This window comes from Janthinobacterium sp. BJB401, from assembly GCF_013372745.1.
GTDB lineage: Bacteria > Pseudomonadota > Gammaproteobacteria > Burkholderiales > Burkholderiaceae_D > Janthinobacterium > Janthinobacterium rivuli.
In genome coordinates this window covers 1-57671 of the sequence record NZ_JABXFH010000027.1, presented here as the reverse complement: position 1 = coordinate 57671, position 57671 = coordinate 1, and the positions used below count along the sequence as shown (strand labels likewise).

49 protein-coding genes and 1 pseudogene (1 of these 50 running past the window's edge) are annotated in these 57671 nt (G+C 62.5%); 28 read left to right on the top strand and 22 right to left on the bottom strand.

Annotated elements, in window-relative coordinates:
- On the bottom strand, positions 1–1161 hold the 5' portion of the coding sequence (locus tag HWE17_RS17735) for a tetratricopeptide repeat-containing response regulator (protein ID WP_176389633.1). The gene continues 465 nt to the left of window position 1, outside the view; 1161 of the gene's 1626 nt are visible here — the first part of the coding sequence; it begins with the start codon at positions 1159–1161; the stop codon falls past the left edge of the window.
- 350 nt (positions 1162–1511) lie between these two features.
- On the opposite strand from HWE17_RS17735, the gene HWE17_RS17730 reads away from it, so the two are divergent.
- Together HWE17_RS17730 and purL are read left to right on the top strand one after the other, a co-directional pair.
- Positions 1512–2576 (top strand): diguanylate cyclase, encoded by a 1065-nt coding sequence (locus tag HWE17_RS17730; protein WP_158300105.1) that lies wholly within the window; start codon positions 1512–1514, stop codon positions 2574–2576.
- A gap of 215 nt (positions 2577–2791) precedes the next feature.
- Entirely contained in the window at positions 2792–6829 is a 4038-nt protein-coding gene (gene purL, locus HWE17_RS17725; RefSeq protein WP_176389632.1) for a phosphoribosylformylglycinamidine synthase, read from the top strand.
- Positions 6830–7063: 234 nt separating this feature from the next.
- On the opposite strand, the gene HWE17_RS17720 is transcribed toward purL, so the two are convergent.
- Both HWE17_RS17720 and HWE17_RS17715 read right to left on the bottom strand, forming a co-directional pair.
- Positions 7064–8110, bottom strand: coding sequence for a DUF4062 domain-containing protein (locus HWE17_RS17720; protein WP_176389631.1), 1047 nt, complete (start codon positions 8108–8110; stop codon positions 7064–7066).
- Between the two features lie 51 nt (positions 8111–8161).
- Positions 8162–8968, bottom strand: coding sequence for a lipid II flippase Amj family protein (locus HWE17_RS17715; protein WP_176389630.1), 807 nt, complete (start codon positions 8966–8968; stop codon positions 8162–8164).
- A 322-nt stretch (positions 8969–9290) separates the two neighbouring features.
- Here HWE17_RS17715 and HWE17_RS17710 point away from each other — a divergent pair, with 322 nt between their 5' ends.
- Positions 9291–9746 (top strand): tellurite resistance TerB family protein, encoded by a 456-nt coding sequence (locus HWE17_RS17710; RefSeq protein WP_096235317.1) that lies wholly within the window; start codon positions 9291–9293, stop codon positions 9744–9746.
- Between the two features lie 31 nt (positions 9747–9777).
- Here HWE17_RS17710 and HWE17_RS17705 read toward each other — a convergent pair whose 3' ends face one another.
- From HWE17_RS17705 to HWE17_RS17690, 4 genes are all read right to left on the bottom strand, one after another.
- A complete protein-coding gene (locus HWE17_RS17705) occupies positions 9778–10305 on the bottom strand; it encodes a hypothetical protein (RefSeq protein ID WP_176389629.1) in 528 nt (175 codons plus the stop codon).
- A 36-nt stretch (positions 10306–10341) separates the two neighbouring features.
- The gene (locus tag HWE17_RS17700) at positions 10342–10551 is read right to left on the bottom strand and encodes a hypothetical protein (protein WP_176389628.1); all 210 of its coding nucleotides are present in this window, start codon (positions 10549–10551) and stop codon (positions 10342–10344) included.
- 34 nt (positions 10552–10585) lie between these two features.
- Entirely contained in the window at positions 10586–11035 is a 450-nt protein-coding gene (locus HWE17_RS17695) for a hypothetical protein (protein ID WP_176389627.1), read from the bottom strand.
- A 184-nt stretch (positions 11036–11219) separates the two neighbouring features.
- The gene (locus tag HWE17_RS17690) at positions 11220–11954 is read right to left on the bottom strand and encodes a helix-turn-helix transcriptional regulator (RefSeq protein ID WP_176389626.1); all 735 of its coding nucleotides are present in this window, start codon (positions 11952–11954) and stop codon (positions 11220–11222) included.
- Positions 11955–12246: 292 nt separating this feature from the next.
- Between HWE17_RS17690 and HWE17_RS17685 the strand changes: the two genes are divergently transcribed.
- The 3 genes from HWE17_RS17685 to HWE17_RS17675 all read left to right on the top strand — a co-directional run bounded on the left by HWE17_RS17685 (position 12247) and on the right by HWE17_RS17675 (position 13840).
- Positions 12247–12717, top strand: a complete 471-nt coding sequence (locus tag HWE17_RS17685; protein WP_176389625.1) for a hypothetical protein — start codon at positions 12247–12249, stop codon at positions 12715–12717.
- Positions 12718–12807: 90 nt separating this feature from the next.
- On the top strand, positions 12808–13290 hold the full coding sequence (locus tag HWE17_RS17680) for a DUF3304 domain-containing protein (RefSeq protein ID WP_235211661.1): 483 nt from the start codon (positions 12808–12810) through the stop codon (positions 13288–13290).
- 52 nt (positions 13291–13342) lie between these two features.
- A complete protein-coding gene (locus tag HWE17_RS17675) occupies positions 13343–13840 on the top strand; it encodes a DUF3304 domain-containing protein (RefSeq protein WP_176389624.1) in 498 nt (165 codons plus the stop codon).
- Positions 13841–13845: 5 nt separating this feature from the next.
- Here the strand turns inward: HWE17_RS17675 and HWE17_RS17670 are convergent, their stop codons facing one another.
- Both HWE17_RS17670 and HWE17_RS17665 read right to left on the bottom strand, forming a co-directional pair.
- A complete protein-coding gene (locus HWE17_RS17670) occupies positions 13846–14328 on the bottom strand; it encodes a hypothetical protein (RefSeq protein ID WP_176389623.1) in 483 nt (160 codons plus the stop codon).
- Positions 14329–14337: 9 nt separating this feature from the next.
- The gene (locus tag HWE17_RS17665; RefSeq protein ID WP_176389622.1) at positions 14338–14796 is read right to left on the bottom strand and encodes an RDD family protein; all 459 of its coding nucleotides are present in this window, start codon (positions 14794–14796) and stop codon (positions 14338–14340) included.
- A gap of 210 nt (positions 14797–15006) precedes the next feature.
- On the opposite strand from HWE17_RS17665, the gene HWE17_RS17660 reads away from it, so the two are divergent.
- From HWE17_RS17660 to HWE17_RS17640, 5 genes are read left to right on the top strand one after another with little or no spacing between them, the layout of a single operon-like run.
- On the top strand, positions 15007–15690 hold the full coding sequence (locus tag HWE17_RS17660) for a VWA domain-containing protein (RefSeq protein WP_035818608.1): 684 nt from the start codon (positions 15007–15009) through the stop codon (positions 15688–15690).
- A gap of 3 nt (positions 15691–15693) precedes the next feature.
- Entirely contained in the window at positions 15694–16452 is a 759-nt protein-coding gene (locus tag HWE17_RS17655) for a PP2C family serine/threonine-protein phosphatase (protein ID WP_176389621.1), read from the top strand.
- Positions 16449–18803, top strand: a complete 2355-nt coding sequence (locus HWE17_RS17650) for a hypothetical protein (protein ID WP_176389620.1) — start codon at positions 16449–16451, stop codon at positions 18801–18803. Before HWE17_RS17655 ends, HWE17_RS17650 begins: the two co-directional genes overlap by 4 nt.
- A 9-nt stretch (positions 18804–18812) precedes the next feature.
- Complete coding sequence (locus tag HWE17_RS17645; RefSeq protein WP_176389619.1) at positions 18813–20159, top strand: toxin-antitoxin system YwqK family antitoxin; 1347 nt, start codon at positions 18813–18815, stop codon at positions 20157–20159.
- Positions 20144–21505: a toxin-antitoxin system YwqK family antitoxin gene (locus tag HWE17_RS17640; protein ID WP_176389618.1), complete on the top strand. Its 1362-nt coding sequence runs from the start codon at positions 20144–20146 to the stop codon at positions 21503–21505. The genes HWE17_RS17645 and HWE17_RS17640 overlap by 16 nt, the downstream gene beginning before the upstream one ends.
- Before the next feature lie 102 nt (positions 21506–21607).
- Here the strand turns inward: HWE17_RS17640 and HWE17_RS17635 are convergent, their stop codons facing one another.
- The 3 genes from HWE17_RS17635 to nadB all read right to left on the bottom strand — a co-directional run bounded on the left by HWE17_RS17635 (position 21608) and on the right by nadB (position 24602).
- On the bottom strand, positions 21608–22057 hold the full coding sequence (locus HWE17_RS17635) for a hypothetical protein (protein ID WP_176389617.1): 450 nt from the start codon (positions 22055–22057) through the stop codon (positions 21608–21610).
- A gap of 350 nt (positions 22058–22407) precedes the next feature.
- Positions 22408–22962, bottom strand: coding sequence for a hypothetical protein (locus tag HWE17_RS17630; RefSeq protein ID WP_176389616.1), 555 nt, complete (start codon positions 22960–22962; stop codon positions 22408–22410).
- Positions 22963–22988: 26 nt separating this feature from the next.
- Positions 22989–24602, bottom strand: a complete 1614-nt coding sequence (gene nadB / locus HWE17_RS17625) for an L-aspartate oxidase (RefSeq protein ID WP_034787348.1) — start codon at positions 24600–24602, stop codon at positions 22989–22991.
- A gap of 205 nt (positions 24603–24807) precedes the next feature.
- On the opposite strand from nadB, the gene HWE17_RS17620 reads away from it, so the two are divergent.
- The 8 genes from HWE17_RS17620 (at position 24808) to HWE17_RS17585 (ending at position 34981) form a co-directional block, all read left to right on the top strand.
- Positions 24808–26196, top strand: a complete 1389-nt coding sequence (locus HWE17_RS17620) for a TIGR03013 family XrtA/PEP-CTERM system glycosyltransferase (RefSeq protein ID WP_099401849.1) — start codon at positions 24808–24810, stop codon at positions 26194–26196.
- Positions 26196–28295: an XrtA/PEP-CTERM system histidine kinase PrsK gene (gene prsK, locus HWE17_RS17615; protein WP_176389615.1), complete on the top strand. Its 2100-nt coding sequence runs from the start codon at positions 26196–26198 to the stop codon at positions 28293–28295. The genes HWE17_RS17620 and prsK overlap by 1 nt, the downstream gene beginning before the upstream one ends.
- Before the next feature lie 15 nt (positions 28296–28310).
- On the top strand, positions 28311–29681 hold the full coding sequence (gene prsR, locus HWE17_RS17610; RefSeq protein ID WP_176389614.1) for a PEP-CTERM-box response regulator transcription factor: 1371 nt from the start codon (positions 28311–28313) through the stop codon (positions 29679–29681).
- Positions 29682–29771: 90 nt separating this feature from the next.
- A complete protein-coding gene (locus HWE17_RS17605; protein ID WP_176389613.1) occupies positions 29772–30215 on the top strand; it encodes a hemerythrin domain-containing protein in 444 nt (147 codons plus the stop codon).
- A 36-nt stretch (positions 30216–30251) separates the two neighbouring features.
- On the top strand, positions 30252–31163 hold the full coding sequence (locus HWE17_RS17600) for a hypothetical protein (protein ID WP_176389612.1): 912 nt from the start codon (positions 30252–30254) through the stop codon (positions 31161–31163).
- 206 nt (positions 31164–31369) lie between these two features.
- Positions 31370–31939: a DUF1439 domain-containing protein gene (locus HWE17_RS17595; protein ID WP_035818645.1), complete on the top strand. Its 570-nt coding sequence runs from the start codon at positions 31370–31372 to the stop codon at positions 31937–31939.
- Positions 31940–32049: 110 nt separating this feature from the next.
- Positions 32050–32817 (top strand): hypothetical protein, encoded by a 768-nt coding sequence (locus HWE17_RS17590; RefSeq protein WP_176389611.1) that lies wholly within the window; start codon positions 32050–32052, stop codon positions 32815–32817.
- Between the two features lie 118 nt (positions 32818–32935).
- The gene (locus HWE17_RS17585) at positions 32936–34981 is read left to right on the top strand and encodes a M13 family metallopeptidase (protein WP_176389610.1); all 2046 of its coding nucleotides are present in this window, start codon (positions 32936–32938) and stop codon (positions 34979–34981) included.
- A gap of 45 nt (positions 34982–35026) precedes the next feature.
- Here HWE17_RS17585 and fdx read toward each other — a convergent pair whose 3' ends face one another.
- The 6 genes and pseudogenes from fdx to lpxO form a co-directional block, all read right to left on the bottom strand.
- Positions 35027–35359, bottom strand: a complete 333-nt coding sequence (gene fdx, locus HWE17_RS17580) for an ISC system 2Fe-2S type ferredoxin (RefSeq protein WP_176389609.1) — start codon at positions 35357–35359, stop codon at positions 35027–35029.
- Positions 35360–35618: 259 nt separating this feature from the next.
- Entirely contained in the window at positions 35619–36122 is a 504-nt protein-coding gene (locus HWE17_RS17575; protein ID WP_176389608.1) for a hypothetical protein, read from the bottom strand.
- Between the two features lie 151 nt (positions 36123–36273).
- Positions 36274–36438 (bottom strand): annotated as a pseudogene (locus tag HWE17_RS28970) (transposase); the annotation flags it as partial.
- 50 nt (positions 36439–36488) lie between these two features.
- Positions 36489–37121 carry a carbonic anhydrase gene (locus tag HWE17_RS17565; RefSeq protein ID WP_099401857.1) on the bottom strand — a complete coding sequence of 211 codons (633 nt, stop codon included), beginning with the start codon at positions 37119–37121 and terminating at the stop codon, positions 36489–36491.
- A 43-nt stretch (positions 37122–37164) separates the two neighbouring features.
- Entirely contained in the window at positions 37165–37578 is a 414-nt protein-coding gene (locus tag HWE17_RS17560; protein ID WP_176389607.1) for a DUF6331 family protein, read from the bottom strand.
- Between the two features lie 81 nt (positions 37579–37659).
- The gene (gene lpxO, locus HWE17_RS17555; RefSeq protein WP_070301794.1) at positions 37660–38559 is read right to left on the bottom strand and encodes a lipid A hydroxylase LpxO; all 900 of its coding nucleotides are present in this window, start codon (positions 38557–38559) and stop codon (positions 37660–37662) included.
- 144 nt (positions 38560–38703) lie between these two features.
- Here lpxO and HWE17_RS17550 point away from each other — a divergent pair, with 144 nt between their 5' ends.
- From HWE17_RS17550 to HWE17_RS17540, 3 genes are all read left to right on the top strand, one after another.
- Positions 38704–39138: a hotdog fold thioesterase gene (locus HWE17_RS17550; protein ID WP_176389606.1), complete on the top strand. Its 435-nt coding sequence runs from the start codon at positions 38704–38706 to the stop codon at positions 39136–39138.
- Positions 39139–39404: 266 nt separating this feature from the next.
- Positions 39405–40985: a methyl-accepting chemotaxis protein gene (locus tag HWE17_RS17545; RefSeq protein WP_176389605.1), complete on the top strand. Its 1581-nt coding sequence runs from the start codon at positions 39405–39407 to the stop codon at positions 40983–40985.
- Between the two features lie 82 nt (positions 40986–41067).
- The gene (locus HWE17_RS17540) at positions 41068–41604 is read left to right on the top strand and encodes a CPBP family intramembrane metalloprotease (protein ID WP_176389604.1); all 537 of its coding nucleotides are present in this window, start codon (positions 41068–41070) and stop codon (positions 41602–41604) included.
- A 100-nt stretch (positions 41605–41704) separates the two neighbouring features.
- Here the strand turns inward: HWE17_RS17540 and HWE17_RS17535 are convergent, their stop codons facing one another.
- On the bottom strand, positions 41705–43204 hold the full coding sequence (locus HWE17_RS17535; protein ID WP_176389603.1) for an MFS transporter: 1500 nt from the start codon (positions 43202–43204) through the stop codon (positions 41705–41707).
- A gap of 109 nt (positions 43205–43313) precedes the next feature.
- Here HWE17_RS17535 and HWE17_RS17530 point away from each other — a divergent pair, with 109 nt between their 5' ends.
- Positions 43314–44207: a LysR family transcriptional regulator gene (locus HWE17_RS17530; protein ID WP_176389602.1), complete on the top strand. Its 894-nt coding sequence runs from the start codon at positions 43314–43316 to the stop codon at positions 44205–44207.
- A 117-nt stretch (positions 44208–44324) separates the two neighbouring features.
- Here HWE17_RS17530 and HWE17_RS17525 read toward each other — a convergent pair whose 3' ends face one another.
- Entirely contained in the window at positions 44325–45467 is a 1143-nt protein-coding gene (locus HWE17_RS17525) for a serine hydrolase (protein WP_200880250.1), read from the bottom strand.
- Positions 45468–45819: 352 nt separating this feature from the next.
- Between HWE17_RS17525 and HWE17_RS28900 the strand changes: the two genes are divergently transcribed.
- The 5 genes from HWE17_RS28900 (at position 45820) to HWE17_RS17500 (ending at position 54431) form a co-directional block, all read left to right on the top strand.
- Positions 45820–48864: a calcium-binding protein gene (locus tag HWE17_RS28900; RefSeq protein WP_176389601.1), complete on the top strand. Its 3045-nt coding sequence runs from the start codon at positions 45820–45822 to the stop codon at positions 48862–48864.
- A 90-nt stretch (positions 48865–48954) separates the two neighbouring features.
- Positions 48955–51141, top strand: coding sequence for a type I secretion system permease/ATPase (locus tag HWE17_RS17515; protein WP_176389600.1), 2187 nt, complete (start codon positions 48955–48957; stop codon positions 51139–51141).
- Complete coding sequence (locus tag HWE17_RS17510; protein WP_176389599.1) at positions 51138–52481, top strand: HlyD family type I secretion periplasmic adaptor subunit; 1344 nt, start codon at positions 51138–51140, stop codon at positions 52479–52481. The genes HWE17_RS17515 and HWE17_RS17510 overlap by 4 nt, the downstream gene beginning before the upstream one ends.
- On the top strand, positions 52471–53841 hold the full coding sequence (locus HWE17_RS17505) for a TolC family protein (protein WP_176389598.1): 1371 nt from the start codon (positions 52471–52473) through the stop codon (positions 53839–53841). Before HWE17_RS17510 ends, HWE17_RS17505 begins: the two co-directional genes overlap by 11 nt.
- Before the next feature lie 89 nt (positions 53842–53930).
- The gene (locus HWE17_RS17500; protein WP_369681744.1) at positions 53931–54431 is read left to right on the top strand and encodes a VOC family protein; all 501 of its coding nucleotides are present in this window, start codon (positions 53931–53933) and stop codon (positions 54429–54431) included.
- Here the strand turns inward: HWE17_RS17500 and HWE17_RS17495 are convergent.
- The gene (locus HWE17_RS17495) at positions 54428–56851 is read right to left on the bottom strand and encodes a TonB-dependent siderophore receptor (RefSeq protein WP_217916809.1); all 2424 of its coding nucleotides are present in this window, start codon (positions 56849–56851) and stop codon (positions 54428–54430) included. The genes HWE17_RS17500 and HWE17_RS17495 overlap by 4 nt on opposite strands.
- A 135-nt stretch (positions 56852–56986) precedes the next feature.
- Positions 56987–57671: FecR domain-containing protein (locus tag HWE17_RS17490; RefSeq protein ID WP_176389595.1), on the bottom strand; the 685-nt coding region annotated here is incomplete at its 5' end.

Here is a 57671-nt window from a genome sequence, read left to right as displayed (position 1 = left end):
GCCCACCTTCAGCTGCGTCGACAGGCCCCGCGCCGTGTCCAGGGCGGCGGCGGCCAGCTGCAGTTCGCTGGCGGCGGCGATGTCGTTGCCCGACAGTTCATGCAGCATGGCGGCCGAGATGGCGCGGCACGCTTCCACGTTGGCGCCGCCGCGCAAGGAGCGCTCCATGTCGCGCAGCACGCCGCTCGCTTGCGGCGCGTCGCCTTTCTTGACCAGCGTCTTGACCAGGTTGACGTGGTCTTCCGGGTCGCGAAATTCCGAGTACTTCGCTTTCGTCACCACCTGTTTATACGCCCGTTCGGCCGCGCCGATGTCGCCCGTGTCATAGGCGATGCCGCCCAGGTGGCGCAGCCGGCGCACCATGTGCGGCGAGATGGCCACCGCGTCCTCGAGGATTTTCTTTGCTTGCAACTGCTGGCCCATGGCTTCATGGTTCTTCGCAAGAAGGTCATAGGCGGCCATGAAGCGGGGATAGACCTCCACCAGTTCCAGCAGCGTGTCCTGCGCCTCTTCGTGGCGCTGCTGCTCGAACAGGGTGCGCGCCAGTCCCAGGTGGGCCCAGGCCATGGGGCGCGTGGCCAGCATGTCGGCGTACAGCTGTTCCGCTTCCTTCCATTCGTCGAGGGCGATGTGCAGCTCGGCGCGCAGGCGGGTGAAATCGGCCGCCAGGCGCGGGTGCTGCAGTTCGGCCGCGCGGCAGCTTTTCACGGCTTCGCGCAAGTCGCCCTTGTCGATCAGCTGATACGTGGGCAGGAACACGGCGCGCCGTTCGATGGCGCGCGCGATGCGTCCGCTCAGCACGTCGACGGTAAACGGTTTTAATATGTAGTCGGACGGGGTCAGTTCGGCCGCGCTGATGACCTTGCTGTGGATGGCTTCGGAGGTCAGCATGATGAAGATCGTCCACAGGCCAATCAGCTTGTGGTGGCGCAAGTCTTCCAGCAATTGCTGGCCATCCTGGCCGTCCGTGCCGCTACCAAGATCGTATTCGCACAGGATGATGTCGAACGGTTTCTTCGTCAGCAAGCGGATGGCCGTGCCGGCATTGACGGCATATTCCACCTTGGTGATGGCCGCCTGGTTCAGCATATTGTGCAGATTGCCCCGCATGCTGGGGTTCGGGTCGACGATCAGGACAGATAAGTCGCTAGTTTCTGGCATGGTTCAGCTCTCGTTCATCTGTTCGGTCATTTGCGGGAACTCTTCTTATATATGTATCTGCCTGGCAGTATTACTTTTTATCAGCATACTGCAAAGCCGGCCGACACTGCCAGCAAAATGCATGCAATCGGGCGCGGGGCAGGGCGCCGGGTGCTTCCGGTGGCGCGCAGCGTTGTATTTCATGGCGCCGCCGCCCTGCGCGCCAGTGCCGGCGCCGCAAATTCCAGCAGATAGTTGACTAGCATGATAGTATCCTAATTACAACTAGTGTTGGATGCCGCACAATCTTGCGGCCAGGCATGCGCAAGGCTGTACCGGGCGCTCTTCTTCTCTCTGGTGTTGATACCCGTATGCGTGTTCCTGACCTTTCTTCCCTGCGGCGCATTGCCGTTCCCCTTGCGTTTGGCGGCAACAGCGAACAGCAGCATACGTATTTTGCGGAGCTGCACCGGGTCGGCATGGTCACGCAAGTGCTGGGCATTATCGCCTTCAGCCTGACGTGGCTGATGATGCCCGATTCCTATCATCCAAACCAGACGCATGCCGTACTGGCCTTGCTGGGCATGTTGACGAGCCTGGTCGTGCGTTACCGCTGCACCACCTTGCCCGTGCTGACCATTACGGGCGCCTGCGCCGTGCTGACCCTGACTTTTGGCCTGCGCACCATGGCCGACGCCGTGCAGCACGCCAGCTTCTGGGTCTTGCCGGTCGGCGTCTTCATGACCCTGGCCATCGCCTCCATCTTCAATGGCGGCCTCAGCTACCTGGCCGTGGTGGCCGGCGTGTGGTGGAATGTGGGCCACGGCCTGTATCCCGTCAATGCGGGCTTGCCCGACCAGTCCTGGGCGCCGTTGATGATCGCCGTCAGCGTGCTGTTCGGGCTGGCGCTGAACGTCAGTTTCAGTTTATTGCGTTTGCGAAACTATCACTCCAAGGTGGAATTGACGCGGCTGGCCTTCCAGGACAGCCTGACGGGCCTGAACAACCGCCGCATGTTCACGCAGCGCGCCCAGCAGATGCATGGTGCGCCGCTGGGCGGCATGCTGCATTTCCTGATGATCGATATCGACGATTTCAAGATCATCAACGACCAGCAGGGACACGATGCGGGCGACGAAGTGCTCGTGCGCACGGCCGCCGTCATCGCCGACAAGGCGCAGGGCCATCTGTGCGGGCGCCTGGGCGGCGAGGAATTCGGCATCGTCTACGCGGGCGGCCGGGAAGACGCGCGCGCCTTTGCCGGCGCCCTGGTCGACGCCGTCAGCCAGGCTTTCCTGGCAGCGCAGTTCGTGTCGATCAGCGTGGGCGTGGCCGAGCTGGACCGGAGCAAGGACCTGGGCCACAGCTACCGGCTGGCCGACGAGGCCCTGTACCTGGCCAAGCGGCAGGGCAAGAACCGCTACGTGATCGCCTGATGACCGGCTGACGGTGTTGTTACCGTGTCAAAAACTGCCGCCGTTTGGGGCAAAAGCGGGGCAAAAGGGTGGCAAAAGGGGGGTAAAACCCCAAGTTCCGGTCATAAGGCAGGGGTAAAACGGGTATAATGCGCGCAAAGGAAATTTGCCGTACGAAAGATATTGTCATACCTACCTTTAACCCGCAGCCACGCTGCATCAACCACCTTCCAATCATGTTGATACTGCCGGGTTCCAATGCCCTGTCCCATTTCCGTAGCCACCGTCTGTTAAGCCAACTGCAAGCCGTCTCGCCTGCGATTGTTGCCGTACAAGCACGCTATGTCCATTTCATCGATGCCAGCGCGCCTCTCACCAGCGACGACAGCACGCGCCTTGGCGCCTTGCTGACCTACGGCGAGCCGGCCCATGCTGACAATACGGAAGGCGCTGCCGAAGAATTCTTCGTCATCCCCCGTTTCGGCACGATTTCGCCGTGGGCCTCGAAAGCCACCGACATCGCGCACAACTGCGGCATGGCGCACATCAAGCGCGTCGAACGCGGCGTCGCTTTCCGCATCAACCTGAAATCGGGCATCCTGGGCAGCGCCATTGGCGCCGGCAAATTGACTGAGGCGCAGTTGAACTCTGTGGCCGACCTGCTGCACGACCGCATGACGGAATCCGTGCTGCGCAGCGCCGACGACGCCAAGGACCTGTTCCGCACCCTGGAAGCGCGTCCGCTCGAATCGATCGACTTGCTGGGGCAGGGCAAGCTTGCTTTGGAAACGGCGAACACGGAACTGGGCCTGGCGATGTCGGAAGACGAGATCGACTACCTGGACGCCGCCTTCACCAAGGCCGGCCGCAACCCGACGGACGTGGAACTGATGATGTTCGCGCAGGCGAACAGCGAGCATTGCCGCCACAAGATCTTCAACGCCGACTGGACCATCGACGGCGTGGCGCAGCCCAAGTCGCTGTTCGGCATGATCAAGAACACGCACGAACTGCAGCCGAAGGGCACCGTCGTCGCCTACAGCGACAATTCCTCGATCATGGAAGGCGCGACCGTGTCGCGCTTCTACCCGCGCGGCGCCAGCCACGAATATGCGGCGTCGACGGAGCTGACGCACACCCTGATGAAGGTGGAAACGCATAACCACCCAACGGCCATTTCTCCATTCCCCGGCGCCTCCACGGGCGCGGGCGGCGAGATCCGCGACGAAGGCGCGACGGGCCGTGGCGCCAAGCCAAAAGCTGGCCTGACCGGCTTTACGGTATCGAATTTGTCGCTGCCGGACGCCGTGCGCAGCTGGGAAACGGCAGCTTCCGTGACGGCGCCATTGGCTGGCCGCGCGGACGCAGACCAATACGGCAAACCGGAACGCATCGCGTCGCCGCTGCAGATCATGATCGAAGGTCCGCTGGGCGGCGCCGCGTTCTCGAACGAATTCGGTCGTCCCGTCCTGGGCGGCTACTTCCGCACGTATGAGCAGAACGTCGGCGTCGACAAAGACGCCGTGTTCGGTTACCACAAGCCGATCATGATCGCTGGCGGCATCGGCAATATCTCGGCGCAGCACACGCACAAGAACGACATCCCCGTCGGCAGCCTGCTGGTGCAGCTCGGTGGTCCGGGCATGCGCATCGGCATGGGCGGCAGCGCCGCCTCGTCGATGACCACCGGCAGCAACACGGCCGATCTGGACTTCGATTCCGTCCAGCGCGGCAATCCGGAAATGGAACGCCGTGCCCAGGAAGTCATCAACGCTTGCTGGCAAATGGGGCTGGATAATCCGATCATCTCCATCCACGACGTGGGTGCGGGCGGCTTGTCGAACGCGTTCCCGGAAATCACCAACGACGCCAAGCGCGGCGCGATTTTCGACCTGCGCAAAGTACCGCTGGAAGAGTCGGGCATGGCGCCGAAGGAAATCTGGAGCAATGAATCGCAGGAACGCTACGTTCTGGCCATCGCGCCGGAAAGCCTGCCACTGTTCAAAGCCATGTGCGAACGCGAACGCTGTTTGTTCGCCGCCGTGGGTGTGGCCACCGAAGAGCGTCAACTGAAACTGATCGACCCGGAACTCGGTAACGAGCCGGTCGACATGCCAATGGACGTCTTGCTGGGCAAGCCGCCGAAGATGCAGCGCGACGTGGTCCACGTGGCCAACGATTTCCCTGCCATTGATCTCACCGGCATGGACTTGAAGGACGTGGCGCAAAAAGTGCTGCTGCTGCCGACCGTGGCCGACAAATCCTTCCTGATCACCATCGGCGACCGCAGCGTGGGCGGCATGACCGTGCGCGACCAGATGGTGGGACCGTGGCAAGTGCCGGTGGCCGATTGCGCCGTCACCACCATGAGCTTCGAGGGTTACCTGGGCGAAGCGATGGCCATGGGCGAACGCACGCCGCTGGCCGTCATCGACGCCGCCGCTTCGGGCCGCATGGCCGTGGGCGAAGCCGTCACCAACATCGCCGCCGCAGCAATCAGCGATATCTCCGACATCAAATTGTCCGCCAACTGGATGGCCGCCTGCGGCCAGCCTGGCCAGGACGCGGCCCTGTACGACACGGTCAAAGCCGTCGGCATGGAACTGTGCCCGGCGCTGGGCATCAGCATCCCGGTCGGCAAGGATTCGCTGTCGATGCGCACGACGTGGAAAGACGACAGCACGGGCGCGGCGAAATCCGTCACGTCGCCGGTGTCGCTGATCGTGTCCTCGTTCGCGCCAGTGACCGACGTGCGCAAGTCGCTCACGCCGCAGCTGAAAACGGACAAAGGCGACACGTCCCTGATCCTGATCGACCTTGGCCGCGGCAAGAACCGCCTCGGTGCTTCCGCCCTGGCGCAAGTCATGGGCCAGTTGGGCAATGAGACGCCGGACGTCGACAGCGCGGAAGACCTGAAAGGCTTCTTCGCCGCCATCCAAAAGCTCAATAGCGACGACAAGCTGCTGGCCTACCATGACCGTTCGGACGGCGGCCTGTACGCCACCTTGACGGAAATGGCCTTCGCCGGCCACACGGGCATGTCCGTCAACCTGGACATGCTGACCATGGAAGGCGAGCATTCGAGCGACTGGGGCGACGCCAAGAACTGGACCGGCCAGGTAGCGGAACGCCGCAACGAACTGACCCTGCGCGCCTTGTTCAGCGAAGAGCTGGGCGCCGTGATCCAGGTGCGCGCGGAAGAAAAGTCGCTCGTCATGGACGTGCTGCGCACGTTTAATTTGGGCGCCTGCAGCCATATCATCGGGAAATTGAACGACCGCGACGTGATCGAATTCACGCGCGACGCCAAGCTGATTTACACCCAGCCGCGCGCTGAACTGCACCGCCTGTGGAGCGAAACGAGCTGGCGCATCGCCCGCCTGCGCGACAATCCGGCCTGCGCGGACGCCGAATACGACCGCCTGCTGGACGCGCAAGATCCCGGCATGTCGCCTATCGTCACGTTTGACCAGAACGAGAACATCGCCGCGCCATTCATCGCCACCGGCGTGCGTCCGCGCGTCGCCATCCTGCGCGAGCAGGGCGTCAACTCGCATATCGAGACGGCGTACGTGATGCACCAGGCAGGTTTCACGGCTGTCGACGTGCACATGAGCGACCTGATTGCCGGCCGCGTCAAACTGGACGACTTCCAGGGCGTCATCGCCGTGGGTGGCTTCTCGTACGGCGACGTGCTGGGCGCGGGCGAAGGCTGGGCGAAAACGATTCTGTTCAACGCCAGCCTGGCGGAACAGTTCGCGCGCTTCTTCAACCGCACGGACAGTTTTGGTCTGGGTATCTGCAACGGCTGCCAGATGATGAGCAATTTGAAATCCATCATCCCTGGCGCCCACGCCTGGCCGAAATTCACGCGCAACAAGTCGGAGAAATTCGAAGGCCGCTTTGCCATGGTCGAAGTGATGGACTCCCCATCGATCTTCTTCACCGGCATGGCCGGCACCCAAGCCGGCATCGCCATCGCCCACGGCGAAGGCTACGCCGACTTCTCGCAAACGGGCGACATCACCCAGGTCACCAAAGCCATGCGCTTCGTCGACAACAAGGGCGCCGCCACCGAAGCGTACCCGTACAACCCGAACGGCTCGCCGGAAGGCATCACCTCCGTGACTACGCCAGACGGCCGCTTCACCGTGCTGATGCCGCACGCGGAGCGCGTGTTCCGCTCGGTGCAGCAGTCGTACCACCCTGAAGCGTGGGGCGAGGATTCGCCGTGGATGCGCATGTTCAGGAATGCACGGAAGTTTGTGGGGTAATTAGCTCGCTTGCAGGGCGGCGCTGAAGTTCAAGGCGCTGTTGTTGGAGGAGGAATGAGAAAGCCGCTGTCGGGAGACAGCGGCTTTTTATTTATATGGCAATTTTTTAAAATTGAACTTTGTAATTAAACATGTTCTTAATTATTGAATCTCACGCATTCTTTGATGAAGAGAAAGAAATCTTCTTTGAGATATTCCTTGAGCTAGATGATCCGTATTTCTCGAACATCCTTTCTAGTGCTTTTTTCGTTGTTGCTGGGTTGATTTCTTTACAGCATGCTCAAATAGTTGCGATGTAATTAAACTGTCGCCTTCATCAATTCCAATAACGAAGTATCTATTCTCATCTATTGTAACTATACATCGCAGCCCTCTCTCAAAGTCGCTGTCGTCAACATTTGGTTCGGTTGGATACATCGTATATTCAAATAAGCCTATTTCGACAAGATACTCATCCCATGTTTTCTTGTCTGGTGTTACTTTTGCAGCATTATTTACGTCAATTGCTGAGCTATTTAGCAGATAAGTCCCTTCTTTTATCCAATATGGGTGTAAGACATCTTCAAAAAATTTTTCTATCTCACTTATTGCTTCAATAGATGCAATTTCCTTTTTTGCATCTTCCGCATTTGATGATAGATATAAGCTCTTAACTAACTCTTCTAGTTTTTGACTGGATGCCTTGATTCCTGAGATTAAATGATTTGTGGCGTCCATTTGCCCAGATATTTGTTTTGAGCGTAGTAAATCAAAAAACATTCCGGCCCATTGCTTTCTTAGGTGGTTTTCAATTCCTTGGAAATTGTCAAATCCTTCAATGGCATTATTTGTCGGATTCTTCCGTACCTCATCAATGAATTTAAAAATATCTATAGCGTGCTCTTGCTTTTCAATTGCCGGGTATTCAATATTGGAAACGAAATCCATCTTCTTATTTTTTTGATATACGTTGTGGTTTGATAATACGCTATTTTTTACGTAAGTGAAAACGGGCATATTTGATTGTCGAGCAGCAGAATGTTCAGCATTTGTAATTGATTTTGTTTTGTCTGATATGTATTCGCCACCAAATCTTCCTCCTATTATTAGAATAAATATATGGCAATTTGAAACCTCATGGATGCAAGATTCATGTGTATGAAATTCCGGCTTGTAAAAAACATCTCCATGTTCACTTAGTATTGGGTCAAAACCATAAGATCTAATAAATCTAGTTAATTGCTCTCTAATCTCGCTTAAGTCAAAGCATGTTGAACTTACGAACACCTTTGGAGTTGCCATTGAATCGTCCAATTCATATTATATTAATAATTTTTATTGTATTGCTTTAGTTTAAATATCCTTCGCCACCCCCACAATCACCACCGCCGACGGCACCAGCAAAAACTGCGCAATCAGCGTTCCCGCTAATCTGCTCCCCACCAGCCATACCACCGCCCGTCTAAATTGCGATTCTTCGATCTTGCCCTCGATGACGTCATCCGTCATGCCCGACATGTGCGGGTCGATGAAGACGGCCATCATGATGGTGGCGCCGCCGTTGATGATCGATGACAGGGTGCTGGAGGTGACGCGCACGCTGGGGTCGAGCACGCCTGCGTACAGGGCGGCAAAGACTCCGACCGTCCATAGGGCCGTGGCGATGACGTTCATGGCCGTCATGGAGACGGAGACGCCTGATTTTTCGCGCAGGCCCGTGACATTGGCGGGCTTGGGCAGGCTGGCGGAGGTCTTGAGGTAGGACAAGCCGCCCTTGAAGACGGCGTGCAGCAGCAGTTTCGGTACCGACCTGTGTACCTGGAAATGCTCGACGGCGCGGCAGAAGGCGCGCTGGAAGGTGGGGATCAGGATCGCGCCGAGGATGGTCGCCAGGCTGGCGGAGAATAGCAGCCAGCGGAAGTCCAGCAATAGCGTGCTGGCGGCAACATGCTGGTCTATGCCCGTTTCCACCCGCTTGGCGAGGAATGGTCCCAGGAATGAGTTCGAAGTGCGCGACAGCAGCATCAGAATGCTGAACAGGGCCAGCGACACGGCGATGCGCCGCGTGCGGATGCCGGCGATGCGCACGGAGTAGGCGAGGGTGCCGATAATGTGGATGATGAACGTCAGTGCGCAAATCAACAGCAATTGCTTGTCCATCACAACCTTGCAGTAAAGAAAAAGTCATTCCATGCTGCCATGGAGTTACTTATTTTTCAACTGCAAATAAGATAATTATCACGTGATCTAGCTTTTGTGGTGTTTTATGCGCGTTAGTGTGGCGTTGGCTGAATTTCACCCCAAAGGCAGAAACTGGGGTCAGACCCTTAGGGTCTGACCCCGGCCCTTGCTCTGGGTTTGGCTATGCTTTCATCGGAGGCAAGATTCGTTCCCGCCGCTTGCATTCCACCCACGCGCCCTCATCTGGGTTGCAATGGTAGCCTGTAGCGCTGCCTCATTCGAACCAACCAGGAGAACCCCCATGAGTTTCGATTCCTTTCTGTCCAAACTGAAGACCAAAGCCAGCGAACTGAAAACCGAGGCACTGAAGTACAAGAACAAGGATTTCCTGAACGCCGCGATGGCAGGCTCGGCCCTGATCGCCATGGCGGACGGCAGCGTCAGTGCGGAAGAGAAGCAGAAGATGGTCAAATTCATTGAAAGCAATGATGCACTGTCGGTGTTTACCACCACGGACGTGATCAAGGCGTTCCAGGACTATGTCGGTCAGCTGGAGTTCGACAAGGATATCGGCGAAGCCAAGGCGTATCAGGCGCTGGGCAAGATGAAGTCGAATGTGGAGGCGTCGCGCTTGCTGGTGCGCATGATTATCGCCGTCGCTTCGTCGGACGGCAATTTCGACGCCAACGAGCAGCGCGTGGCCAGCAAGATCGCGCGCGAGCTGGGCTTGACTCCTGCGGAGTTCGAGCTGCAGTAACTTTCAAGCCAGCCGGTCCCGGCTGGCTAATTTAGTTTTTGTCCCACCACGGCGGCGTGCCTGACGACCAGGGGCACGTCATTTGCACTTCGCTGATCCTGTAGCGGATCTCGATCACCTGGCCATGGTGAAACGGACCGCGTCGCCAGTCGCCGGAATCAAAGACGTAGCCTTTGCCCTTGATGCAAAGACTGGTCGGATTGTTGCCGATGGGGCCGGTCGAGTGCAGGGTGACGCGCACTTCGCCGTTGGCGTCCAGCGGGGCGTCGCCACCCATGAAGAGTGGATCCGAGCCGACGTCGCAGACAGTGGTGCTGCCTATCTTGCTGCAGTGCTTGATATACGTTTGCTGGCGCGCCTGGGCCAGGTAATTGTCATGCCGCATCGGCTTGCCGTCGTCATAGGTAAAGCGCAGGATGACTTGCGTGGGCTCGCTGGCAGGATGGCGCGTGGTGCTGGTGCAGGCGGCGCTGACGAGGGCCAGCAAGGGCCAGGCCAGCAGGCGCAGGATGCCGCGCAGCAGCGTCGAGATCGGGTTGTTGCCGGGGGATTGCCGCATGTGCCGTTGCCATTTGTCTCATGAACTGGACGGCGATCATAGCATGCGAAGGCAGCCGTTCCGCCAGGACGCGCCGCGATTCAATTCCTGCAGCACTTTCTTGCACAACACCCCATAGCCCATACCCGTGCCGCGCTTGTGTGCGGCCAGGTCGTAGCCGGCGCTGATGTCGTCCCAGGCCGCCGTCTGCTTGATGGCGGCCTGGGACTGCGCGTTTTGCTGTTGGACAGAATACTGTTTGCTCATGGCTGCCACCCCATGTGGAATGCCGCTTGCCGGCTTAGCGCAATGCCAGGCTCATGCTTTGCACGTGGGCGGGCACGGTGGCGCCGCTGGCCAGTTTTTCGGCCGGTACCTGCATCAGCACTTCGCCGCCCACGCTGCCGTCGTCGCGCAAGTCGATGCGCATGGCCAGTTGCTGGTCGAGCGCCACGAAGCTGTTGCTGCCGCTGGCGATGATGCGGTGTTCTTCCTGGTCGTCGATGCGCGCATACATCATGGCGCCGATGTTGCCCGCATTGCGCAGGTAGAGAACTTGCCCGTTCGACAGCTCATAGCCGCCGCGGAACGGAGCAAACCTTTCCGCACTCATGAAATGCTTGTGTACCGGCAGTTCGATCGTCTGCAGGCGCCCGCCTGGAACGACGACGGTCTGGCTGTCGGGGAGCGTTTGCGCATTTGCCAGCAGGGCGCAGACGCCCAGGGTGCCGGCCAAGATCCATGTTTTCATTTTTTTACCCATCCTTGAACTTGGTGCCGGCCGCTGCCGGCGCGGCGATGTTGTTATAGGTGACAGGGAACCACACCGGCTGGTCCGCGTGCCTTGCTGTCACTCTGGCAAGGCGCGGGCGACCGGTGTTGCCAGTGTAGGCAGGCAAGATGCACCGCGCATCATCCGATCGGATGACACGGCCTCATGCATCGACGATGGCCAGGTGCGCCGTCGCGCCGTGGATCAGGGCGATCAGCTCGCCCTGGCGCCGCGTATCCGTCTTCAAATAGATGTGGTGCAGATGCGTCTTGACCGTGTTGACGCTGATGCCGCCCTGTGCGGCGATTTCCTCGATGGTGGCCCCTTGCGCCAGCGCCTTGCCCACTTGCGCCTCGGCTTGCGTCAAGTCAAACAGCTGGCGCAAGGCAGGAACGGACGTGCACGTTTTTGTGGGGTCGCGCGCGATCAGCAGTGCGCAGGTGGGCTGGCAATCGGCAAGCGGGCTGATGGTCACGGCCAGCGGTGCTTGCTGCTTGCGCGCCAGGCGCAGCGACTGGCATTGCGCCGCACCACCGGCGCTGGCGATCACCAGGCGCACGGCGCTCACCAAGGCGGGCGGCGCGGCGTGTTCCAGCTGCGCCGCATGCAGCGCGTGTCCGGCGGGGGTGGCGAAGCGCAGCGCGAGGCTGGCGTCGAGCACCAGCACGGCGGCGCCCATGGCGTCGAGCGCCGCCTGCGCGCAGTGGCTGGCCAGCCGCGCCTCGCGCAGGCGCTGCTGCAGGCACAGCGCGCGTTGCAGATGCGGCAGAAGTTCCTGCCATTGCTGGCCGTTCAGGCCGGCGCTGTCGAGCTGCGGCCAGTCGCCTGTGCCGCAGGCCGAGTCGTACATGGCGCCGATCAGCTTGCTCACATCCGCCGTGACTGTCCCTGTGTCCATGCTAGTCCCCAATCCTGATGACATCAGTGTGCCGCAGGCGTGCAGGTGCGGAACTGGGTAAGGGCGGTCTTGCGCGGCGATCCGCCCCGCCTTCGTGAGGAGGGGCTGGTCGCTGCCATCTGTCCTGGGCAACTATCAAGATAGTACAAACGCTGCACCACCGCAATGCGGCGCTGCCGATGCAATCGTGCTCCCGGATTAAAAATTCCTCGATACAATAAAAAAATTGTTAAAAATATAAACCATGGAGCATGGGCGGGAGTCGCATGCCATTCACTTAGCGAAAGTTTTTATGCAACCAAGCAAGCATTACCTGACGGCACTTCCGGCGCTGGTACTGTGCCTGACGCTGGCGTTTATGGGCGGCAGCGCCGTAGCGCAGGCTGCCGACAAAGTGCCGCCAGCGTCCAGCGGAGCGCGGCAGGGCAAGGTCAAGCCTGCCGATACGGCCAACCTGGTCAGTCATCTGCGGCGCGTGATCACCGATGAAACGAATGACACGCCGCCGCGCATACTCAATGCCTTCGTCGCCAAATACCAGCAGCGCGCGCTCGATGCGGGAATCGACGACCTCGACCGGCAGTCGCAATACGTGGTGCTGGCGCTGTACACGTCGGGCAAGGCGATGGAGCAGCCGCAGTTCGTGGCCCTGATGAAAAATCCGCCCGCCTCGGTGGACGCCTTTTACGATGCCCTGCACGCCTTGCCGAATACCGTATGGGAGGCGGGGCCGCCGTTGTGGGAGGCGTATGCGGCAAAATAATAATTCGTCGAGGCGTAACAACATTGCAGAATTGACGGTGTCATCATTCGTGATTGCTGAGGGTATCTTATGCTAAAAAATCTTAGGTCGATGAAGCCGGCGCTGATCGGTTTCCTGTGGCTTTGCATGGCGGTTTCACATGCGGCAACGGGCAAGGAAAGCAAGGAGTTGATCGTAAATATAAGCGCCTACAACCATACCGATCACGGGGTGGGAAGTTATGAGGTGACCTTGCAGAATGGCGCCAGCGCGGGGGCGGGCTATCTGGATGCTGGCCAGGGTGGCGGCGGACATACTTGCTGCCTTTCCCTTCCCCGCGTGTGGCAAGCGGGAATGACGGCGACTATCGTCATGCACACCATCAAGAATGGCAAGGACATCCGCGTGGAACAAACCGTGCCAGTGCCCAAGTACACGGCTGACGATGCGGGAATGTTCATCGTGCATTTTCTGAGCAATGGCAAATACAAGGTGTTCGTCACGCGATACCTGCTCGGCCATCGAAAATACCCGCTGTCAGGGAAAGAGGCGCAACTGGAGCGGGGCGTCCCGATTGAAATTATCTGGGGCTGAAGACGCTGCGCGGCAGAAGGGGCATGCACATGCGCTTCCCTGTGAGGACCAAATGATATTTTTCTCGAAAAATAGCTATGCCGCCTGTTTCGTGTGCATGGTCTTGTCGCTTTTGAATACCGGCTGCGCGAGGAGTGAAAGACAAATCACCGTGAGCCTGACGGCCTACAACCATGGCGAGTACGGCGTCGGCAGTTATACCGTGACACTGGCCGATGGCTCGTCGGCGGAGGCCGGGTATCTTGCTCCCGGCGGGGGCGGAGGGGGAGAGACTTGCTGCCTTTCGATACCGGCGCGATGGAAGCCGGGGATGACGGCGGCCGTCGCCATGCATACGGTAAAAAACGGCGAGGATGTCCGCGTGGAGCAAACGGTGGCGGTTCCTCCGTATGCTCCCGCCGATGCTGGCCGCTTCGTCGTGCATTTTCTTCACGATGGCGGCTACAAGGTCTTCGTGACCAAATACTCGCTGGGGCATCGAAAATATCCGCTTTCCGGCAAGGAGGCGGAGATGGAGCCGGGCGTGCCCCTGGAAATAACCTGGGAATAGTGCCGCTAGTTTGCGGCTGTCCGTCGCGCTCCGTCGGCCATCAGGCTTTGCAGCAGCATGCGCGATTTCGCATCCGTGGCGCGCACGTTATCGAGCCGGGCGAGCAGCTCGGCCGGGTCAAATTTTTTGATTAACTTGCAATAATCTTCTGTTTCTCGCGGACAGAATTCGAGTTCCAGCAACGCAACGGTTTTCGCTGTCAAGCCACGCCGTTGCACCTCGGACAAGAGATCGGCACTTTGCCTTAACGCCCTGGCGAAAGCACTCTTGATGAGCTTCCCGAAGGGCATGCCAGGGTCTTCTGTGATTACCCGACAGGCGACGTGCACGGCAGTGGCGTTGCCGTTGCGGATATCCAGCACCACCTGCTTGCACACCTGCGACAGGCGCAGCCCTGGATGCGCGATTGGCGGCCCAGAAGCGAACTGGTCCAGCTTTTCTCCAAGGAATTCTTCAAGTTCTTCCAGGCTGGCGATCGGTATCATCATCCAGTTTGCTTATTGCAGGGCGGCCGGCACTGCCGTGGTCTTGCGCCGTATCACAAGCGTACCAGCGATCTTGTCGTGCCATCCCTGCTTGCGCGGATCCCTGGCGACCCAAAGAAATCCCAGGTAAAACGGTAGCGCCGACAGGTAAGCACTGAGGCAGCGTTTGACACACTGGCTGGCAGACGGTTTGCCGCCCGTCTTCGCATCGACGATGATCGCGCCGATGGCCATCTTGCCAGGCGTTGTAGACAGGGCAATCCAAAACCCCAGTTGAATCAGTGGCGGCATGACACATGAAATCATGAAGTCGGCCGGGCCACGGAAAAAGGAATCAGTCAAAAAGTAGCTTTCGCCATAGATGGCTATCAACATCGGTATGATGAAAATCAGCAAGAGCAAGGTGTCGATCAACGTCGCGCCAACGCGCGGCCAAAAGCCGACATAGTCCATTTCAGGGTGCTGTTGCATTACTTTCTTTCCAAAACGTCAGTAAATGGATGGCCGCCAGAGTCGGGGCAGAATGGCGCAGTGTACGAGCTTGTTATTTTCATTGCAAGCTAGTTTTTTTGTCAGGTGTTTGATACCGCATGGTGAAATCCGATGCAATCGGACGCATGGAAAACATATCCATGGGGTAAGCTTCGGCCCTAAGCTATTTCGCAACTCTATTAAAAATACATGACTTCCATAATGATCCCCGACGTCGCCCTGGTCGACAATACCGAACAACGCACACCGCTGGTGCTCGTGCTGGACTGCTCCGGCAGCATGGCCGGCGAACCCGTCTCGCTGCTCAACGAAGGCCTGGCCTTGCTGGAACAGGAACTCAAGTCCGACGTGATCGCCGCCAAGCGCGTGCGCATCCTCGTGATTCAATATGGCGCGCACGATGAAGCCGTGGTGGCCAGCAACTGGTGCGACGCCATGGATTTCACGGCGCCCCAGTTGGAAGCGAACGGCACCACGCCGACCGGCGCCGCCGTCGAACTGGCGCTGGCGGAGATCGAGCAGGAGAAACAGCGTTTCCGCCAGGCAGGCGTGGCGTACACGCGGCCGTGGCTGTTTTTGATGTCGGACGGCGAGCCGACGGACCGCTGGCAGCACGGCGCCGAGCAGGCGCGCGCGGCCGAGCAAGCCAATAAAGTGGCGATCTTCCCCATCGCCGTGGGCGACAACGCGAATATCGATTCCCTGGGGCAGTTTTCCAGCCGGGGCGAGCGGGGCGTCAAGCAGCTGAAGGGCTTGCAGTTCCGCGAACTGTTCCTGTGGCTGAGCGCCAGCATGCAGGTGGTGTCGCAATCGCGTCCCGGCGCGCAGGCGCAGCTGGCCTCGACGGACGGCTGGTCCGTCGTAAGCACCTGATCCATGGCCGCAGTACAGAATACCTGGCGCGTGTTCGGCGCCTCCGTCACGGGCAAGGCCCACCTGGATAAAGCCATCCCTTGCCAGGATGCGCACGCGCACGCCGTCGTGGGCGACGTCCTGGTGGCCATCGTCTGCGATGGCGCCGGTTCGGCCAGGCTCAGCGAGCAGGGCGCGCAGTTTGTTGCCGCGCACACCGTGCAGGCGCTGGCCGGCCGGCTGGAGCAGGGCGCCACCGTGCAGGATTTGCATGACGGCGCGCTGGCGGGCACCCTGGCGCAGATCCGCGCCGCCCTGGAAGACATTGCCCGCGCCGCCGACGCTACCCTCGACGACTACGCCGCCACGGTCGTCGGCGTGGTCATGGGACAAGATACCGGCTTCTTCTTTCACCTGGGCGACGGCCTGGGCGTGGCGCAGCTGATTGACGGCGGCGAACTGATCTCGCTGCCCGCCAACGGCGAATACGCCAACGAAACCTACTTTATCAGCGGCGAGCGCTGGCGCGAACAGCTGCGCCTGTTGCCGATTCCCCGGTCCGTGCGCGGCGTGGTGCTGATGTCCGATGGCTGCATGCCCTTTGCCATGAGCAAGAACAATGCGGCCCTGTACGCACCCTTCATGGATGCCGTGCAAGGCTATCTGCGCACGGTCGACAGCGTCGAGCTGGGCAACGAAGCACTGGCATCCACCCTGGCCGACCCGCGCACGCACCAGATCACGGGCGACGACAAGACCCTGTTGCTGGCCTTGCGCGCATGAGCCGGAAGCAAGGTGTGACACCGGGCCTGAGTCCGGGTGGAAAAATCTGGCTCGACAAAGTCCGTACGCTGGTGCTGGGCAAACTGATTAAAAGCGGCGGCGCGGGCAGCGTGTATCTGCTGCCCGGCGCGCCGGCGCAGGTGGCCAAGCTGTACCACCCGCACCTGGACCGGGCCGCCAACCGGCGCAAGCTCGAAGCGATGCTGGAATTGTCGCCCGAGTTGCCGGACCAGTTGGAAAACGGCAAACGCTACGTGCAGATCGCCTGGCCGCAAGCGGCCGTGTTCGACGGCCAGGGCGGCTTCGCCGGTTTCGTCATGCCCTTGCTGGACATGGCGCAGACGGCCGAGCTGGAGCAGATCATGCAGGAGCGGCAAGCGCGCGCGGCAGGCTTGCCCACGGGACTCGGTCCCAAGCTGACCCTGGCCGCCAACCTGGCCGCCGTCATCGATGCGCTGCACCAGCAGCAGCATTATGTGGTCGATCTGAAACCCGTGAACCTGCGTTTCTATCGCGATTCGCTGTACATCGCCATGCTCGATTGCGACGGTTTCAGCATCCAGGGCCATGCGGAGCGCTTTCCTGCGGAGCAATTCACGGCCGACTACCTGGCGCCGGAATTCCAGCGCAAGGGCATGCCGGCGGGCACGGAAATGGCGCAGGACCGATTTGCTCTGGCCGTCGTCATCTTCCAGTTGCTCAACTTTGGCATCCACCCGTACAGCGGGCGGCCCGGCAATGCGCAAGTGGCGACCGATATTCCCGGGCGCATCCGCGACGGCTGCTATGCGTATGGCGTCAAACGCCACAAGCAGCTGGCGCCGAACGCCACCAGCGGCCACGCGCTGATGCCACCCGAGCTGCGCGCCATGTTCGACCGTGCGTTTTCGCCATCCCCCAAACCGCAGCGGCCATCGGCGGCCGACTGGGCGCTGCTGCTGCGCGGCTATGCGCAGCGCAGCGGCGGCAAGTTGGTCATTTGCGCCGTGAATCCCGAACACCAGCATTTCGCGGGCCAGGGTTGCGCGGCGTGCGCACGGGACAAGGTCATCGGCGCGGCCGCGCAAGCCTCGGTGCAGGCGCAGCAGATGCAGCTGCAACAGCAATCGTTGCCGCCGCAGCGCAGTAAGCGCGGCGCGCGTCATACGGCGCCGGGGCAGATGCCCGTCCGGCTGCCTGCAGGCGGTGGGCAGGCCAATGCGGTCGGCATTTCCGGCAAGGGCTGGGCCGTGGTGGTGCTGCTGATCGTGCTGTTCCTGATCGGCTTTACGGCCTGGACCTCATCGCCCGATGAAACCAAGGCCAAGGCCAGCCTGCAGGCGCAAGCGGACCAGGCGGCTGGGCTGGAAGTATTTCGCTGGCGCACGCGCAAGACGGCCGGTTTCCAGCCGTCCGATGCGCGCAAGGCCGTGCGCAGCATGTCGCAAGCGGTCAGCAAGGGCGACGACGACGCCGTTACGCGCGGCTTGCAGCTGTTGTACCGGGCCGGCGAAGGAAAGCCGTCCACCTACGCTGGCGACCCGATGCGCGTCCGGCTGCGCACCACCTTGATGGAAGGCCTGGGGTCGATGCCGGGCTACGCCCCCGAATTGTCGGATACGTATCTCGACAACTTGCAAGCCGACCCGCGCGACTATCTGGCGGCGGCGGCCATGGGCCGCATGTACCTGAGCCTGGACGAACCGCAGGCGGCGCGCCAGTATTTCGAGCAAGCCGTGTGGGCACGCCCCACCGATGGCGTAGCCTGGCTGGGCATCGCGGCCACGGCCCTGCTGCGCGGCGGCGATGAGCGCGATGCCGTGAATCTGGTGGCGCTGGCGCAGCTGACGGCTTACCGTTATGCCGTGCAGAACGCCTTGCCGGCGGAACTGGGCGAACCGGCCGACAACGGCGTCGCTCGCACGATGCAGCGCATGGACCTGAACGCCAAGGTGTTGCGCCTGGCTCAGGGGTGGGATTACCAGAAACGCTGGGACAAGGTGCTGGCCGAGGGCGCGCTGTTGGCGGCCAAACTCAAGGCCATGCCGCCCTTGCGCGACCAGCTCGGCGGCGTGCAGCGCGACACGATGACGACGGTTGCGTATGGCGTGCTGGACGAAAAGCACGCAACGGGTGAAAACCGCCTGACCCTGACCATCGCGGCCGACGGCACCCTGACCTATGCGGCGGCCGAGTTGCCGATGGAGCCGATGCTCAACAAGGTGCTGCTCGACAGCGTGAAGCGCTGGACCTATTTGCCGGCCGTGCAGCACGGTCAATTGCAGGATGCCAAGGTGGTGGTGCTGGTGCGCTACCGCGATGGCCGGGTCAGCTTCGTGCCGGGCGGCGTGGCCGTCACGGCGGAAAATTAGAGGAATACCATGAAAATCAAGACCTTATGCGCCGTGCTGGGCGCGTCCTTATTGTGGCCCGCGTTGTCGCAGGCGGAGATCGTTCAACGCCAGGTGGTGACAGCCATCGCCGGCGAGCAGGATAGCGAAGGCGCCGACGTGCTGACCGTGGCCGCGAACACGGCTTGCGGCGGCCGCCAAGTGCGCATGGATGCGCGCTCGGTCGGGCTGGACGATGGGCCATACGAAGCGATGAAAGCCCGGCTGGCCAGGCAGATCCGCAGCAAGACGCCCATGCTTGTCACCTTGAAAAAATGCCCGGACGATGCGAGCGTGCCCATCGTGCGCCAGATCGCCGCCTGCACGCCAGCGGCCTGCACCGACGGCCGGGCGCGGTTGTACCTGCACGAGCGTTTCTACCCCATCGAGCAGGAAAAGGCGCCAAACGTGTTGCTGTTGCCTTTGCCGAAAGGCAAGCTGCCGGGTACGTGGAAGGTGGACATTTACAGCGTGGCCGGCCACAAGCTGCGCCTGTCGGGCCAGGTCAACCGCGCCGATTATGCGCAGGGCGAGCTGGTGGGTGGCTATGTCACGTATTACCCGAATGGCAAGATCGAGAAACAGGTGGCGCAGGATGGGCAGGGCCGTCAGCATGGCATCGGCAGCAAGTATTTTCCCGATGGCACGCTGGAGCTGCGCGGTGACTGGCGCCATGGCTTGCCAGAAGGCGAGCATCAACGCTATCACGCTACCGGCAAGTTGAGTGAAACGAGCATCTACCGCGACGGCAAGCAGCTCGACGGTCCAGTGCAGACGTTTGATGAAAATGGCAAGCTGAGTAGCAGCTACACTTTGCGCGGCGGCAAGATGGAAGGCGAGATGCTCACATACTTCCCTGATGGAAAAATCTCCAGCCGCGCGGAAATGCAACACGGCAAGTTCAATGGCGTGAGCACGAATTACTACCCAAATGGCGCCGTGCAAGCCAGGATGACGCAGGTTAACGACTTGCCCACGGGCGAGGCAATGGAATTCTATGCGGACGGCAAGGTGAAAAGCCGCCAGCAATATGGAGACAAGGGCGGGCTGCTCAGTATCCAGCGCTACAGCCCTCAGGGCGTGCTGGTGCTGGAACGGAAATGGGATGCACAACTGCGCGAACAGGGCACGTCGCGCTCGTGGTACGAGAACGGCAAGCCGGAACAAGCCATCGACTACGTGAACGACCGGCGCGACGGCTGGAGCCGCAGCTGGCACGCGGATGGCAGCGTGAAAAACGAGTGCCAGTATGTGGCCGGCAAGGCCCAGGGCGGCTGCGGCGAGGCGCCGCCAGCACCGGAACTGCAGCGCAAGGAGCAAACATGGCGCGCATTGTGAAGCGCCTGCTTGGCGTCATGCTGCTGTTGCCGGCGCTGGCCCACGCCGAGATCGAACAGCGGCAAGTAGTCAGCGCGATCAAGGCGACGCCCGACGGCGATGTGCTGACCCTCGCCAGCGACAGCGGCTGCGGCGGCAGGCAGGTGCTGATGGATGCCGTGTCCGTGGGCCTGGACGCGCAGCAATACGCCGCCATGAAGCAGCAATTGGCCAGGCTGATACGTGACAAAACGCCCTTGTTGATGCGTATCAAATTCTGTCCTGCACCAGGTAATGTGGGGGCGCTTGGCATGCCCGAAGTTGGCAAGCTGGTCGGCTGCGAGCCGCAAGCTTGTGCCGATGGCAAGGCGCGCTTGTACCTGAATCACAATCTGACGCGCGGCGAAGTCAAGGAACATGCGCGCTATGCGCTGGTCGTCCCGCTGCCGCCAGGCAAGACGCGCGGCACCTGGCAAGTCGAGGTGGTGCACGCGCGCGAAGGCGAGCCGAAGCGGCTGATTGGCGAGGTCAACGATCCCGATTACCTGCGCGGCAAGCTGGTGGGCAACTACAGCATGTACTACCCGCATGGCCAGGTCGAGATGCAGGTGGAGCAGGATGGCCGCGGCGTGCAGGAAGGTGTGCAGACCCTGTATCGTCCTGAGGGCCAGATTTCCATGCGCAACACGTGGCGCAATGGCGTGCAGGAAGGCGAACAGCGGACCTATCACGATACGGGCAAGCTGAACGAGGCCAGCCAGTACGTGAACGGCGCCCGCGCCGATGGCGTGGTGGAAACCTTCGACGAGGATGGCAAGTTGCGCACGCGCATGACTCAGGTCAAGGGCCAGACGGAGGGCGAGCTGCTGCTGTTTTATCCCGATGGCACGGTGGAAAGCCGCAGCCGGTACGAGAACGGCATCCAGTCAGGACCGAGCACCGGCTACTTCCCGGATGGCAAGGTGCAGCGTACAACGCAATACGTGGACGACAAGCCGGCCGGCGACAGCGTCGAATATTACCCGGATGGCACAGTGGCCAGCAAGCGCAGCCACAGCGGCCACTTTGTCTTGCGCAGCGAACAGCGTTTCAGCCGGGCCGGCGTATTGCTCGTGCACAAACAGTGGAACGACGGCGGCCGCGAGGAGGGCGCGTTGCGTTCCTGGTACGCGAATGGCAAGCCGCGTCAATTGATCGAGTATGTCGATGGCGAACGCCAGGGCTGGACGCGGCACTGGCGCGAGGATGGCGGGCTGGAGAGCGAGTGCCGCTATGTGGCGGACGAGGCGCAGGGTAGTTGTACGGGCGCGTCCGCGACGATGTCGTACACGGACGATGGGATTGAGTTTGAGATGCCGGAATCGTGAGCCGGGGAGGTCGTTATGGACCATGGCGCATGGCTGCTTGTGCCGGGCAGGACCTTTTGTGGGAGGCAGCTTTCGCCCTATTGTGTTGAAAAACGCCCGGGTTTACAAGCGCCCGTCGTTAGCACCATGGATCGAAGTACTCGGAAGCAGAAGCCTTGCCTCCCTCATCGGCGCACCAAACCGTAACACGGCGCCTGACGTTGACAGCACCAAAATCAAGCCGCCCTTGATTGTTATTTGATCAAATGGATTGGATTGATCCGAAACAAACGTCCAGACAGGGTCATGATTTTGCCGCGATTCCAAAACGACTACGCCGATTGAGCCGTGTTCCGCAGCCTCGCCGCACTTAACTACGTACTGTCCACCATACAGCTCTTCTTGCGCCAGAATCGCGACATTGAGCCAACCGCCAAGTTCCTGTTTTTCACGTACTCTGGCCATTCTGGTTTCGTGCACGTCATACAGATCACCGTTGCTGCACAGAAGGCCATTGTGGCTTCGCACCTCCTGGTTCTTCCACTTTGTTGCCATCACTGTCATTGATTCCATACGCAGCTAGCTCTTTCTTTTGGCCTTTTCGTGTTGCAAAATCGATTTGCACTCGTCTGCGGTAGGCACGTTTCTCTCAGTCAGTATGGTATGCCAGCCACCGCAATCAGGGTCAGTGCAACCACACACCGTTGTTCGCACCGGGTGCTGGGTTAATCCATCGCGCTTTTGAATAGCGTTAGTTCGTTCCTGACTCTTGATAAGGTGGACTAGCGCGCCTCGACTCAAAAATTTTCCTGCCATGACTTTCCTCCAGGTGCATTGAACCGCACAAAACGTTAACGTTTTCAATGTCTGTTGTCAAAAGGGACGGGCGTGCGATTCGCCAGAACGTTCGATAGACGGCGGGGTCAGCCGATACGAACTTGAGGTGCACCGGCATCCAATATGCGGAACAGAAAATCTTCAAGTGCGCTCACCGGCGACGAGCCAAGATCAACCGTCAATTTCCAACCTTCCTCTGTCGGTTCCAGCTCGGACATGAAGTGGACGACGCCGAACAGGCCTTCCTCGTTAGCGGCATTGTTGTCGTCGGCGTCGAACCAACTCAGGAACCACGACTGACATGCGTTTGCAACCGCCTCTTGGCTCAGGCCAAGCACTTCGAGTGGCGTCCAGTCCCAAACGAACGGTGAAAGAAGCACTTCAGCTGCACCCGACGCAAAAGTGACTGCCTCAAACTCCAACCGGGTCTCGGAGTCGACTTGAATCGCCTGGCCCGCAGTGATCCCTTCCATTGGGATGACGTCGGCTCTGCAAGGAAGGCCGAGTGCGCCTTCGACGGCCAATGATCCATCGCTTTGCCGGTATGCCGGCTCCACATGCGATTCAAGCTGCGTGGCGACCCGTGCGAGGGTGTCGATGTATGGCGTACGAACGGCGGTGAGGAATTCGGAAATCGTCATGCTGGAATGAGAAGGCTGTTGGTTATTTAGCGGTGCGGCGGCGTCAGCACGCTGGCGATCGCTTTCGGCAAGGTTTCCGGATAATCGCGGCTGAAGTGCAGGCCGCGGCTTTCGCGGCGCGACAGGGCGCTGTTGACGATCATCGAGGCCACGTCGACGAGATTGCGCAGTTCCAATAAGTCGTGCGTGATGCGGAAGTTGCGGTAGTACTCGTCGATTTCTTCCTTCAACAGGGCGATGCGGTGCTGGGCCCGCTCCAGGCGCTTGGTCGTGCGCACGATGCCCACGTAATTCCACATGAAGCGGCGCAGTTCGTCCCAGTTGTGGGAAATCACCACTTCTTCATCCGCATCCGTGACCCGGCTTTCATCCCAGTCGGGCAGATATGGCGTGCCCAGCTTTTCCTTGCTTTCGATGTCCTGTGCGCAGGCGCGGCCGATGACGATGCATTCCAGCAAAGAGTTCGACGCCAGACGGTTCGCGCCATGTAAACCCGTGCAGGCCGTTTCGCCGACCGCATACAGGCCCGGCAAGTCGGCCCGGCCCGCCAGATCCGTGACGACGCCGCCGCAGGTGTAATGGGCGGCAGGCACGATGGGGATAGGCTGCTTGGTGATGTCGATGCCCAGCTCCAGGCAGCGCGCGTAGATGGTGGGGAAGTGTTCGATGAGAAATTCGGCCGGCTTGTGGCTGATGTCCAGGTGCACGTAGTCGAGGCCGCGTTTCTTGATCTCGAAGTCGATGGCGCGCGCCACCACGTCGCGCGGCGCCAGTTCGGCCCGCTCGTCGTGGGCCAGCATGAAGCGCTGACCGGCCGCCGCGCCCGCTTCGGGCGGCAGTTTCAGCAAGCCGCCTTCGCCACGGATGGCTTCGGTGATCAAAAACGATTTCGCGTACGGGTGGTACAAACAGGTCGGGTGAAACTGGATGAATTCCATGTTCGACACGCGGCAGCCGGCGCGCCAGGCCATGGCGATGCCGTCGCCGCTGGCCGTGTCCGGGTTGGTGGTATATAAATACACCTTGCCGGCGCCGCCCGTGGCCAGCACGGTGTGCTCGGCGGCAAACGTGAGTACCTTGCCGGTTTGCTCATCCTGCACGTACAGGCCGTGGCAATGCGGCTGCGCATTGCGCTGGGTCGGCTTCATGCCCAGCTTGTCGGAAGTGATCAGGTCGATCGCGCAATGGTGTTCGAACAGGCTGATGTTCGGGTGGGCGCGCACCTTTTCTTCCAGGGTCACTTGCACGGCATGCCCGGTGGCGTCGGCCGCGTGGATGATGCGGCGCTGGCTGTGTCCGCCTTCGCGGGTCAGGTGGAAGCCCAGCTCGGCCGTGGCGTCGCGCGTAAATGGCACGCCTTGCTCGATCAGCCATTCGATGGCTTCGCGGCCGTGCTCGACGATGTAGCGCGTGGCGCTCTCGTCACACAGGCCGCCGCCGGCGATCAGGGTGTCTTCGATGTGCTGCTGGTGGCTGTCGCCCGAGTCCAGCACGGCCGCGATCCCGCCTTGCGCCCAGTTGCTGGCGCCATCGAGCAGCGCGCGTTTGGAAATGATCGCGACGGTGCGCGTCTCAGCTAAATGCAGTGCAACCGATAAACCCGCCAGGCCACTGCCGACAATCGCTACATCAAATTTCATGACATTTATCTTTTTTCAGGGGAAGCATACTATAGTCCATTTCACATCAATCGGTAATGTGTTGAGATAAATTCTGCCAGTGAAAGATAGCTGGGGCCGTAGCTTGTGGCGTATCAATGTCCTGCTGGAACAGTTCGCCATGATGGCAAGACCGGCAGCAAGCCGCCTTGTGCGCGGTGTGCCGCCTTTGCCGCAGGAGGCCCCCATGATCCGCATCTTCAGCCATTACGTCTCGAAAACAGCGTTTATCTTGCTGTTGCTCGAAATTATGATCCTGCTGCTGTCGGCCGTCCTGACATCCCTGATGTGGCTGGCGGACGGCAGCCGCGTGCTGCGGGTGAGCGAGGTCTACTTGTCGTCCTCGATCTTCGCCCTGGTCATCGTTTTCAGCATGAGCGCGCTGGGCATGTACCAGCACCGCTCGCGCGAAGACATCCGCAACACGCTATTACGCATCCTGCCGTCGTTCGCGCTGGGTTTTGCCGTGCTGAGCGTGTTGATCCGTTTTATCCCTTCCTTGCATTTCGGGCGCGGCAGCGTGCTGATCTTCGGCCTGGGCGCCATCGGCGTGCTGCTGGCGCGCCTGGTGGTGTTCAAATCCTCGCAATCGGCGCTGATGGAAGGCCGGCTGATCCTCGTGGGCGGCGGGGCACTGGCGCGCGAATGCATGGAACTGGCGGCGAGCAAGATCGGTTTCCATCAGTTTACGGTGGTGGGCTGCATCGATGTGGCTGGCGAGCAACGCTGCGTGCCGGCCTCGGCCTTGCTGCCGGCCGAAGCCTCGCTGCTGGCCATGGCCCAGCGCCATGCCGCGCATGAGATCGTCGTCTCCCTCAGCGACCGGCGCAATGGCGCGTTTCCCGTCAAGCAATTGCTGGAATGCGCGCTGGGCGGCGTCAAGGTGATCGATGCGGCCACGTTTTTCGAGCGCGAAGCGTGCCAGATCCGCATCGATTCCTTGCAGCCGAGCTATCTGATCTACGGCGGCGGCTTTGACCAGAGCTTTTTCCGCGCCACATCGAAGCGTTTGTTCGACCTAGCGGCCAGCGGCGTCATCTGTCTGGCCGCGCTGCCCGTGATGCTGGTGACGGCCCTGTGCATCCGCCTGGAAGACGGCGGCCCCGTGTTTTACCAGCAAGAGCGGGTGGGGCGCGACGGCTTGCCCTTCAACGTGCTGAAATTTCGCAGCATGCGCTGCGATGCGGAGCGCGATGGCAAGCCCATCTGGGCGCTGGACAACGATGCGCGCATCACGCGCGTGGGCAAGCTGATCCGCAAGCTGCGCATCGATGAATTGCCACAGATGCTCAATGTGTTTCGCGGCGAGATGAGTTTCGTCGGTCCCCGTCCCGAGCGCGCCTATTTTGTCGAGCAACTGAAGGAGCAGGTGCCGTACTACAACATTCGTCATAATATCAAGCCGGGCATCACAGGCCTGGCCCAGGTGCGCTACCAATATGGCGCTTCCGTCGACGATGCCGTCAAGAAACTGCAATACGATTTGTATTATGTGAAAAACAATAGCCTGTTCCTCGACTTGCTGATCCTGCTCGACACGGTGCAGGTGGTGCTGTTTGGCAAGGGCAGCCGGTGATGCGGCAGCAGTCGGACTGGCTGGCGGCGGCCGACGCGGCGGCCCTCAGCCATGGCCTGGCATCGCTGGCTTTCTTTGTGCTGGCGCTGCTGCTCATCAGCAACTGGCGCGCGCGGCAAAACGTGCGCGCCTTGCTGGTCGCCTGCCTGGCGACGGGCGGCTGGGCGACGGGCACGGTGGTGCTGGTGCTGCTGGGACAGCGCACCGCGCTGGCCGGCGATGCGCTCGAATTGCTGCGCACCCTGGCCTGGCTGGTGTTTTTGCTGCTGCTGATCGAACCGTCGCGGCCCCGTTTGCGCCTGCTGCTGGCCGGCATCGTCCTCACGGCGCTGGCGCCGTGGCTGCTCTCGATGGCCTCATCGTGGCTGGCGCTGCCTTTGCCGGCGCGCATCATCGCCAGTGTCTGCCGGCTGCTGCTGGCCGTGCTGGGCATGTTGCTGGTGGAACAGTGGTACCGCAACACGCCCCCGTTGAAACGCTGGGGCATCAAGTTTGCGTGCCTGGGCGTGGGCGGCCTGTTCGCCTACGATTTTTATCTGTACAGCGACGCCTTGCTGTTTCGCACGATCAATGATGACATCTGGGCCGCGCGCGGCATCGTCGACGCCCTGTGCGCGCCGCTGCTGGCCGTCTCGGCCGCGCGCAATCCGGGCTGGGCGCTGGGCTTGTCCGTCTCGCGCCAGATGCTGTACCGCTCGGCCGCCTTGCTGGGCTCGGCCATCTATTTGCTGGCCATGGCGGCCAGCGCCTATTACTTGCGCTATTTCGGCGGCACCTGGGGTTCCTTCATGCAGATGGCTTACCTGGGCGGCGCGGCCCTGCTGCTGGCTGGTGTGCTGTTTTCCGGCAGCTTGCGCGCCAAGCTCAAGGTTTATATCAATAAAAATTTTTACAATGCCATCTTCGATTACCGCGAGGAATGGCTGAGATTTACGCGCGCGCTGTCCGAAGACGGGCCGGCCTTGGGCGAACGCACGATACAGGCCATGGCGCAGCTGGTGGAAAGCCGCGCCGGCGCGCTGTGGATCTTGCGCGAACAGGGGCAGTTCGCCCCGGCCGCCAGCTGGAACTGGCCGCCTGGCACGTGGAGCGAACCGGCGCTTGGCCCCCTGTGCCAGTTCCTCGAGGCACGCCAGTGGGTGATCGACGTGCCCGATTGCCAGCAAAACCCGCGCCAGTACGGCGGCTTGCGCTTGCCGCCGGCGCTGCTGGCGCTGCCCGACGTCTGGCTGCTGGTGCCCTTGATGCTGCATGGCCAGCTGTTCGCCTTCGTCGCGCTGGCGCGGCCCCGCACGCGCATCGGCCTGAACTGGGAAATCCGCGACGTGCTGAAAATTGCCGGCAGCCAGGCCGCCAGCTACCTGGCGCACCGCGAATCGCTCGATACCCTGACGGTGGCGCGCCAGTTCGACTCGTTCAACCGCATGTCCACTTTTATCGTGCACGACCTCAAAAACCTCGTGTTTCAGCTGTCATTGTTGTTAAGCAATGCTGAAAAACACCGCGCCAATCCCGCTTTCCAGGAAGACATGCTGGGCACCCTGGACCATTCCGTGCAAAAAATGAAGACCTTGCTGCAGAAACTGGCGCGTGGCGAAGCGCCGGAAGCGCCCGCGCCGCTGCAGCTGGACGGCTTGCTGCGCCAGGCCGTTGCCGCCAAGGCCAGCCTGGCGCCGGCACCCCGGCTGGAAATCGTCGATGGCGAGCTGACGGTGCTGGCCAACCGCGCGCGCCTGGAACGGGTGCTGGGGCACTTGATCCAGAACGCCATCGAAGCGACGGCCAGCGACGGCAAGGTGGCCGTGCGGCTGCGGCGCGTGCAGCACACGGCCGTCGTCGAGCTCGACGATACGGGGCAGGGCATGAGCGAGCAATTCATCCGCGACCGTTTATTTACACCGTTCGACACGACCAAGACGGCGGGCATGGGCATTGGCGTGTTCGAAAGCCGAGAGTACCTGCGCGAAGTGGGCGGCAGCCTGGAAGTGCGCAGCGAGCCTCAAGTGGGCACGACGTTTCGCGTGATCCTGCCGCTGCATGCGGCCATGGGGTCTGACCCGCCGGGTCATACCCCAGATTTCCGCTGTTCTACCCGTTGACTGGAGTGCATACGTATGGCGAAACAAAAACTGCTGGTCATCGAAGACGATCCCGGCCTGCAAAAGCAGTTGCACTGGAGCTTTGACGGTTACGAGGTGCTGCTGGCGGGCGAGCGCGAGGCGGCGCTGGCGCTGGTGCGGCGCCACCAGCCGGCCGTCGTGACGATGGACCTGGGCTTGCCGCCCGATCCGGACGGCGCCACGGAAGGCCTGGCCACCCTGCAGCAAATCCTCGCGCTGGCGCCGGACACGAAAGTCATCATCCTGTCGGGCAACCAGGAGCGCGCGCATGCCTTGAAAGCCATCGCGCTGGGCGCCTACGATTTCCACCAGAAACCGTTCGAGGCCGACATGCTGGGCCTCGTCATCGCCCGCGCGTTTTATCTGCATGCGATGCAGCAGGAAAACCGCCGCATGCTGCAAACGCAGGCCGATTCTCCTTTGGCCGGCATCGTCAGCCGCGATCCGGGTATGCTGAAATTGTGCCGCAACGTGGAAAAAGTCGCGCCCTCATCGGCCAGCGTGATGCTGCTCGGTGATTCGGGCAGCGGCAAGGAACTGATCGCGCGGGGCCTGCACGCGCTGTCGAGCCGCCATGCGCAACGCTTTGTCGCCATCAATTGCGCAGCGATTCCCGAGAACCTGCTGGAAAGCGAGCTGTTCGGCTATGAGCGGGGAGCGTTTACGGGCGCGGCGCGGCAAACCTTGGGCAAGATCGAACTGGCCCATGGCGGCACCTTTTTTCTCGACGAGATCGGCGACATGCCGATGGGGCTGCAGGCGAAATTGCTGCGCTTCCTGCAGGAACGGGTCATCGAGCGCGTGGGCGGGCGCGCCGAGATCGCCGTCGACGTGCGCATCGTCTGCGCCACGCACCAGGATTTAAAGGTGCTGGCGGAGCAGGGGCGTTTCCGCGAAGATCTGTTTTACCGCCTCAGCGAAATCGTCTTGCGCATTCCGCCGCTGCGCGAACGGGCTGGCGACGCGGCCTTGCTGGCCCACCATTTCAAGAACAAGTTCTGCGCCAGCGAAGGGCGCAGCAACCTGCATTTCAGCGCCGGCGCGCTGCAGCTGATCGAAAGCTATGGCTGGCCCGGCAATGTGCGCGAAGTGGAAAACTGCATCAAGCGGGCCGTCATCATGAGTGACGGCCCGCAGATCGCGACAGACGACCTGGGTTTGCCCGCCAGCGCCCAGGCCACCCCCGCCGATGAATCCATCAATCTGCGTCAGGCCCGCGAAGGGGCGGAATACAAGGTGATGGTGCGCGCGCTGGCGCGGGCCGACGGCAATATCGCCAGGGCGGCCGAGCTGCTGGGCGTGAGCCGGCCCACCCTGTACGACCTGATGGGCCATCACGGCATCAAGTCGCAGCTTAATAGCTGAGTGTATTAAAAATCAAGATTGTGTAAGGCGTCGCACATACGCTGGCGCCGCCGTGGCGCATCCTTGCCTCATCCACAACAAGGAGGCGCCATGAACGCGATCACATTATTGATTCAGGACCACAAGGCCGTCAAAGCCCTGTTTGCCCAGTATGAAGGCTTGAGCGACCGCTCATTTGCAACCAAGAAAAAGCTGGCCGACCAAATCTGCCAGGAACTCACCGTACACACGCAACTGGAAGAAGAAATCTTCTATCCGGCCGTGCGTCGTCCCATCCACGATGGCGACCTGATGGATGAAGCCGTCGTCGAGCACGCCAGCGCCAAGGAGCTCATCGCGCAGATTGCCGCCATGGACCCGGCCGACGACCTGTACGACGCCAAGGTCAAGGTGCTGTCCGAGCAGATCGAGCACCACGTCAAGGAAGAAGAGGGCGACATGTTTCCCAAGGTGCGCGAGACGGCCGTCGACCTCGACGCGCTGGGCCAGGAAATGGCCGCGCGCAAGGAGCAATTGACGGGCGTGGCCGCCTGAACGGCTTAAAAAAATCAACAACCAAGGGAGTATTCCATGCAAGCTACACCATTGTCCGTGTCGGACCTGAACAATCCGGGCGTGTCCTGGGGCGCCGTGCTGGCGGGCGCTGCCGCTGCGGCCGCCTTGTCCTTCATCCTGCTGATCCTCGGCGTGGGCCTGGGCCTGTCGTCCGTGTCGCCATGGTCGTTCAACGCGACGGCCATCGGCGTGTCGACCATCGCCTGGCTGGCTTTCATGCAACTGGCCGCCTCCGGCATCGGCGGCTACATGGCGGGCCGCCTGCGCGTGAAATGGAGCTCGATTCACACGGATGAGGTGCATTTCCGCGATACGGCCCATGGCTTGCTGGCCTGGGCCGTGGCCACCCTGATCACCGTGGCCGTGCTGGCCGGCGGCACGCGCGCCGTACTGAGCGGTGCCATCGACGCGGGCAGCGGCGTGGCGGCGGCGGTGTCCCCGGCTGCGGCGGCCGGTGCCGGGGCGGCGGGTGCGAAGGCGGGCGAGGGTAGTGGCGCCAATCCACTCGACTATTTCTCCGACATGCTGCTGCGTGCCGCACCGGCGGCTGGTACGGGCGAGGCGGGCGGCACGGTCGCCGAGCAGCGCGTGGAAACCGGCAGGATCTTCGCCACCAGCTTGTCCACGGGCAGCCTGGCCGCCGATGACCGCGCCTATCTGGGCCAGGTCGTGGCCATTCGTACGGGCCTGACGCAGGCGGAAGCGGAAGCGCGGGTCGACGCCGTCTACGCCCGCGCCGCCAAGGCCGCCGCCGATGCCAAGGCGCGTGCCCAGCAAGCGGCTGACACGGCCCGCAAGGCTGGCGCGCATACGGCGTTGTGGATGTTCGTCGCCTTGCTGCTGGGCGCTTTCGTGGCCAGCCTGGCGGCAACGTTTGGCGGCCGCCAGCGCGACCATGAACGAGTGCTGCGCCACGTGACCATTTAAGCCACCCATACAATCAAGGAGTCTGCCATGCGTTCCATCCTCTTGCTGCTGCTGGGTATTCCATTGCCCATCGTCATACTGATCGCCCTGTTCGTACGCTGACAAGGCCAACACCAGAACCGGCGCCCGCTGCAAGGTGGGTGCCGGTTTTTGCGTGAAAGCGGGCGCATGTGTAAGATGGCGCCATCTTTCCACCGAGACTATCCATGACCTTGACTGCCATCCGCCCCTTGCTGAAAACCGCCGCGATCGCCGCCTTCGCTTGTACTGTGCTGGCCGCGTGTTCCACCCTGATCGGCCCGCGCGACGTGAATGTGTCGCTGAGCAAGATGCAGCAAGGCCTGGAGCGCCGCTTTCCCATCGACAAGCGTGTGCTGTCCGTGCTGGACGTCAAGCTGACCCGCCCGCAACTATCCTTGCAGCCCGAGCGCGAAAGAGTCGCCCTCAGCGTGGACGCCAGCGTCTTGCCGCCATTCATACGCCAGAGCTGGCGCGGCAGCCTGGCCATGTCGGGCCGCCTCGTGCTCGACGCCCAGCGCAATGCCGTCTACCTGAGCGAGGCGAGCGTGGACAAGGTCACCATCGACGGCATGGACGAGTCGCAGCAGCGCCAGTTCGCCAAGGTGGCCAGCCTGGTGGCCGACCAGCTCATGCATGAAACGCCGATCTACACCTTCAAACCCGACGAATTGCGCTACGCGGGCGTGCAATTCGTGCCGACGCAGATCAGGACCACGGGCAACGGCTTGACGGTGACGTTCGAGCCGGTGAAGTAAAGCCGGAGCCGAACCGCTCCCGTGCATGCGCCTGGCCGGCATGGACAGATATTGTGCTATAGTAACATTTACTTAAATAGTAACTTTTACTGATCTCGGGGCGAACAATAATGCATATCAGCACGGCAGGAATTCAACGCGGGGCGCTGTCTGTCGCGGAAGGCAGCAAGCCATCCTCGGACAAGGCCCAGGCCACACAGGCGCCGGCCGGCGCTGGCGCCGTGGGCGGCGATGTCGTGATTTCGACCCTGGCCGGGCGCCTGGCGAAAGCTTCGGAGGCCACCAGCGCCACCATCCGGGGCTTCGATCATGCGGCGCTGGGTGCGTGGGTGAATGGCAATACCGACGACATCCTGTATCCGCTGGATGCGGAACACAAGGCGGCCGCCGCCAAACAGCTGCCGCAACCGAATGACGCGGCATCGGCAAAGTCGGCCGCCGCCGCCGCCGCTTATGTCGACCGGAAGGGCCCCAATCCGTTTGCGGGCTTGTCGCGCGAGCAATTGTCCGCCATTTCGAACGATGACAGCGGGACCTTTACCGTCAACGAGCGGCGCGCCGCCTTTATGCAGGCGTATCAGGAAGAAGAGGCCTGGCGCACCCAGGTCGTGGCGCAAGCCATGCATGAATACAATACCACTGGCAAGACGACCAATTTCTTCAAGTCGGTGCTGGCGCATTTCAATACATTGCCCCGTCTGGAGCAATCGCAGTATCCTGCCAATTATGCGAGCGACCTGGAAGACAAGATCAAGCTCGATTTTAATTATTTCAATCATGCGGCCGGCAATGGCGGGCCAACGCCGGGTTCGCTTGCGGATCTGCTGAAAAATCAGGGTAAAAAGACGGTGGACCTGTTCGATCTCCTGAGCCGCTGATTCCCGTAGTTATTCAACTGTCATTGTTGCGCGGCAAGCACGCGGACTATAATCCAGCCTCTCATGCCTGGACAAGCATGTTCCCCAACATGAAGTGAAAACAATTAAAGGAATCTTCGTGAAACGTTCGCTGATCAGCGCCGCCTGCTGCGCCTTGCTCGCCTTATCTTCGCCGTCGCTGTACGCCCAAGCCTCCAATGCCGGCGCGCCCGTCTCCGGCATCGACCTGAAAACCCTGGACCCGGCAGTGAGCCCCCGGGATGATTTCTACGGCTACGTCAACGGCGTCTGGACCCGCAATACGGACATCCCGGCCGACAAATCCGTCTGGGGCACGTACATCGAATTGCGCGAAATCGCCCAGGGCCAGTTGCGCGGCCTGATCGATGCGACCCTGAAAAACCCGGGCAAGCCTGGCAGCGAGGCGCACAAGATCGCCGACCTGTACACGAGCTTCATGAACGACAAGGCGCGCAACGCGGCCGGCTTCAAGCCGCTGCGCGCCGAGCTGGCCCGCGTCGCCGCCGTGAAAGACAAGAAAGACTTGCCGGCGCTGTTGGCCTATCTGCAAGGCAATGGCGTTGCTACGCCGTTTTCCGCCTATGTGGCGCCCGATGCGCAAGACCCCGAGCGGTACACGGTCAACATCAGCCAGTCGGGCCTGGGCTTGCCCGACCGCGATTACTACCTGAAGGAAGACGACGCCAAGCTGCAAGCCGTGCGCGCCAAATACCTCAAGCATATCGAGACCATGCTGGCCATGAGCGGCGACAAGGCCGCTGCCGCCCACGCGGCGCAGATACTCGACATCGAAACACGCCTGGCGGCCGTGCAGTGGACGCGCGTGCAGATGCGCGACCCCGTCAAATCGTACAACCGGGTCGACTTCGACAAATTTACGGCACTGGCGCCGGCCTTCGACTGGAACGCGTATTTCACGGCCGCCGGCCTCGCGCCAAAGGCTACTTCTGCCGTGGTGCGCCAGCCCAGCTTCATGACAGGCTTTGCCGAGACCGTGGCCGCCGTGCCGCTGGAAGCCTGGAAGAGCTATCTGAACTGGCGCATCATCGAAAGCTATGCCTCGTTCCTGGACAGCGCCACCGTCAAGGAACGCTTTGCCTTCGACGGCACGGTGCTGCGCGGCGTGCCGCAAAGCGAACCGCAGTGGCAGCTGGCGCTGCGCTTCACCGATAACGCCATCAGCGACGCCGTCGGCAAGCGCTACGTGGAAATGTATTTGCCGCCGGAAACCCGGCCCCGCGTGATGGCCATGTTCGACAATTTCGTCGCCTCGTTCAAGGATGGCATCGAGCAGCTCGACTGGATGGGCCCGGAAACCAAGAAGGAAGCCCAGCTCAAGCTGGCAGCGTTGAAGCCGAAGATCGCCTACCCCGATACCTGGCGCGACTACAGCAGCATGCAGACGCAGCCAAACGACCTGATCGCCAACGTGCGCGCCGCGCGCGCGTGGAGCCGCCAGCAAAACCTGGCCAAGCTGGGCAAACCGGTCGACCGCGATGAATGGTCGATGACGCCGCAAACCGTCAACGCCAGCTACAGCCCGGCCCTCAACGCCATCACGATCCCGGCCGCCATTTTGCAGCCGCCATTTTTCAACGTGAAGGCGGAAGATGCCGTCAATTACGGCTTGCTGGGCATCACCTTCGGCCATGAAATCAGCCATGCCTTCGACGATTCCGGCAGTCAATATGACGCCAAGGGCCGCTTGCGCAACTGGTGGACGGCGGAAGACCGCACGGCCTTCAAGGCGCTGGCCGCCGGCCTCGTCAAGCAATACGGCGCCTATAGCCCCGTGCCGGGCTACCACATCAATGGCGAGCTGACCCTGGGTGAAAACATCGGCGACAATTCCGGCCTGTCGATCACCTACAAGGCCTACCAGCGCTCGTTGAACGGCAAGCCGTCGCCGGTCATCGATGGCTTGACGGGCGAACAGCGCCTGTACATCGGCTTTGCGCAGAAATGGCGCGCGAAACTGCGTCCCGAAGCGGCTATCGCGCAGATCAAGAGCGATCCGCATTCGCCGGGCGAATTCCGCGCCAAGGGCACGGTCAAAAATCAGCCCGGCTTCTACGAAGCGTTCGGCATCAAGCCGGGCGACCCGATGTATCTGCCGCCCGAGCAGCGCGTGATCATGTGGTAAATCACGTGGTAAACCCGTAGGGCAGTCGCGCAACCGCGCCGGGGACTATTCCTTGGCGTGGTTGAGCGTGTACCGGGGCAGTTCCAGCGTCAGGTCTTCGTTTGACACGCGGGCCTGGCACGACAGGCGCGAGTGGGGCTGCAAGCCCCAGGCCTGGTCGAGCATGTCTTCCTCATTGTCGCCCAGTTCGTTGAGCGAGTCGAAACCCTGCACCACGACCACGTGGCAGGTGGAACAGGCACCCACCTGGCCGCAGGCGTGTTCGATATCTATTTTGTTGCGCTGCAATGCATCGCAAATGCTCATGTTCTCGGGCGTGTCGAACACGGCGCCTTCCGGCGCCAGCTCGGGATGGGGCAGGACGGTGATTTTTGGCATGCGGGATTCTCCTTGATGTCGCTTGAATACCGCTACCTTGAACCTTCCCGCCTTGATAAGGTCAAGCGCAACTTGCGCCTGAATTCTGCGTGGCGATGGCCAACGTGCCGGCCCCAACTGCGCTCATGCCAGGATTCTGAAGCGCGATGTGGGTAGAGGGAAAATGGAAAAAATCGGGCGCTAAGCCAAGCTGTTCTGAAGCCCAGACGTAATCTCTTTCAGATTGATGCATTTCCAGTCGGCCCAAGTGCTCAGGCGACTATAACGGGATGGTTCGTAATTCGCCCGTGCGCCCCATTTCAATGATACGTTTGAGTGTCACGCGCTTGAACACCGGCCTGCATTGACGGCAGTAGAAATCTTTGATGCCCACTTTCCCCGAGATCGACTGCGGACGCACGACGCCGCTGAAGATGAGCACTTGCACAGCTTCGCGGTCGGGCGCTCCTTTCACAGGATTGGTGGCCAGGCCGCTGGAGTACTCGGCGGTGAAGGTCAGCAATTTTTTCTTCGTATCGTATGTCATCTCTTTGATGGTGGCTCTGGCCGGTTCGGAGGTGCCGATGGCGACAGCGACATGGCCTATCGTTTCCGCTACGCGTTGGTAAAGCACGATGTCGTATCCGGAGACAAAATGTGGATCGTCAGCGCCTTCGGTCCGCATATTCGAGTAGTAGCCAATCAAGCGCGCCGGCACGGACACTACAGCGTGCGCCGTCGGCAGGAGACATGCGGCGATCAGAAAGGCGGCGAAAAATTTCATATGAATGTCCCGTAGTTGACCAGTGCGGTTTATCGGCATTTCCGCCAACATATTTTTTAACGCCATAAGTCAACCCAACTGCTTTGAGCTGCAAGTTCATGCGGTGTCGGACCTTCGGCGAGCGCCGTCTGCGCCTTCGCCGCCAGACCGTTCATGCCAGCAGTGGCCAGTTGACTTGGCGCGCAGCAAGCGTCTCGTTGCTGAAGCGCTTGCGCCAACTGAACAGCTGATTGGTGTTGATCTTCAGATCGCGGGCAAGCAGCGAAACGGATGCCCTGTCAACCTGAGTACGCGCCTCAGCGGCACGCTTGAATTCATCGCTGTGCTGGCGCTACGGGGGAAGACGGTGGTGGGCCGACGCTTGCCTTACATCTTCGACGCCGGATGTTCCGCCAGCGGGACAAACTGGCCGGTAGCCTCGTCGAGCGCGTCGAGCGAGCCATTTTCGATGTCATACACCCAGCCATGCAGGGTCAGGCGCTTTTGCGTGATGCCCAGCGCCACCGAGGGGTGGGTGCGGATGTTGTTGAGTTGCGCCACCACGTTGGCCCGCACCATGCCGTCGATGCGCTCCTGTTCTGTCGCATGCTCGATCGATTCATTGATCATGCGCGCCGCATCCGCGTGCCGCAGCCAGTTCTTGACCGCCGGCATGTGTTCGAGGCAGGTGCAGGTGGCGATGGCTTTCATCGCGCCACAATCGGAATGGCCGCAAATGACGATGTCCGTCACATTCAGGGCGGCAACGGCAAATTCGACGGACGCGCTCACGCCGCCCGGTTCCGGGCCAAACGAAGGCACGATGTTGCCCGCGTTGCGGATGACGAACAGTTCGCCAGGTTCGCGCTGCGTCACCAGTTCCGGCACCATCCTGCTGTCGGAGCAGGAAATGAACAAGGCTTTCGGCGTCTGTCCTGTCGCCAGTGTCTTGAACAGCTCTCGGCGTTCAGGAAAGACTTCCTTCTGGAAACGTAGAAATCCGGCAATGATGTCGCGCATAAATAAAAGAAAAGAGTGGTGTGAGCCCGTATTATCGCCGATGTCAGCGCGGCTGGCTTGCCGGCGGGCCGTTTTGCGGGCAAGCAAGGCAGCGCTCGAGATGCCCGAGCAACTGCAGGAACACGCGTTTATCCGCAATATGATTCATCGTGTTGCTCGTCAATACGTCGCTGCCGGCCGCGGCCACGGCAGCGCGGGCTTGCAAGCAGGCCGCGTGCAATTGCGCGCGGTCAAGCTCAAGCAGCGCCGTATCGATATTTTCGCACGTGAAATCGAAGGCATCGATGCCGCAGCAGCCGGCGTCGCAATGCGTTTCCAGGCGGCAGATCAGCGGCCATAATCCGGCCAGCAGGGCGTCGATGTCGAGCGCCTGCTCGTAGCGGCCGTCAAGGCTGATGAACTCGATCCATGTCTCATCGCCGATCTGGATATCGTGCTTGCGGTCGCGTTCGGTCATTTTGTAGATTCTCCTGGTGGGGACATCGCATTATAAAAAAAACCGCCCGAAGGCGGTTTTGTCAAAGAGGCAATGTAACGCCTAGATAAAGTAGATCAGCGCGATGATGCCCACCACCAGCGCCACACGGGTGATCTGGTACGCCGTCTTGTTCCACGCCTTGAAGCGGCGGCGGTACTGGCCCATGGTCCAGGAAATCTGGAACAGCTTGCTCACGCCGCCGACCTGGTCGCCCAGTTCGTTTGGCGAGGCGGCTGCCGTCATCAGGGTGCGGCCCAGCCAGCGGTTCAAGCCTTGCGCCCAGCGGTAGCGCATCGGGCGTTCGATGTCGCAGAACAGGATGATGCGGTCGCTGTCGGCATCGTTGCGGGCCCAGTGGATATACGTTTCATCGAACATCACGGCCTGGCCGTCGCGCCAGCTGTGGCGCTCGCCATCGACGTCGATGAAGCAGCGGTCGTCGTTCGGCGTCTGCAAGCCCAGGTGGTAGCGCAGGGAGCCGGCGAATGGATCGCGGTGCGGGTTGAGCTTGCCGCCTTGCGGCAGTTCCGCGAACATGGCCGCTTTAATCGAGGGAATCGATTGCAGCAGCGCATAGGTCTGCGGGCACATCTGCTGTGCCGACGGGTGGTTCGCGTCATACCATTTCAGGTAGAAACGCTTCCAGCCATATTTAAAGAAGGAATTGAAACCCACGTCATTGTTCTTTTCAGCGGCCTTGATCTTTTTCATTTCCTGCATGCGCAGCGCTTCATCGCGGATGATTTGCCAGTTCTGCTGCAGCGGCGCCAGTTCCGGGAATTGCTCGACGGCTAAATATGGCGTGGCCGGCACCTTGGAAAAGGTGTGCATGAACAGGTTCAGCGGCGCCATGAACGAGGAATGATCGAAGATCTGGCGGCGGAACGGCAGGCGCACCTTGCCCCGAAAATGAATATGTAAAACGGAAAACACAAAAATGCCCAGCAAGGCCCACTTCATACACAACCTCGTTTTTTAAGAATGGGGCAATTATAACCAGTTAATGCCATCGCCACCCCGGGCCACGGTGAAGGAACGATGAAGCGGCGCATATGGGCGCGCTGTCCTACAATGGCCTTTTCTCCCTACTTATCCGAGGCAACAATGGAAATCTGGCACGCACCGCTCGACCTGGCCACCCTCAACGCCGCCAGCGAGGGCACGGCCATGCGCCACCTGGGCATCGTATTCACGGCTTTCGGCCCCGACTGGATCGAGGCGACCATGCCCGTCGACCACCGCACCATGCAGCCTTTTAAACTGCTGCACGGCGGCGCTTCCGTGCTGCTGGCCGAAACCCTGGGCAGCATGGCCGCGAATGCCTGCCTCGATTCGCGCCGGCACGTGAGCGTGGGCCAGGAAATCAACGCCAACCATTTGCGCGGCGTACGCGGCGGCCTGGTGACGGGGCGCGCCACGCCGATCCACCGGGGCCGCACGAGCCAGGTCTGGGAAATCCGCATCACTGGCGACGACGGCAAACTGTGCTGCATCTCGCGCATCACCATGGCCGTCATCGACGCCCCAGAGCAGAGTTGATTGTCTTTTTTGATATGCGTCAAGGCACTAAAAGTGGACACGTGGAATCATCCATAACGCTGTTCGCTTATAATTCAGTGTGCTGTTGTATGGCGTAGGGATAAGTCCCGCACGCCTGCATTGCCCGAAATTAGAAGCTGACTGCCCAAAAAACGCCAGTTAGAGACCCATCCCGCGCCATGCGGGAAAGGCAAGACGACGGCGAGCAGATCGCTGGTTTCCAAGTAACCAGCAACAATCAACTTTATTACAGGGCAATAACAACAATGATGTCATTCAATCGTTTGACGATAGGCGCGCGCCTGAGCGCAGGCTTCGGGCTGCTGGTGCTACTGATGCTGGTACTGGCCGCCTTCGCGCTGCTGCGCATCGGCGCCATCTCCGGCGCCATGGACGCGCAAGAAAAAGTCCAACTGGAAAAACTCGAACCGCTGTACGTGGCGCGCGAAGCGCTCGACCAGACGGGCCTGGCCGCCCGCAACGCGTATATCTTCCATGACCAGGCTGCCGCCGAGAAAGAGCTGGCCATCCTCGACAGCCAGAAAGCGCTGTACCTGGAAGCGCTGGCGCGCCTGGCGCCGCAGTTCGCCGGCGATGCGCAATTCGAGAAAGTCAGCACGGGCTTGAAAGCCATGGCGCAGGAATTGCAGCGTCCGCGCCAGTTCCGCGCCACGGGACAGATGGAGCAGTACGGCACCTTCCTCGTCGAGGAGTGCAGCCCTTTGCGGCGCCAGATCGTCGCCGACATCGACACGGTGCTGAAATCCGTGCAGCGCGAATCGGAGCAGGCCAGCGTGGCCGCGCGCGCCATCTACGGCCAGTCGCTGCGCTGGATCGGCGTGCTGGCCGCGCTCAGCGTGCTCATTTGCATAGCCGTGGCTACCGTCATCACGCGCGGCCTGCTGCGCCAGCTGGGCGGCGAACCGGCGTATGCGGCCGCTATCGCGGGGCGCATCGCGCTGGGGGAGTTGGCCATCGACGTGCACACGCGCCACGGCGACGACAGCAGTTTATTGTTTGCGATCAAGACCATGCGCGACAACCTGGCCGCCATCGTCGGCAAGGTGCGTCACGGCACGGAAAGCATCGCCACGGCCTCGACCGAAATCGCCACGGGCAACCGCGACCTGTCGCAGCGTACGGAGCAGCAGGCCGGCTCGCTGGAAGAAGTGGCTTCATCGATGGAAGAACTGATTTCCACCGTGCGCCAGAATGCGGACAACGCCCAGCAGGCGAACCACCTGGCGCGCGAAGCGTCCAAGGTATCGGAGCAGGGCGGCAAGGCGGTGGCCGAAGTGGTGCACACCATGGGCCTGATAAATGCTTCATCGAACAAGATCGTCGACATCATCGGCGTGATCGACAGCATCGCCTTCCAGACGAATATTTTGGCATTGAACGCGGCCGTGGAAGCGGCGCGCGCCGGTGAACAGGGACGCGGTTTCGCCGTCGTCGCCACGGAAGTGCGCAATCTGGCGCAACGCTCAAGCGCCGCCGCGCGCGAAATCAAGCTGCTGATCGACGATTCCGTCAGCAAGGTGGGCACGGGAACCTTGCTCGTCGAGCAAGCTGGCGTCACCATGCACGATGTGGTGGCCGGCATCGGCAGGGTAACGGGCATCATGGCCGAGATCAGCCACGCCACGCAGGAGCAGGGCGCCGGCATCGAGCAAGTCAACCGCGCCATCGTCGACATGGATAGGGTGACCCAGCAGAATGCGGCCCTGGTCGAGCAGGCGGCGGCCGCCGCGCACGAATTGCAGCAGCAGGCGGCGCAGCTGGAACAGGAAGTGGGCATTTTCAAACTGGCCAAGCCGGCCAACGGACCGCTGCGCCTCGCCGCTTGAGGCGGATGGCACTTTAGCGCGGCGTGCGCCACCAGGCATATTCCGCGCTACAATGAGCGCTGGATCACCGCCAGGACTTCTCATGCAAGTGCGCAGCAGCCATGATCTATCCAGCCCGGACGACGACAAACCGGCGCCGCCCGTGCTGCAGCTGGCCCTTGCCGGTCTCGGCTGGGGTCTGCTCACCTGCATGCTGTGCTTTGCCATCCTGTTTATCACCAAATGGCTGTTGCCGCCCGAATACTGGGGCGCGCACACGGGCTTGTCCAAGTTCAAGCGCGAAATGTCGCTGCCCCTGCTGGTGTTCTGGGTCGTCATCTATTCCCCCATCCTGGAAACCTTCCTCGGCCAGCTGTTGCCGCTGGAAATCCTCCGCCGCCTGGGCGCCAGCCGGCAACTGAGCGTTTTTATCGGCGCCATCCTGTGGGCCGTCGTGCATTTCATCAGCGGTGGCTTGCTGCACGCCATCGTCGCGCTGGGGTCGGGCGCCATGTTCAGCTTTGTCTACCTGCGCTACCGCGGCCCCAGCGTGGCCGTTGCCTACGCGACAACGGCGTTTTCGCGCGCCTGCAACAATATCGCCATCCTGGTGGCCGTGTTTTACGGCCTGGACACCTAAAGCACCGTCCAAAACCTACTGCGCGTCGGTATAGGCGGCCTGCGATGCTCACCTTACTCTAGTACGGTTGCGCTTCTCGACCACCTCTACCTTCCGCTCGCTACGGTTTTGTCAGGCGCTTTTCTTTCTTCCTGAGCAGATACGGCACCAGCGCCGCCAGCGCCACGGCCAGCACCGCCAGGCCGAGCAGCAGCTGGCGGAAGGCGGCGTCATAGCTGGCGCGCAGCAGCGCTTCCTGGCCGCCCAGCAGTTGTGTTGCTTGCTCGATATCGCCGAGCGCGGCGCGGCTGGCGGCGGCCAGCACGGGCAGCTCGGCCGGTAGTTGCTGTGCCAGGCCCGCGCCGATCAGGCCGGCCAACAAGGAACCCGCCAGCGCCAGCGCCACCCCGTCGGCACTGACGCGCACGGTATTGAAGATGCCGGTCGCCATGCCGGCCCGCTCCGTTTCCACCACGCTCAGGGCCATGCCATCCATCAAGCCCCACGGCAAACCGATGCCCACGCCGATCAGTAGCAGGGGGCCGGCCAGCGCCGCGGTGCCGCCATGGCCCAGCACCTGCGCCAGCCAGGCCAGGCCCGCCGCGGCCAGCAGCAGTCCCGCCGCGCACAGGGCGCCCGTCTCGACCCAGCGCGACAGCAGCGCCGCCAGCATGGGCACGAGCAGCAGCGGCGCTGCCAGGGCGATCATCAAACGGCCCGCCGCCAGTGCGGACATATTGTCGATGCCGATGAAGCGCCCCGGCAGCATGACGATGAGCACGATGAACAGGAAGGCGGGCGAAGCGGCCAGCACTTGCACTGCGACAAAGCGGCGCTGGCGGAACAGCGACAAATCCAGCATGGGCCGCGCCGTCCTGCGCTCGATGGCGACAAAGGCGAGGAACAGCAGCACGGATGCGGCGACGGACAGCAGCACGGCGCCGTTGCGCCAGCCGTGTTCGGGCGCCAGCAGCATGCCCAGGGTCAACAGCCCCAGCGCGGCGCTGAAGCTGATGGCGCCAGGCCAGTCCAGCCGGCCCTGGCCGCGCGCCGGATCGGCCGGCACGCTGACCCATACCAGCAGCATGCCGATGGCGCCCAGCACGGCCGTGGCGTAAAAGATGGCGGGCCAGCGGGCCAGCGCCAGCATGGCGCCGGCCGCCAGCGGACCGAAGGCCAGGCCCAGGCCGAACGTCGTGCCCAGCACGCTCATCACGCGGCTGCGCGCCGCGCCGTGGAACAAGGGCGCCAGCGAGGACATGGCGGCGGCGAACGCGGCCGCGCCGCCCAGGCCCTGCACGAAGCGCAGCACGGCGATCCATGCCACCGATGGCGCGTGGGCGATGGCCAGGGTCGCCACGCAAAACAGCGCCAGGCCCGCCAGCCAGACGCGGCGCCGTCCCAGCACGTCCGTCAGGCTGCCGGCCACCATCATGGCGCTGCCATAGCTGAGGATATACGCATTGATGACCCAGTTCAGGGCGGCGGCGCTGCCGTGCAATTCGGCGCCGAGGGCGGGCAGGGCCACGGCCGGGCCCGTGAAGCACAGGGGAATCAGCAAGCCCGTCAGGCAAGCGGCCAGCACTTGCAGGGGGAGTGAAAGACGTGAGGAAGAGGACATGGGTGTCGGATATGAAAGAAAGAGGGGCGAGTATGGCGCGCCCGTCATTGAAGAAAAATGGGCTAAACTGATCAACATATCGGACAAAAATGTCGTGAATGGAGTGCAAATGGATAGCTTGGGTGGCATCGCCATGTTCGTGCAGGTGGCCGACAGCGGCAGTTTTTCGGCCACGGGCCGGCTGCTGGGTCTGTCATCGTCGGCCGTCGGCAAGAGCGTGGCGCGCATGGAGGCGCGGCTCGGTGCGCGCCTGTTCCAGCGCAGCACGCGGCACCTGGCATTGACGGCGGAAGGGGAAAAATTCCTGCAGCGCTGCAAGCGCATCCTGGCGGAAGTGGAAGCGGCAGAGCGCGAGCTGGGCGAATCGGGCGGCGCGCCCAGCGGCCGCCTGCGCATCAGCCTGCCACGCTACAGCGGCCTGTTCGAGCCGGCCATCGGCGCGTTCATGCAAGCCTATCCCGCCATCGAACTCGACCTTGATTTCTCCGACGCCATGGTCAACATCGTCAGCGACGGCTTTGATGCGGTCGTGCGCACGGGCGAGCTGGCCGACTCAAGCTTGATGCGGCGCAAACTCTGTACGTTCCGCCGCCTGCTGCTGGCGTCGCCCGCCTATCTGGCGCGCCACGGCCGGCCCGCCGATGGCGCCGCGCTGCTGCGGCACGCGCGCCTCGACTACCGCTTTCCCGCCACGGGCCGCCTGGAGCAATGGCCGCTGATGGACGAGACTGTCCAGCCGGCGGCCGGCATGGTCTGCAACAGCGTGGAAATGCGCGTCTACCTGGCCGTGCAGGGGCAGGGCATCGCCTACCTGCCCGCGTTTGCCGTGCAGCGCGAGCTGGCGGCTGGGCAACTGGTCTCGTTGCTGGACGAGCATACGCAGGCGCGCACGGCCTTCTGGCTGCTGTGGCCAGCCAGCCGCCACCTGCCGCCGCGCTTGCGCGTGTTCATCGATTTCCTGGTGCAGCAGTTGCAGGATCAGACTTTTGGCGCCTTGCCATGAGGCAGGACGCTTCCCTGGCGCCATTGCAGTTGCAGGTGGCCGGCGCTACCGTGCGCGCGGCGCCGGGCAGATAAGCGCCATCTCGCCAAACTTTGAAGCCAGCGTATTGCTGGCGGCCTACTCCACGCTTTCCATCGATGCCACCGTGTCGAAAATATGCGCCAGCGCGCTTTCCATGGCGCCGGCGGTCGCGTCGCCGCTCTGGTTGGTGATGATGAAGACCCCCAGCTGATATTTGGGAACGACCCAGGCGTAGCTTTGCGCACGCGGCACGCCGCCATGGTGTACATAATGCGTGCCCAACTGGCTATTGCTGCCGATGTTCCAGAAGTAGCCAATGCTGAAGTCGTCCTGAAAGCGCACCAGCGGCTGGTGCGATTCGATGACCGCAGGATGGGCGCTCAATTGCAGGCGCAGGTATTTTGCCATGTCCGGCAAGGTCGACTTCAGGTTGCCCGCCGCTCCCCAGGGCAGTTGCGGCATCGGTGTTGTCACGACGGGATTGTCGCTGTGGTAGCCGGGCGCCAGCCGGCCGGCATCCGTGGCAGCGATTCTCAGCCTGGTATCGCGCATGCCCGCTTCGCGCGCGACGAATTGCGTGAGCAGGACTTCATAGGGCGTGCCGTAGATTGTTTCGAGCGTGTGCGCAATGAGTTCGGTGCCGGCGCTGGAATAGGCGTAGTCCTTGCCTAGCGGACCTGTGATGCTGACTGTGTGCAAGTCTTGCCAGAACTGCTGCTGTCCGTAGCTGGCGTAGGCCGCATTGAGCTTTGCCGGCGTGGCGTGTGCGGTGAAATCCTTCAATATGCTGTTCACCTGCAAAGGCAGCATGCCCGGCATGGTGCTGGTGTGCGTGATCAAATGGCGCAAGCGCACTGGCTGCCCCTGCCACTGCAGGTTCGGGTAGGCGTCCGGCAGGTACTTTTGGATGGGATCGTCGAGCGCCGCCTTCCCATCGAGCACAGCGTTCGCCAGCAGCAGGCCGGCAAAAGTTTTGCTGACCGAGCCGATTTCATACAGCGTTGTATCGTTCGGCGGATTGGCTTTTCCCGTCTCCAGCTCGCCTTGATGCAGCATGAATTCCTTGCCGCGATACACGACGGCAATCGAGGTCGCGTGCAGCAATGTTGACTGCAGCAAGGTGGTCGCCGTCTGGCGCATGGCCGCGGGAATGTCATGCGCAGGAGCCGTGGCTGCCGGCTTGCAAGCTGCCAGCGCGAGTGTCATTACAGTGATGCTTGCGGCGAGTTTGGTCATCATGCGCACCATCCAGGGGGGAGGGGCATTCTCGCACAATGGGTGCAGCGGTGACAGAAAAGACTGCACGAAAACAATAGGCCAGCCGTACAAACCAGCGTTGCCTTTCCTCTTCTCTCCTCCATGCAGTGTGACATTTGCATGACAAACAACAGTGTTCTGCCCGCTTTAACGTCAATAGGGGGTGCATGCGTGGCGACGCCCAACCGCGCGCCGTCCATGCGCCGAAAGTGCCGGACCGTTGAAGGTGCACGCTGAACGGCAAGTGGATGCGGCCGGGACTTTTGCCTTGCATGCCGGCTTGCGCCGACATATTCATTCTTGGTTTTGACGTTTAACGACAGGAAACTGCAACATGACTGAAAAATTTGCATCGCACACTTCCACTGCCGCAGATGACGGCATTTCCGCCATCGAGGCATACCTGAACAGTGCCGCCGCCGCGGCGCTGCAGCGCTTCACCGGCACGCCGGATGCCGATGTGCTCAGCGGCACCGCGGGCGCCGACGTGCTCGAAGGCCTGGCCGGCGACGATACGTATTACGTCAACGACAGCGGCGACGTGATTGTCGAGCTGGCCAATGGCGGCACCGATACCGTGTATACCAGCGTTAACTACACGGTGGCCGACAACGTCGAGAACGTGCGCCTCGCCGCCAGCGGCCTGACGGTGACGGGCAGCGCCAACACCAACAATATCTTTCATGTGAGCGTGGCCGGCGGCAATGTGCTCGACGGTGGCGGCACGGGCAACTCGGTCAATTACCTTGGCTCCAGCACAGGCGTGACGGCCACCCTGTCCGGGGCGAGTGGTCCGGTGCCGGCAGCGCCGGGCAGCGATGTGCTGGTCAATTTCGCCAGCATCGTGGGCAGCAAGTTCGACGACGTCCTGACCGGCAATGAACTCAAGAACCTCCTGATTGGCGGCATCGGCAACGACACCTTGCGGGGCGGCAAGGGGGACGATACGCTGTTCGGCGTAGCGGGCGACGATACCTATATTTTTGCCCGCGGTGACGGCGCCGATATCATCTCCGAGGTGGTCGAGGGCGGCGGCCACAATGTCGTATCCTTCCTGGCCGGCGTCAGCGCCGACCAGTTGTGGTTCCGCCAGGTGGGCGCGAACCTGGAAGTGAGCACCATCGGCACGAGCGACAAGATCAGCATCAACGGCTGGTTCAGCGCGGGCATCGTGCCCCGCATCCAGGAGTTCCGCACGGCCGACGGCCGCGTGCTGCTGGGTAGCGACGTGCAAAACCTGGTGCAGGCGATGGCCGCACTGCAGCCGCCACCGGCTGGCCAGCTGACTTTGCCAATCTACGCAGCCACCGTCCTGGCTCCCGTGCTGGCGCAGAACTGGCGCACGGAAGGACCGAATCAGCCCGGCAACGGCGTCTTCACTGGCACGGCGAATCCGGACATCATCAAGGGCACGGCGGGCGCCGATGTGATGGCGGGCCTGGCCGGCGACGACATTTATTACGTCAACCATGGCTACGACGTGGTGACCGAACAGCCTGGCGGCGGCCGCGACACTGTCTACACGACGGTCAGCTACACCATGGGCGCCAACATCGAAGAGGTGCACCTGGCCGCCGCGGGCGTGGGGGTGACAGGTAACGGCAGCGGCAACGTCTTTCACGTCGACGTTGCTGGCGGCAACTTGTTGTACGGCATCGGCAGCAATAATTCGGCTACTTACGCGGGTTCCAAGGCGGGCGCCACGGCGACCATCGTTCCCGTCGTCGGCGGTAGCGCGCTCTTGCCTGGCAGCGATGTGCTGGTCAATATTTCCAGCGTGACAGGCAGTGCCTATGACGACGTGCTGATCGGCAACGAACTGGCCAACACCCTGTCTGGCGGGCTCGGCAACGATACCTTGCAAGGCGGCAAGGGCGACGATGTGCTGACCGGCGGCCTGGGCGACGATACCTATGTCTTTGCGCGCGGCGACGGCGCCGACGTCATCATCGAAGCGTCCGCCGATGCCAATTACGACGCCATCGCCTTCCTGGCCGGCGTCAACATCGACCAGCTGTGGTTTCGCCAGGTGGGCGCGGACCTGGAAGTGAGCACCATCGGCACGACGGACAAGATCACCATCCGCGCCTGGAACAAGGCTGCGCCGAACATCGAGGAATTCCGCACGGCCGCCGGCCACGTCCTGCGCGGCGCCGACGTGCAACTGCTGGTGCAGGCAATGGCGACCCTGACGCCGCCGCCGCTGGGCCAGCTGACCCTGCCGGCGGGCACCGCCGCCGCCCTGGCGCCCGTGCTGTCCCAGGCCTGGCACTTCAACGGCCCCACGCAGCCCACGGGGCAGCATTTTGTCGGCACGGCGGGCGCCGATGTCATCAACGGCAGCACCGGCGCCGACCTGCTGGAAGGCCTGGGCGGCGACGACACCTATTACGTCAACCACACGGGCGATTTCATCGTCGAACGGGGCAACGGCGGCAGCGATACGGTGTACACCAGCGTCAATTACAAGGTGGCCGACAATGTCGAGAATGTGCGCCTCATCGGCTCTGGCCTGACGGTGACGGGTAGCGCCTACAACAACAATGTCTTTTATGTCGAGACCCCTGGCGGCAACGTGCTTGACGGCGGCGGGACCGGCAACTCGCTCCATTACGCCAGCGCCACGACAGGCGTGACGGCCGTCTTTGCGCCGGTCGGCGGGTCCATGACGGCACGTCCGGGCCTCGATGTGCTGGCCAATTTCAACATGGTTTTGGGCAGCAAGTTCGATGACGTGCTGATCGGCAATGAGATCAAGAACATTCTCTTCGGCGGCCTCGGCAACGATACTTTCCAGGGTGGCAAGGGCGACGATACCCTGGCCGGCGCTGCGGGCAACGATACCTATATCTTCGCTCGCGGCGATGGCGCCGACATCATCGCCGAAGTGCTGGGGGCTGACAGCCACGATGTTGTCTCTTTCTTGGCCGGCGTCAGCGCCGACCAGCTGTGGTTCCGCCAAGCGGGCGCGCACCTGGAAGTGAGCACCATCGGCACCACGGACAAGATTACCGTCAATAACTGGTATTCGGACACGCCGGTGCGTATCGAGGAATTCCGCACGGCCGACGGCAAAGTCTTGCTGGGCAGCCAGGTGCAAAACCTGGTGCAGGCGATGGCCAGCCTGACGCCGCCGCCAGCCGGCCAGCTCACTCTGCCTGCCGGTACGGCCGCCATCCTGGCGCCGGTGCTGGCGCAGAACTGGCGTTCCGCTCAGCCAATCAGTGCCGCCAGCCAGGGCGGTTTCAGCGGCTGGCAAGCCGATGCCGCGCAGCTGGTGCAAGCGATGGCCGGCTTTGCCGTGCCGGCGGCCGCATCGGCGCCATGGTCAGGCCACGGCAATCCGTCGACGCAACTCCAGCTGGCGGCGGCGCATTAAACCGTTGAGCAACTAGATCCACCATCACGCAGCCGGGCCGGGGTGACCCGCCACGGCCCGGCTGCGCCATTGAAATTCTGATATTGCCCGATGACAGTCCTCTCCTACCGCAACGATCCGCCACCGATTGAAAAAACCTCGCCCGACACGGGCTTGCTGTCGCTGCTGCTGATGGCCAGCCTGCACGGCATCGCCGCCGATGGGGCCCAGCTCAAGCACGCCTTCGGCCAGGCCGTGTTCACGCGGCAAACCGTGCTGCTGGCCGCGCGGCAACTTGGCTTGACGGCCAAGCTGGTGCGCCAGGCGCCCGCACGGCTGGCGCAAGCGCCGCTGCCGGCCATCGCCATGGATAGCGCCGGCCGTTTCTTTATCCTCGGCAAGGTCGAGACGGACGACGACGGCGTGAGCAAGGTGCTGGTCCAGCATCCGGGCCAGCCGCCGCAAATTCTCGGCCGCGACGCCTTCCTTGCCGCCTGGAGTGGGGAACTGATCTTTTTCACCAGCAAGGCCAGTTATGCGGGCGAGACGGCCCGTTTCGATTTCAGCTGGTTCATCCCCGCCATCGTCAAGTACCGCAGGCTGCTGGGCGAAGTGTTGCTCATTTCCTTCGTGCTGCAGCTGATCGGCCTGGCCACGCCCCTGTTTTTCCAGGTGGTGATGGACAAGGTGCTGGTCAACCACGCCATGAAAACCCTGCACGTGGTGGCCATCGGCCTGATCTGCGCCATCGTCTTCGAAGCCGTGCTGGGCCTCATCCGCACCTATGTTTTCGCGCGCACCAGCAGCAAGATCGACGTGGAACTGGGCGCGCGCCTGTTCCGCCACCTGCTGGCCTTGCCGATCGCGTATTTCCAGGCGCGCCGCGTGGGCGATTCCGTGGCGCGCATCCATGAACTGGAAAACATCCGCTCTTTCCTCACCGGCAATGCCATGACCCTGGTGCTCGATCTGCTGTTTTCCTTCATCTTCATTGCCGCCATGCTGTGGTATAGCGCGGCGCTGAGCATCGTCGTGCTGGCCTCGATTCCCGTCTACGCGGCCCTGTCGATGCTGCTCACGCCCGTGCTGCGGGGCCGCCTGAACGATAAATTCAACCGCAGCGCGGAAAACCAGTCTTTCCTGGTCGAAACCATCAGCGGCGTCGACACGCTCAAGGCCATGGCCGTGGAACCGCGCTGGCAGCAGCAGTGGGAAAAGCAGCTGGCCGGCTATGTCTCGGCGGGTTTGTCTGCAAATAATATCGGCATGCTGGCCAGCGGCGGCGTCACCCTCGTCAGCAAGCTGGTGACGGCGGCCATCATGTGGTGGGGCGCCACCCTCGTCATCGACGGCAAGATGACGGTGGGCGAACTGGTCGCGTTCAATATGCTGGCGGGGCAGGTAGCCTCGCCCATCTTGCGCCTGGCGCAGCTGTGGAACGATTTCCAGCAAGTGGGCATCTCGATGAGCCGGCTCGGCGACATCCTCAACGCGCGTGTGGAAGCGGGTAGCCAGAAGGCGCGCCTGCCGCGCATCGCCGGCGCCATCGAGTTCCAGCAAGTGGGTTTCCGCTACCGGCCCGATGCGGCCGAAGTGCTGCGCAATGTGTCGATTGCCATCGCGCCAGGCGAAGTGATCGGCATCGTCGGGCGTTCCGGCTCCGGCAAGAGCACCCTGACGCGGCTGGCGCAGCGCCTGTACATTCCCGAACGGGGCAAGGTGCTGATCGACGGGCAGGATATCGCCGTCATCGACACGGCCTCGCTGCGGCGCCAGATCGGCGTGGTGCTGCAGGAAAATATCCTCTTCAACCGCTCCGTGCGCGACAACATCGCCTTGAGCGACCCGGCGCTGCCCATCGATGCCGTCATCGCCGTGGCGAAACTGGCCGGTGCCCACGATTTCATTTGCGAATTGCCAGAGGGCTACGACACCATGGTGGGCGAGCACGGCACGGGCTTGTCCGGCGGCCAGCGCCAGCGCATCGCCATCGCCCGCGCCCTCATCGGCGATCCGCGCATCCTGATTTTCGACGAAGCGACGAGCGCGCTCGACTACGAATCGGAAAAAATCATCCAGGACAATATGCGCGGCATTTGCGCGGGACGCACCGTGCTGATCATCGCCCACCGCCTGTCGGCCGTGCGCGAAGCGCACCGCATTGTCGTCATGGAACGGGGGCAGGTGGCCGAACTGGGCACGCACGACGCGCTGCTGGCGCAGCCGGGCGGCATCTACGCCCATCTGTACAGCCTGCAGCAGGGCACGAGCGGGAGCGCAACAGGGGACGCAACATGAGCGCCGGCCACCGCCTGGCCGCGTACGGCGAGCTGTTGCAACGCTATGGCCAGGTGCTGCGGCACAGCTGGCGCGACCGCGCCACCTTGAGCGGCCCCGTGCTGAGCGAAGACGAGGCGGCCTTTTTACCAGCCGCGCTGGCGCTGCAGGAGCGGCCCGTGTCGCCGTCCTTGCGCCTGACGGCCCGGGTGCTGATGCTGCTCGTTGGCTGCGTGGTGCTGTGGGCGGTCTTCGGCCAGGTCGACATCATCGTCAACGCGGCCGGCAAGATCATTCCGTCCGGTAACACCAAGACCATCGCCTCCGTCGATGTGGCGGCCGTGCGCGCCCTGCATGTGAAGGAGGGACAAGCCGTGCAGGCGGGCCAGCTGCTGGTGGAACTCGACAGCCGCGGCCCGGACGCCGAGCGCGACAAGGCCGCCGGCGACGCCGTGGCGGCCGCGCTGCAAATGGCCCGCTCGCGCGCGCTGATCGCCGCCATCGACAGCCTGACGCTGCCCAAGCTGGCGGCGCCCGATGGCGCCTCCGCCGCCCAGCGCGAAGAAGCGCAGGGCCACCTCGATGGCCAGTACGCGAGTTTCCGCGCCAGGCTCGCGCATCTCGATGGAGAAATCGCCCGCTACGCCCAGGCGCTGCCATTGGCCACGCAGCGCGCCGGCGACTACAAGGCGCTGCTGGCGACGCGCGACGTGGCCGAACACGCGTGGCTGGAAAAGGAACAGGCGCGCATCGACCTGGCCGGCCAGCTGGCGTCGGCCCGCAGCGAGCGCGCGGCCCTGGTGGCGCAGACGCGCAAGGATGCCTACGACGCGCTGACGGAAGGGGCCAGGGTGGCGGCGGCCAGCGGCCAGGATGCGCGCCGCGCCGGCGCCCGCGGCAGCCTGCTGCGCCTGACGGCGCCCGTCGACGGCACGGTGCAGCAGCTGAAGCTGCATACGGTGGGCGGCGTCGTGCCGGCCGCGCAGGCGCTGATGCAGATCGTGCCGCGCCAGGGCAAGCTGGAAATCGACGCCGTGCTGGAAAACCGCGACGTCGGCTTCGTGCAGGAAGGGCAGATGGTCGCCATCAAGGTCGACGCCTTCGACTACACCAAGTATGGCACCGTGCCCGCCGTCGTCAGCAGCGTCTCGCGCGACGCCGTCGAGGATGAAAAAAAGGGTCCCGTGTATGCCGTCAGGATCACGCTGCAGCAGCCATCCATCGTCATCGATGGCAGATTGGTGCCGCTGTCGGCCGGCATGGCCGTGCGCGCGGAAATCCGCACGGGGACGCGCAGGGTGATCGAATATGTGCTCTCGCCGCTGGTGCAGCACCAGAAGGAGGCGCTGCATGAACGCTAGAGGCCGCGCCATCGCCGCCAGCTTGCTGCTGGCCAGTGCTGTGGCGCAGGCGCAATCGCCGGGCGGGCTCGATGCCGCGCCATGCCCGTCCGCGTATGAGGCTGGTGTGCTGCTGACTGTGCCATTGACCCTGCCGGCGGCCGTCGACCTGGCCCTGTGCCGCAACGCGCAAGTGCACGGCGCCTGGGCCGGCATCCGCTTGCAGGCGGCCGGCCTGGGCGAGGCGCGGGCCGCCTTTTTGCCGACCCTGAATGCGGGCCTGAGCCGGGTGCACGACCGCACGGCCTATCCGGGCGCCAGCACGCCTTCCGGCAGCTTGAACAGCAATACGGGTTCGCTGAATCTGTCCTGGCGTCTGTTCGACTTTGGCGGGCGCGCGGCGGGCCAGCGTTCGGCGCAAGCCTTGCTGGACGCGGCGCTGGCCAACCGCGACGCGGTGCTGCAAAAGACGCTGGCGGCCACCGTCAGCGCGTATTTCGAGGCGCAGACGGCGCGGGCAAATGTGCGCATGCGCCAGGACTACGCGGCCCTGGCGAATGAAACGGTGCTCGCCACGCAGCGCCGCGCCCAGCGGGGCCTCGGCTCGCACAGCGACACCCTGCAGGCGACCAGCGCGCTGGCCAAGGCGGCCCTGGGCGCCAGCCGCGCCGATGGCGAGTTCCAGAAGGCGCGCGCCGTGCTCGTGTATATCCTGGGCTTGCCGGCGGAGGCGGGCGTGGTGCTCGACGACGATGCGGATGCCCCGGTGGCGGGCTTGAGCGAAGATTTGCACACCTGGCTGGCGCTGGCCCAGGCGCGGCACCCGGCCATTGTGGCCGCGCAGGCGCAGCTGGCGGCCGCGCGCGAACGGGTGGCCGTGACCGAGTCGGAAGGCCGCCCCAGCATCGACCTGACGGCGAATATCTACCAGAACGGCCGTCCCAACCAAGGCTTGTCCGCCGCCTCCACGCGCGAAACCCTGGTGGGCATCGGATTGAACATTCCCCTGTTCGACGGTTTTGCGCGCCATTACAAGGTGCGCGGCGCGCTGGCGCAAGCCGGGCAAAGGGAAGCGGAAGCCGAGGAAGTGCAGCAGCAGACCCTGATGGAGCTGGTGAAAACGCATGCGGAGGCGAGCACGGCCTTGGCCAACCTGGCCGCCTCGCAAACGTGGCTGGACGCAGCGCGCGATGCCCAGGCCAGCGTGCAGCGCAAGTTCGGCCTGGGCGCGGCCGATATCCTGGAAATGCTGAACACGCAGTCGGCGCTGCTCGAGGCGCAGCAGGAGCGGATCCGTTGCCAGGCGGAATGGCGCTCGGCCCGGCTGCGGCTGCTTGCCAGCGCCGGTGTGCTGGGGCGCGAGGCTATTCCTGGACGGTAATGCACTCAAAACAGGCGCGTTCCGCGCGCCATGCCGGCGCGATTGCGACTATATTAGAGACGCTAATCCACACACCGGACCAGGGAGACATCATGCACAGCGTACAAAAGATTACCCCATGTTTATGGTTCAACGGCAACGCCGAGGCGGCGGCCCGGTTTTATACGGAAATATTTCCCAATTCGAAGATCGGCCAGATCCTGCGCTACGGCGAGGAGGGCAAGGAAATCCACGGCCAGGAGCCGGGCAGCGTGCTGACGGTGGCCTTCGAACTGGACGGCCAGACGTTTACGGGGCTGAACGGCGGTCCCCTGTTCCAGTTTTCCGAGGCGATCTCGTTCCAGGTCAATTGCGACACCCAGGACGAGGTCGACCACTATTGGAAGCTGCTGTCCGAAGGCGGGCCCCTGGAAGCGCAGCAGTGCGGCTGGCTCAAGGACCAGTTCGGCGTGTCCTGGCAAATCGTGCCCACCCTCATGATCAAGCTGCTGGGCGACCCCGATCCCGTCAAGGCCCAGCGCGTGATGAAGGCCATGATGGGCATGAAAAAAATCAACATTGACGAGATCAAGCGGGCGTACGCCGGTTAGAAGCTGGCCCGCAAGGTCAGCTGCGCGTTGCGCGGATCGCCATAGTAGCCGCTGCCGTACAGGCCATAGCCGCTGTAATAGCGCTTGTCGAAGACATTATTGATGTTCAGCACGGCACTGAGCCGCTTGCTGAACTCGTAGCGCGCCATCAGTCCCGCCACGCCAAAACTGCCTTCGTCGGCGCGCGCCGGCACGTCGCCTGCCAGGACGGTGTGGTAATACGTCCGGCCTTGCCAGTTGACATTGCCGCCCACGCTCAAGCGGCGCCAGTCGCCGCCCAGGCGGTAGCTGGTCGCCAGCTTGACGCTGCGTTCGGGGCGCGTCGTATCGATGCGCTGGCCATCCTTGTCGCGCGGGCGGCTGAACGTCGCTCCCGCCTGCACCTGCCAGCCGGGCAACAGCTGGCCGGCCACTTCCAGCTCCACGCCGCGCGTGGTGGTGCCGTCGATGGGGCGGTAGACTTCCCGTTCGTTGGCGTCCGTGCCCACGTAATCGGCCAGATTGTCTTGCTGGATGTGAAAAATGGCCACGCTGGCGTTCAGCTTGCGCTCGAAAAACTCGCCCTTGATGCCGCTTTCCCAGGATTTGCCCGTGGTGGGCGGCAGCGCCCTGGCATTGGCGTCGCTGACCGATTGCGGCTCGAAGATGCTGGCATAGCTGAGATACGCGGAATACGTGCCGTTCAAGTCGTAGACGGCGCCCGCATACGGCACCAGCCGGTGTTTTTCCTTCGCGTCGTCGCGGCCCGTGCCGCCCCAACCGTAGATCAGGTCGCCCGTGCGTTCATAGCTGTTGAGGCGGCTGCCGACGATCAGCGACCAGCCATCGGCCGGCTTGAAACGGGCTGCGCCATACGCTGCATATTCCTTGAAGCTGTATTGTTGCGTCAGGCTGACAGCCATGCTGGCCGGCAGGGGCACGTTGTTGTTCCAGTGACGGTAATCGATTTCCACATTGCCGCCGCCATAGGCCAGGTAGTCGGACTTGCGGTGACTGGCGTTGACGCCCAGCACCAGCTCATGCTGGCGGCCCAGCCACTGGAATGGTCCCGTGGCGTAGGCATCGAGCGAATTGCTGTCGATGCCATAGGTTTTTGCGCCGCGCTGCACGGTGGCCAGGCCCGTGGCCGGGTCCGGATAGGGGCCCCAGCTGATGATATTCGCTTGCAACTGGTCCGTATCGCCTTTCCAGTGGCTCGCTTCCGCCTTGACTTGCCAGCCGTTGTCGAACAGGTGCTCGGCGGCGGCGAACACGCGCGTGCTGGTGCTGCCCGCATCCGTCCAGCGCGCGGCGGGGTTGAAGGCGCGCGCGAACCGCGTCCGGCTGCCGTCCGTGTAAAACAGGGGATTCTGGCCGAAGGACGAGCCCTTGGAATCGATTTTCTGGTAGTCGATGCCGGCCAGCACGCGCGTGCGCGGCGTCAGATCGGCCTCGATGACGCCGTAGACCACGCTCTTGTCCTGCTGGTAATAGTCGATGTAGGAGCCGTGATCCTGGTGCGCGGCCACCAGGCGCGCGCGCACGGAGCCGTCCGCATTCAGGGGACCGGAGACGTCGGCTTCCGCGCGGTAGCGGTCCCAGCTGCCGATGCCCGCCTGCGCATACGCCTGGAACTGGCGCGTGGGTTTCTTGCGCACGAGGTTGACGGCGCCGGCCGGGCTGCCGGCGCCGCTCATCAGGCCGTTGGCGCCGCGCACCACTTCCACCCGGTCGTAGATGGCCATGTCGCGGATGCCCAGGCCGTTCGAATTGGTGCTGAAATCGAAGGTGGGCACGCCGTCGTACTGGAAGCTGTTCAGGCTGAAGCCGCGCGCATAGTAGTTATAGCGCTCCGAATCGTCGTGCGAGACGGTCACGCCCGGCGTCTGCTGCAGCACGTCGGCCAGGCTGAGGACGCCCTGGTCATCCATCTGCTGGCGCGTGATGACGGTCAGCGATTGCGGCGTTTCGCGTGGCGACAGGGTAAAGCGCGTGGCCGTGCCGGCCAGTGCCGCCGCATACGCGCCGCTGCCTTCCGTTTCCAGCGCCGGCTCGCCACCGGCCGTGACCGTGATTTCGGCCAGTTGCTGCGCGCCATCAGCCGCCGCATTCGCCGACCTGGGCAGCGGGCGCAGGACGAAATCGTTGGGCGCCAGCTGCAGCGCCGCCAGGCCGCTGCCGGTCAGCAGCGCCTCGAGGCCGGCCGCGGCGCTGTAGTTGCCGGCCAGGCCGGCCGTGCGCAGGCCGCGCACCTCGCTCGCCTGGTAGGTGAGCGTCAGGCCCGCCTTGCGCGCCAGCTGTTCCAGCGCCGCATCGAGCGGGCCGGCGGCGATCTGCAGGGCGTGCATGGCGCTGGCGCTGCTGGCCTGGGGCGGATTTTGCTGGGCCAGGACGGGCGCCGCACCAAGCAGCAGCAGGGCGCTGGCGACGGCGCCGGCCACGCGGGAACGCGCGGGAAGGGTTGGGAATGCCGGAAATGGCTGAGGGCAGGGCAGGAAAGAGTGGGTCATGGGTCGCTATCAGGTGGGTGGTATCAAGCTGTATGCCGTGCGGCCAGCCCGATCCCCTCATCTTTTTTACGCTTTTTTCAGCGTGACCCAGAAACGCGTGCGGTACACGGCCACGATGGGCTGCGTGTGCAGCAATACGCGCAGGGCCCGCTCGGGATCGTCCAGCTGGAAGACGCCGGAAACGGGCAAGTGGGCGATGTCGGCGTCGCACAGCAGCAAGCCATGCCGGTGGCGCGCCAGTTCGGCCACCAGCTGGCCCAGTGGCATGTCGCGCGCGGCGATCACGCCATCGAGCCAGGCGGCCGGATCGTCATGGGCCGGCTCGCGCCAGATGCGCGCGCCATCCGTCAGGACGCTGTCGCCAGCCTGCACCAGCTCAGGACGCACCACGCCGGCAGCTACCTGCAGCTGCACCGCGTGTTCCTGCACGGCCAGGCGCGTCAGCATGCCATCGTCACCAGCGAGGCGCCGCACCGTGAAGCGCGTGCCCAGCGCCAGCATGCGCGCTTCGCCCGTCTCGACGAGAAACGGTCGGCGCCGTGGGTCGGCTTGCGTGGTGATGGCAATTTCGCCATGCAGCAAGCTCAGCAGCCTTTGGGCGCCGTCAAAGCGCAGCCGGACGGCCGTGCCCGCATTCAGGTGCAGCAAGCTGCCGTCCGGCAGGCGCACGGCCAGGCGCTGCCCCGTGCCGGTGCGGTAGTCGGCGCGCGTGTCGATGGTGAACCAGGTGGCGGTGCCGGCAAAACCGATG

Excerpts from the sequence above, each read along its gene's own strand:
- HWE17_RS17730 (WP_158300105.1), top strand. The coding sequence starts at position 1,512 with ATGCGTGTTCCTGACCTTTCTTCCCTGCGGCGCATTGCCGTTCCCCTT.
- purL (WP_176389632.1), top strand. The coding sequence starts at position 2,792 with ATGTTGATACTGCCGGGTTCCAATGCCCTGTCCCATTTCCGTAGCCAC.
- HWE17_RS17720 (WP_176389631.1), bottom strand. The coding sequence starts at position 8,110 with ATGGCAACTCCAAAGGTGTTCGTAAGTTCAACATGCTTTGACTTAAGC.
- HWE17_RS17715 (WP_176389630.1), bottom strand. The coding sequence starts at position 8,968 with ATGGACAAGCAATTGCTGTTGATTTGCGCACTGACGTTCATCATCCAC.
- HWE17_RS17710 (WP_096235317.1), top strand. The coding sequence starts at position 9,291 with ATGAGTTTCGATTCCTTTCTGTCCAAACTGAAGACCAAAGCCAGCGAA.
- HWE17_RS17705 (WP_176389629.1), bottom strand. The coding sequence starts at position 10,305 with ATGCGGCAATCCCCCGGCAACAACCCGATCTCGACGCTGCTGCGCGGC.
- HWE17_RS17700 (WP_176389628.1), bottom strand. The coding sequence starts at position 10,551 with ATGAGCAAACAGTATTCTGTCCAACAGCAAAACGCGCAGTCCCAGGCC.
- HWE17_RS17695 (WP_176389627.1), bottom strand. The coding sequence starts at position 11,035 with ATGAAAACATGGATCTTGGCCGGCACCCTGGGCGTCTGCGCCCTGCTG.
- HWE17_RS17690 (WP_176389626.1), bottom strand. The coding sequence starts at position 11,954 with ATGGACACAGGGACAGTCACGGCGGATGTGAGCAAGCTGATCGGCGCC.
- HWE17_RS17685 (WP_176389625.1), top strand. The coding sequence starts at position 12,247 with ATGCAACCAAGCAAGCATTACCTGACGGCACTTCCGGCGCTGGTACTG.
- HWE17_RS17680 (WP_235211661.1), top strand. The coding sequence starts at position 12,808 with ATGAAGCCGGCGCTGATCGGTTTCCTGTGGCTTTGCATGGCGGTTTCA.
- HWE17_RS17675 (WP_176389624.1), top strand. The coding sequence starts at position 13,343 with ATGATATTTTTCTCGAAAAATAGCTATGCCGCCTGTTTCGTGTGCATG.
- HWE17_RS17670 (WP_176389623.1), bottom strand. The coding sequence starts at position 14,328 with ATGATGATACCGATCGCCAGCCTGGAAGAACTTGAAGAATTCCTTGGA.
- HWE17_RS17665 (WP_176389622.1), bottom strand. The coding sequence starts at position 14,796 with ATGCAACAGCACCCTGAAATGGACTATGTCGGCTTTTGGCCGCGCGTT.
- HWE17_RS17660 (WP_035818608.1), top strand. The coding sequence starts at position 15,007 with ATGACTTCCATAATGATCCCCGACGTCGCCCTGGTCGACAATACCGAA.
- HWE17_RS17655 (WP_176389621.1), top strand. The coding sequence starts at position 15,694 with ATGGCCGCAGTACAGAATACCTGGCGCGTGTTCGGCGCCTCCGTCACG.
- HWE17_RS17650 (WP_176389620.1), top strand. The coding sequence starts at position 16,449 with ATGAGCCGGAAGCAAGGTGTGACACCGGGCCTGAGTCCGGGTGGAAAA.
- HWE17_RS17645 (WP_176389619.1), top strand. The coding sequence starts at position 18,813 with ATGAAAATCAAGACCTTATGCGCCGTGCTGGGCGCGTCCTTATTGTGG.
- HWE17_RS17640 (WP_176389618.1), top strand. The coding sequence starts at position 20,144 with ATGGCGCGCATTGTGAAGCGCCTGCTTGGCGTCATGCTGCTGTTGCCG.
- HWE17_RS17635 (WP_176389617.1), bottom strand. The coding sequence starts at position 22,057 with ATGGAATCAATGACAGTGATGGCAACAAAGTGGAAGAACCAGGAGGTG.
- HWE17_RS17630 (WP_176389616.1), bottom strand. The coding sequence starts at position 22,962 with ATGACGATTTCCGAATTCCTCACCGCCGTTCGTACGCCATACATCGAC.
- nadB (WP_034787348.1), bottom strand. The coding sequence starts at position 24,602 with ATGAAATTTGATGTAGCGATTGTCGGCAGTGGCCTGGCGGGTTTATCG.
- HWE17_RS17620 (WP_099401849.1), top strand. The coding sequence starts at position 24,808 with ATGATCCGCATCTTCAGCCATTACGTCTCGAAAACAGCGTTTATCTTG.
- prsK (WP_176389615.1), top strand. The coding sequence starts at position 26,196 with ATGCGGCAGCAGTCGGACTGGCTGGCGGCGGCCGACGCGGCGGCCCTC.
- prsR (WP_176389614.1), top strand. The coding sequence starts at position 28,311 with ATGGCGAAACAAAAACTGCTGGTCATCGAAGACGATCCCGGCCTGCAA.
- HWE17_RS17605 (WP_176389613.1), top strand. The coding sequence starts at position 29,772 with ATGAACGCGATCACATTATTGATTCAGGACCACAAGGCCGTCAAAGCC.
- HWE17_RS17600 (WP_176389612.1), top strand. The coding sequence starts at position 30,252 with ATGCAAGCTACACCATTGTCCGTGTCGGACCTGAACAATCCGGGCGTG.
- HWE17_RS17595 (WP_035818645.1), top strand. The coding sequence starts at position 31,370 with ATGACCTTGACTGCCATCCGCCCCTTGCTGAAAACCGCCGCGATCGCC.
- HWE17_RS17590 (WP_176389611.1), top strand. The coding sequence starts at position 32,050 with ATGCATATCAGCACGGCAGGAATTCAACGCGGGGCGCTGTCTGTCGCG.
- fdx (WP_176389609.1), bottom strand. The coding sequence starts at position 35,359 with ATGCCAAAAATCACCGTCCTGCCCCATCCCGAGCTGGCGCCGGAAGGC.
- HWE17_RS17575 (WP_176389608.1), bottom strand. The coding sequence starts at position 36,122 with ATGAAATTTTTCGCCGCCTTTCTGATCGCCGCATGTCTCCTGCCGACG.
- HWE17_RS17565 (WP_099401857.1), bottom strand. The coding sequence starts at position 37,121 with ATGCGCGACATCATTGCCGGATTTCTACGTTTCCAGAAGGAAGTCTTT.
- HWE17_RS17560 (WP_176389607.1), bottom strand. The coding sequence starts at position 37,578 with ATGACCGAACGCGACCGCAAGCACGATATCCAGATCGGCGATGAGACA.
- lpxO (WP_070301794.1), bottom strand. The coding sequence starts at position 38,559 with ATGAAGTGGGCCTTGCTGGGCATTTTTGTGTTTTCCGTTTTACATATT.
- HWE17_RS17550 (WP_176389606.1), top strand. The coding sequence starts at position 38,704 with ATGGAAATCTGGCACGCACCGCTCGACCTGGCCACCCTCAACGCCGCC.
- HWE17_RS17545 (WP_176389605.1), top strand. The coding sequence starts at position 39,405 with ATGATGTCATTCAATCGTTTGACGATAGGCGCGCGCCTGAGCGCAGGC.
- HWE17_RS17540 (WP_176389604.1), top strand. The coding sequence starts at position 41,068 with ATGCAAGTGCGCAGCAGCCATGATCTATCCAGCCCGGACGACGACAAA.
- HWE17_RS17535 (WP_176389603.1), bottom strand. The coding sequence starts at position 43,204 with ATGTCCTCTTCCTCACGTCTTTCACTCCCCCTGCAAGTGCTGGCCGCT.
- HWE17_RS17530 (WP_176389602.1), top strand. The coding sequence starts at position 43,314 with ATGGATAGCTTGGGTGGCATCGCCATGTTCGTGCAGGTGGCCGACAGC.
- HWE17_RS17525 (WP_200880250.1), bottom strand. The coding sequence starts at position 45,467 with ATGATGACCAAACTCGCCGCAAGCATCACTGTAATGACACTCGCGCTG.
- HWE17_RS28900 (WP_176389601.1), top strand. The coding sequence starts at position 45,820 with ATGACTGAAAAATTTGCATCGCACACTTCCACTGCCGCAGATGACGGC.
- HWE17_RS17515 (WP_176389600.1), top strand. The coding sequence starts at position 48,955 with ATGACAGTCCTCTCCTACCGCAACGATCCGCCACCGATTGAAAAAACC.
- HWE17_RS17510 (WP_176389599.1), top strand. The coding sequence starts at position 51,138 with ATGAGCGCCGGCCACCGCCTGGCCGCGTACGGCGAGCTGTTGCAACGC.
- HWE17_RS17505 (WP_176389598.1), top strand. The coding sequence starts at position 52,471 with ATGAACGCTAGAGGCCGCGCCATCGCCGCCAGCTTGCTGCTGGCCAGT.